The organism is Rathayibacter rubneri (assembly GCF_023743255.1).
Classification (GTDB): Bacteria; Actinomycetota; Actinomycetes; order Actinomycetales; family Microbacteriaceae; genus Rathayibacter; species Rathayibacter rubneri.
The window spans coordinates 1-57,671 of the sequence record NZ_JAMRYM010000007.1; the positions used below are offsets into that span (position 1 = coordinate 1).

Below are 57,671 nucleotides of genomic sequence, written 5' to 3' on the forward strand. Positions count from 1 at the left end.
GAGCACCACCGCGCCGGCCGCGCGCAGCCGTGCCACGGTCGTCGCGTCCTCGGCCGGGTCGTACGCGAATGCCGGGCAGGCGGCCGTCGTCGGCAGGCCCGCCACGTCGATGTTGCCCTTCACGGCGAAGAGCAGCCCCGCGAGCGGGAGCGCCGGATCGACCGCGGCGAGCTCGGCCGCCACCTCGGCCTCGGGACGGAGCACGATGAACGCCTCCGGGCGGGAGCGCAGCCGACCGTAGCGCTCGGCGACGTGCGCCGCGGGATCCTGGATCGTCATGCCGCTGCCTCCTCGGCGATCGGTTCGAGGACGACGAGCACAGCGCCCGCCGCCACCTGGACGCCCACCTCGGCGACGACCTCGACCACGCGGCCGGTCGTCGGAGCGGTGACGAGCGCCTCCATCTTCATCGCCTCGAGGGCGACGAGGGTCTGACCGGCCTCGACGAGGTCGCCGACGGCCACATCGAGGCGGAACACCGTCGCGACGAACGGCGCCTCGACCGCCTCGCAGCCCTCGGGCACGACGACCGCCGGCCCGTCGGCGGGAGCGGGCACCGCGTCCTCGCGGTCGAACTCGCCCGACGCCCGCCACGCGTCGCGCTCGGCGCCGAACGCCGCGGCCTGCCCCTCGCGGAACTCCGCGATCCCCGACGCGTTCTCGGCGAGGAACTCCTCGTACTCGGCGAGCGAGAACTCGCCCTCCTCGATCCGCAGCGGCAGCCGCCCGGCGGCCATCTCGGCGCGCAGCTCGAGCAGCTCCTCCGGCTCGACCGGGTACCAGCGGATGCGGTCGAAGAACCGCAGCAGCCACGGCACGCCCTCCTCGAACGCCCCGGCCTGGTGGTGCGTCGACCAGATCGGCACGGTGCGGCCGACGAACTGGTAGCCGCCCGGGCCCTCCATCCCGTAGATGCAGAGGTACGCGCCGCCGATGCCGACGGCGTTCTGCGGGGTCCAGGTGCGCGCCGGGTTGTACTTGGTGGTCACCAGGCGGTGCCGGGGGTCGAGCGGAGTCGCGACGGGCGCGCCGAGGTAGACGTCGCCGAGACCCAGCACCAGGTACTCGGCCTCGAACACCGTGCGGTACACGTCGTCGACGCTCTCGAGCCCGTTGATGCGGCGGATGAACTCGATGTTCCAGGGGCACCACGGAGCGTCGTCCCGCACGCCCGCCATGTAGCGGCGGATCGCCTCGCGCGTGGACGGGTCGTCCCACGCCAGCGGGAGGTGGACGGTGCGACTCGGGACGCGGAGGTCCGCGGTGGCGGGCAGCACCGCCTCCGCCGCGAGGACCGCCTCGGCGATCGCCTCGGTGCTCGTGGTGCGGGGGTCGAAGTGCACCTGAAGCGAGCGGATGCCCGGCGTCAGCTCGATCACCCCGGGCAGTCCCGCGGCCTCGAGCGTCTCGGCGATCGCGTGCACCCGCATGCGGGAGGCGATCTCGAGGCTCATCTCGCCGACCTCGACGAGCAGGTTCGCGTCTCCGCTGCGCCGAAGCACCACCGAGGGCGCGCCGTCCCGGGCGGGCAGGCGGTGCAGGACGCCCTCGTCCTCGACGGCGGCGCGACCTGCGGAGGGCACGTCGAGCGGCGCGTCGAGCAGTCCCGCGGCCTGGGCGGAGGTGACCGGCACGAAGCGCACCGTGTCGCCCGGACGGAGCTGGCCCAGGCGCCACAGGTGCCCGGTCGCGACGGTCGCGGGGCAGGTGAATCCGCCCAGGCTCGGGCCGTCGGGTCCCAGCAGGATCGGCAGGTCGCCCGTGTAGTCGACGGCGCCCACCGCGTACGGGGTGTCGTGGATGTTCGAGGGGTGCAGCCCCGCCTCCCCGCCGTCCGGACGCGCCCAGCGCGGCTTCGGGCCGACCAGCCGGACCCCGGTGCGCGCCGAGTTGAAGTGCACGCTCCAGTCGGTGTCGTAGAAGACGGCCATGTCCTCCTCGGTGAAGAAGTCCGGAGCGGCGTGCGGGCCCTCGAGGGCCGCGATCGCCCACGCGGTGGGGAACTCGGGCCGCGCTGCCGGCGGTACCGGAGCGACCGGGTGCGCGGTCGCGGGCGTCCTGATCCCGAGGACGTCGCCCGGGGCCAGCGCGCGCCCGGCGTGGCCGCCGATCGCGCCGAGGTCGAAGGTGCTCGCCGACCCGAGGATCAGCGGCACGTCGAGACCGCCCTCGACCAGCAGGTACATCCGCATGCCGCGCTCGGCCGTGCCGATCGCGAGCACGCCGCCGGCGGGGACCTCGACCGGCTCCCACGCGGCGACCGGCGCGCCGTCGAGCGTCGCCGGGGCGGGGGCGCCCGTCAGCACGACGCGGGCCGCGCTGTGGAAGCGGAGGGTCGGCCCGCTCATCGTGATCTCGAGGCCGGGCGCCGAGGCGGGGTTCCCGAGCGCCTCGTTGCCCAGCCGGAACGACAGCGCGTCCATCGGCCCCGACGGCGGGATGCCGACCGGCCAGTAGCCGAGGCGGCCGGGCAGGTCCTGCACCGTGGTGAGCATGCCGCCCTTCAGCACCTCGAGGCGCGGACTGGCGTCGCGGATCCCGTCGAGGGTCGCGGTGGAGTGCTCGGCGGCGAGCACCGACGGCTCGGCGGCGATCGCGCGCAGGAGGCCGGTGTTCGTGGCGATGCCGTCCACGCGGGTCGCTGCGAGTGCCTCGCCCAGCGCGGCCCAGGCGGCCGCGCGGTCCTCGCCGTGCACGATCAACTTCGCCAGGAGCGGGTCGTAGGCCGTCGAGACCTCGCTGCCGGCGCGGATCCAGCCGTCGATCCGCGCTCCGTCCGGGTACTCGACGGCGGTGATCGTGCCCGAGCTCGGCACGTTGCCGAGGTCCGGGTTCTCGGCGTAGAGGCGGGCCTCGACGGCCGCGCCCGACGGCTCCGGCACTGCGTCCAGGAACGACGTCTCGCCCTGCGCGAGGCGCAGCATCCACTCGACGAGGTCGATGCCGTAGCGCGACTCCGTCACCGGGTGCTCGACCTGCAGGCGCGTGTTGACCTCGAGGAACGCCGCCTCCTGCCGCACGGGGTCGTAGATGTACTCGACGGTGCCGGCGCTGCGGTAGCCCGCGTCGGCGCAGAGCCGGGCCGACGCCTCCGCGATGCCGGTGCGCACGGACTCGGGCAGATCGGGTGCGGGACTCTCCTCGATCACCTTCTGATTGCGGCGCTGGAGCGAGCAGTCGCGGTCGCCGAGGGTGAGGACGCGGCCGAGGCCGTCGCCGAACACCTGCACCTCGACGTGGCGCGCGCGCTCGACGAGCCGCTCGAGGAACACGCCGGCGGAGGAGAAGCCGGCCTCGGCGAGGCGGCGCACCTCGCGCCACGCCGTGCGCAGCTCGGTCTCGTCGCGGCAGGCGCGCATGCCGATGCCGCCGCCCCCCGCGGTCGCCTTGAGCATCACGGGGTAGCCGATCCGGGCCGCCTCCAGCGCGGCGTGGTCGGCGTCCTCGAGCAGGCCGGTTCCGGCGAGCATCGGCACTCCGGCGCGTTCGGCGGCGTCGCGCGCGGTGTGCTTGGCGCCGAAGATCTCGAGCTGCTCGGGGGTCGGTCCGACGAAGACGATCCCGGCGGCCTCGCAGGCGCGGGCGAAGTCCGCGTTCTCGCTGAGGAACCCGTAGCCGGGATGGATCGCGCCGGCGCCGGTCGCGCGGGCGGCCTCGAGGATCCGGTCGATCCGCAGGTAGCTCTCGCTCGCGGCCGCCGGGCCGATCCGCACGGCCTCGTCGGCGAGGGCGACGTGGGCGGCGCCGAGGTCGGCGTCGGAGTGGACGGCGACGGTGCGCAGCCCGATCCGCTTCGCCGTCCGCAGGATCCGGACCGCGATCTCGCCGCGGTTGGCGACCAGCAGGGTGTCGAAGCTCATCGCGCGGCCACTCCGTCGAAGACGATCATCTCGGCGCGCGAGGGGTCGAATCCGTTGCAGGGGTTGTTGATCTGCGGGCAGTTCGAGACGACCACGAGGGTGTCGCGCTCGGCGCGCAGGGTGACGCTCAGGCCGGGGGAGGAGATGCCGTCGACGATGCCGAGCGCGCCGTCGGGATCGACGGGCACGTTCATGAACCAGTTCACGTTCGAGACCTGGTCGCGCTTGCCCATCCCGTGGCGCGAGAGCTCGGCGACGAAGTTCTCGGCGCAGGCGTGCTGGGAGTAGGTGTGGAAGCCGTAGCGGAGGGTGTTGCTCTCCTTCGAGCAGGCGCCGCCGAGAGTGTCGTGGCGCTCGACGTCGGTCGCGATCACGCTCAGCAGTGGGCGGTGCTCGGCGTCGCGCAGCACCGAGCCGGTGGTGAGGTAGACGCTCGTCTGCGCCTGCAGGGTGGCCGCCGCCGAGTACGCGGTGCGGTCCTCGGCGTCGTACGCGAGGAAGTCGACGGCCTGGTTGCCGTCGACGTCGACGATCACGAGGACCTCGCCTGCTCGCAGCACGCGTGACCAGGGCGCGCGGGCGGCGACGGTCTCGCGATGGATCTCGGTGCCGTGGTCGGTGCTCATGCGATGCCCCTCGCCTGCAGGAAGTCGTCGGTGTTCAGGAACGCGCGGCGCCCCTCCGGAGTGGCGGAGCGGAGCGGATCGTCCGGCCCCGCCGGCTCGCCGCGCCAGGCGAGGACGTCGACGGGTCCGCACGAGTACGCCGGCCGGGGGTCGAGAGGATGCGCGGTGTTCGCCAGGAGGACGATCGCCGGCATCTCGAGGCGCAGGACGACCGAGCGGCCCGGCCCGGCGCTGCCGAGGAACTCGGGGGAGCCGTCCGCGCGGATCCGCACGCCCTGGAAGTACGAGACGCTCGGCGCGAGGTCCCGGCGGCCGAGCCCCTGCTTCGCGGCGCCCAGCAGCAGCAGCTCGCGGCCCGCCGGGGAGGGCCCCTGCGGGGAGCCGTCGCCGTAGCGCTCGACGTTGCGGGCGAGCGCGGTGGTTCCGAAGATCGTGTCGTGGTGGCCGGAGTCGTCGGCGACGGTGCTCGCGAGCACGCGGCCCTGATCGCTCAGCAGCAGCTGCCCGGCGCCGGCGTAGACCTGCCACTGCACCTTCACGGTGTCGGCGACGTTGAGGCGCTCGTGCGTGCCGGCGGCGCTGTAGAGCAGGAGAGAGACGCAGGCGTCGCCGGTGACGTCGGTCAGGCGGAGATGCGTGCCGCGGGCGAGGGCCCGGTGGGCGTAGCCGCCGCCGGCGATCCGCTCGGACCAGCGCAGGTCCTCCGCTGCGACGCCGGCCGGAGGATCGGCGTGCAGGCTCGCGGGCACGAGCGGGCCCGTCTCGGCGGCCGTGCCCTCCTGGGCTCGGGCGTGCGCACGGGCGCCCGCCGTGGTGGAGGTGGTCGATGCGGTCATCGCTCTGCGCCTTCTCTCGGTGGTGCTCCGAGTCGCCCGGGCTTTCTGTCGGTCGACAGGAAGTCGATCACGGGCCGGTGTCACGGGCGTGACCCCGGTGTTGCGATCGTGTTTCGGGCGCGGCGGGCGCCCTCGCCGCCGTCCTCCAGAAGTTGCGGTAAGCGCGCGCGGTCACCGCAACTTGTGGAGGGGCACGGAGTGGTGGCCTCGCCGTCCTCCAGAAGTTGCGGTAAGTGCGCGCCGTCACCGCAAGTTCTGGAGGGGCGCGGTTCCGTCTCCGGTCGCTCCGGCGGGCGGTGGCGACTCGGGCTGTCGCCCTTCCGGAGAAGTTGCGGGAAGTGCGCGCCGTCACCGCAGCTCTTGGAGGGGCGCGGAGTGGTGGCTGCGCTGTCCTCCAGAAGTTGCGGGAAGTGCGCGCCGTCACCGCAGCTTCTGGAGGAGGGCGGAGGAGAGCGCGGCAGGGACCCCGGCCGGACCGGCAGCGCGCCGCTGCTACCGTCGAGCGCATGGCCAGCGCACCCACCGGACGGCCCCGCGCCTCCGGAGCCTCGCTCACCGGCCTCGGCACGCGCGCCGACATCCTCGCCGCCGGCGCCGCGCTCTTCTGCACCGAGGGCTTCGGCAGCACGAGCACTCACGCGATCGCGGCGGCGGCCGGGATCCGCCAGGCGTCGCTCTACCACCACTTCGCGGGCAAGCACGCGGTGTTGCTCGAGCTCCTGCTCGGCACCGTGCAGCCCTCGCTCGACGCGGCCGCGCAGCTCCTGGCGCGCGACGAGTCCCCCGCGGCGCGGCTGTGGGCGCTCTGCGTGTCGGACGTGCGGCTGCTCTCGGCGGGCGAGCACAACGTCGGCGCCCTCTACCTGCTGCCCGAGCTCGGCGACGAGCGGTTCGCCGCGTTCCGCGAGCGGCGCTCCGAGCTCGAGACCGCCTACCGCACGCTCGTCGCGGCGTGCGGAGCCGACGACGTCGAGGTCGGAGCGGGGCTCGTGCTCGCCCTCGTCGAGAACGTCATCCTGCAGCGCCGGCGACCCGGCGTCGACCTCGAGCGCCAGGGCGAGGCCGTGGCGCTCGCCGCCCTGCGCGTGCTCGACCTCGACCGCGCGGACGTCGCGGAGGCGCTCGCCGCAGGCCCCGGACTCCTCGCGCACCTGCGCTGACCCGCCGACCCGCCCACTCCTCGAAAGTCGTCGTACTCGGCCCTCGAGTACGACAACTCTTGGACACCCGCCCGCGCGTCCAGGCATCTGCGCGCGAGCGGCCCGACCACTCCTCCGAAGTCGTCGTCCTCGCCCCTCCAGCACGACAACTTCTGGATACTCGCCCGCGGGTCCGCGCAGCGGCACCTGAGCGGCCCGTCCACTCCGCGGAAGTTGTCGTACTCGGCCGTCGAGTACGACAACTTTCGGACACTCGCCTGCGCGTCCGCCCCTCCGCGCCGCGCCTGCTAGGCCACTCCGCACAAGTTGTCGTACTGGGGCCTCGAGTACGACAACTTCCGCGTACTCGACCGCGGCGCCCCGCCACCCGGCCGCCGCCCCGCGCGCCGGAGTTAACGCGATCGTTGCACGCCCGAAAAACTCGGCGCCTCCGGGCGCGGCAGGATCCGTGTCTATCAACCGATAGAAACACCCCGCCGCACCACCGAGCATCCTGGAGCACGCATGATCATCCTCGGAGTGGGGATCACCGTCCTGGTGGTCCTGGCCGTCGGCATCGCGGTCGCCCGCAAGATCGACGGCGACAGCGCCAACTACCTCGTCGCGGGCCGCCGCCTGGGCATCCCGCTCGTCGCGGTCTCGCTCACCGCCGCGGCGGTCGACTCCAACGCCACCGTCGGCAACACCGACCTCACCTCGCAGTTCGGCTTCTGGGCGGGCGCCTCGCTCGCCATCGGACTCGCGATCTGCCTGCTCATCACCGGCCTGTTCCTGGCCAGGCCCATGAACGCGATGAAGCTCTTCACGCTCGCCGACTTCTTCCGGATGCGCTACGACCGCACCACCGAGATCGTCGCGTCGGTGATCATGGTGCTCTCGTTCACGATCCTGCTCGCGGGCAACCTCGTCGCCTGCGGCTTCCTGCTCGAGCGCTTCGCTGCGATCCCCTACGCCTGGGGCGTGATCCTCTCGGTCGCCCTCGTGCTGACCTACACGATCGCCGGCGGTCTGTTCTCGGACGCCTACACGGCCGCGATCCAGACCGTCATCACCGTCGTCGCCGCGGTCTCGCTGCTCGTGTGGGTCGCGCTGGCCTACGGCATCGTGATCCCCGAGGGCATGGGACCGTTCGACTTCGAGCAGCTGACCGACCCGGCCATGGGCGCTCCCGTGAACTGGGCCACGCTCGTCGCACTCGGCATCGGCGATCTCGTCGCCATCGACTTCATGCAGCGGATCTTCGGCGCCAAGTCGCCCGAGGTCGCCCGTCGCGCGTGCTTCGCCGCCGCCGCCGGCACCGCGGCCATCGGCACGATCTTCGCGATCGTGGCGCTCACCGCGAGCGCCGTCCTGGGCATCACGGCGGCCGACGGGCCGATCCTGTTCACCCTGCTCGACGACTACGCGCCGCCGCTCATCGCGATCCTGGTGCTCTCGGGAGTCGTGGCCGCCTCGTTCTCGACCGCGTCCGGAGCGATCCTGGCCACGTCGGCGATCGTCGTGCGCAACGTCCTCTCGGTCCGCCGCCACACCGGCGCCGGTGCGGATCCGCTGCTGAAGTGGACCCGCGTCGCGATGATCCCCATCGTGATCCTCGGATCGTTCCTGGCGATCAGGGTGAGCCAGACCGGCATCCTGCTGACCCTCGCCTTCGACCTCATGCTCGCGTGCCTCGCGGCGCCGTTCCTCATCGGGCTCTTCTGGAAGCGCCCCGGGGTGACGGCCGCGCTCGTCGCGGCGGGCGTCGGCTTCGCCGTGCGGATCGTGTTCCTGGCGCTCACCCCGACGCTCTACGGAATGCCGAACGACATCCTCTACGTGCCGAACGACCTGATCGGAGCCGGCTTCGACGGCTACGCCACGCTCGTCGCGGCGGCGATCGGGTTCGGGACCTTCGTGGTCGTCGGGCTGCTCGCTCCGCGCTCCTCCCGCGAGCTCGACGGCGAGCGCACCGTGCGCCGCGAGCTCGACGAGGAGCAGTCCGGAGTCCTCGAGCCCGCGGGCGTCTGACGCGCACCGGCCCCCACCGCCGGGGTGCCCCGCCGAGCGCGGGCGCACCCCGGCGTCGCCGGTCACGCCGGCAGCGGGAGCAGGACGGTCGGCGCGGGAGCCGCCTCGCGGCCCTCGAACGCCACGGGCTGGCAGACCATCAGGTAGTCGCCGGGCTCCACGCGTGAGAGGTCCGCGTTCTCGAGGATCACGATGCCCGCGCCGCAGAGCGCGACGTGTGTCGGCCACTCCTCGGTGTGGGCGGGCGCCTCCATGGTCATGTAGTCGATCCCCGCGAACAGCACTCCGCGCTCGACGAGCCACTGCGCGCCGCTCGGACCGAGTCCGACCCAGGTCTCGGACTTCGTCGTCCGGGTCAGCGCGTCGACCGAGTTGCGGGTGCGGAACAGCACGCGCTGCGCCCCGTCGGCACCGGCCGCGGCGAGGTCGTCGGCGGTGATCTCCTCCTCGACGTGGCGCAGATCGAGCACGCGGACCGGGCCGACGACGCTGTCCAGCGCGATCTCGTCGACGGTCGCGCCGCCCGGCACGAAGTGGGACGGCGCGTCGACGTGCGTCCCTGTGTGGGCGCCTATCAGCCAGCGCGAGACGTCGGAGGGGTAGCCGTCCTCGATCCGCTCGACCATCTCGTAGGTCGGGCGCCGGCCCCAGTGCAGCATCTCGGTGCTGATCGGGATGTTCAGGGGGATCGCGCCGGACATGTGCTCCTCCGTCGTGCAGAATGGATTCCGTTCCCTCCATATTGGATCCAATCTCTGCCGACCGCAAGGAGACCCGGTGCCCACCGTCCGCGACTGGACCGCCTCGCTCCCGCTCCTCGGTCCGCCCGAGCGACTCGTGCCGCTCGTCGTGGGCTGGGAGCCGATCCCCGAGTCGATCTCGCTGCGCGGCGGCGACCCCGCCCGATTCCTGCTCGAACCGGTCACCGCCGCCGCGATCGTCCATCCGGGCGGCTGGATCCTGATCGACGGCGGCTTCGACCTCGCGAAGGTGCGCGATCCCGCGCTGCGGGCGGCGCACTACGACTACGAGAGCTACACCGCCGTCGTGCCGCCCGGCGACGCCCTGGCCGAGGGGATCGCCGCGGCCGGCCTGCGCTGGGAGGACCTCGCGCTCTGCGCCCTCTCGCACCTGCACCTCGACCACACCGGTGGCCTGCGGCTGGTCCCCGCCGGCATGCCCGTCGCGCTGCAGCGCCGGGAGTGGGAGTGGCTCGCCGAGGGCATCGGCCGGCGCGAGACGGTGGTCCCCGCGGATCTCCTCGACGCCGACGTCGAGCTCCTGCTGCTCGACGGCGACACCGCGCTCGCCCCCGGAGTGACGGCGCTCGACACCCGTGGGCACACCCCGGGCCACCAGTCGTTCCGGGTCGAGCTCGGCGAGACCGCGATCGTGCTCGCCTGCGATGCGGCCGACCTCCGCCGCAACCTCGACGAGCGCACACCCTGCGGCTGGACCGCGCGCCCCGGTGATGCGGACGCGGCTCAGGCGTCGATCGACCGCCTCGCCGACCTGGCCGCGCAGGCCGCGACCGAGGTCTGGCCGGGGCACGACCCCGAGCACGACTACTCGACGCGCTCCCGCTGACCCCCGCTCCCTGCGAGGTCGCCCCGAGGCCGTCGCGGAGCCGGCGCCCGTCGATCCGTCGCGAACGGATGTCCGAGCGGGTCGATCCGTCGAGAACGGTCCTGCGTTCCCGCCGCGGCCGCCGTTCGTGACGGATCGATGACCGCTGGGGAGCCGGGGCGCCGTTCGTGACGGATCGGCGGCTCGCGCGGGTCGCCGGCCGCCGTTCGCGACGGATCGACGCGGGAAGCCGGTCAAGCCCCTCCCGCCCGCGCGGCGGCTCCGCTTGTCTGGAGACCGTGGGGACGACGCAGCACGCCTGGACGACGGCGCGGAGACGGCTCGCGCGCGAGCGCGCCCACCAGGGCGGCTTCCTGATCGGCATCGCGCTGATGGCCGCCGTCGACGAGATCGTGTTCCACCAGATCCTCGGCTGGCACCACTTCTACGACCGCTCCACGCCCGCGATCGGACTGCTGTCGGACGGGCTGCTGCACGCGGTCGAGGTCGTCGCGCTCGTCGCGGGGTTCTTCCTGCTGCTGGATGCGCGGCGTCGTTCGGCACTGCGGGCGGGCGTCGCGGTGGCGGGCGGTCTCACCGGCGCGGGGCTCTTCCAGCTCTGGGACGGCGTCGTCGACCACAAGCTCCTCCGCGTGCACCAGGTCCGTTACGAGGTCGACCTGCTGCCGTACGACGTGGCCTGGATCGTCTCGGGTGCGGTGCTGCTCGTCGCGGGGGTCGTGCTGTCGGTGCGCGCGCGGCGGGCCGCGTGACTCCGCACGACCACCCCCTGCTCGCTCCCGGGCTGCTGCTGAGCCTGCCCCTCGTCGTCGCGGCGGCGCTCGCCGTCGGAGCGAGGCGGGCCGAGTCCCGTCGCGGCCGTCCCTGGCCGGTGCGCCGGCTCCTCCTGCTGCTCTCGGGCCTCGGCGTCGCGATCGCCTCGCTGACCGGCCCCGTCGCGCAGTGGGCCCACGCGGATCCGCGGGGCGCGATGCTCTCGCACCTCGCCCTGGGCCTGCTCGCGCCGCTCCTGATCATCACCTCGGCACCGGTCACCCTCGCTCTCCGCGCCCTCGACGTCACCGCCGCCCGGCGCCTGTCGCGGGTGCTGCGGAGCCGCCCCGCCCGCGTCCTCGCGCATCCGATCCCCGCGGTGCTGCTCTCGACGGGCTCCCTGTGGCTCGTGCACGCGACGGGCCTGCTCGAGGCCGCGCACGCGGATCCGCTGCTGCACGCTCTGCTGGGCGTGCACTTCCTCGCCTCGGGCTGCCTGCTCGCCGCCGCGCTCGTCGGCGTCGACCCGGCGCCGCACCGCGCGTCGTTCGGGCTGCGGTTCGGAGTGGTCCTCGGCAGCATCGCCGCGCACGCCCTGCTCGGCACGACCCTGTACGCGGAGGCGGCGAGCGACGTCGAGCGCCAGGCGGCGCAGCTCCTGTACTACGGAGGCGACCTGCTCGAGCTCGCGCTCGTCACGGTGCTCCTCGCCCAGCAGTACGCGGCGACGGCCCCCGGACGGACGCGCAACCCCCTCCGTCGCCGCCCGGCGCATCCGTAGAGTCGCCGGATGCTGCTGATCTTCGGAACCCGCTCGGTCGAGGACGTCCTGCGCGTGCTCGTCTTCGTCTGCCGCATCTGCGGAGTGCGCGACGAGCAGCGCGTGATCCGGAGCCGGACGAGGCTGTCCCTCTTCTTCGTCCCGCTGTTCACGGTGTCGTCGCGGTACCTGCTCGAGTGCAACAACTGCGGCACGGTCTCGCGCATCACGAAACAGGAGGCCGAGGGCACGGTCCGCTGGGCGGGCAACTCGGACGCCTGACGCGGGTCGAGCGGGCGCGGATCGGGCCCTGCGTCGCACTGAGCGCCTGTTCCGCGTCCACTCGTGGCCCGGGCCTCGAGGTGCATTCACCGCCGGGAGAGCGACCACTAAGGGGCTGGAGCTCTCCTCAGCGATCTCGAGTCGGCACCCGCGCTGAGTTCAGCGCCGGCTCCGCATTCCGTCTGCGAGCGCTCGCGGATCCGGCGAAAGCGGCGAAAGTTCTCCGCGCGGTGCCGTCATTCGCTCCCGGTAGTGCTTCTTTGTTGAAGAAAGGCCTTTCTGAGCTTTCCCTCACAGTCCCGTTCTCGGGAGGCGCAGCGCCCTAACGTGGAGCACGTCGACGTGATGTCCACGTCAACACATCGAAGGAGACGACCATGCAGAGCCGCACCCGCCACTCCCTCCGCACCCTGCTCGCTGCCGCCGCGACCGCGGGCCTCGCCCTCACCGCCGTCGGCACGACCGCCGCTCCGGCCGTCGCCGCCGAGGGCGAGATGACCTACACGCTCTACCAGGAGGCGAACCCGACGCCGGACCAGGCGGACGCGTACGCCCGGATCACGGCCGCGATGGACGCCGCCGTCGCCCGCTTCAACGCGCAGACCGACATCACGAAGGTGCTGAACGTCTACTACGAGCCGTCCGTCCCGACGGCCGACGCGGACGGCAACGGCAACGGCACCATCCGCTTCGGCGCCGATCGCCGGTACCAGGTGGAGGGCACCGCCCTGCACGAGATCTCGCACACAGTGGGAGTCGGAGTCACGGACGCCTTCTACGACAAGTGCTCGACGGGCGTCTGGTCCGGCCCGCAGGCCACCGCGCTCGTGAAGTCGTGGGACGGCCCCGAGGCCGAGCTCCGCTGCGCCGGCATCCACATCTACCCCTACGGGCTGAACTTCGACAACGAGTTCAGCGAGCTCGCCTTCGAGCGCCACGTGGAGGTCACCGAGGCGATGATCGCCGACGGGATGTAGTCGTCGCAGGACCGGAGCGGAGGGGCGTCGACCGCGGTCGGCGCCCCCCTCCGCCGGCTGCGACCCCGATGTGCGCCCCGATAGGGTGCACCGTCGACCCCGTTCGACCCGAGGAGACCCCGTGACCGTTCCGTTCGACCCGCTCGAGGACCTCGCCCTCGCCGACCTGCGCCGCAGGACGAGCCAGAAGTGGCGCGGCCACTCCGGCGACGTCCTCCCCCTCTGGGTCGCCGAGATGGATGTGCGCCTCGCTCCGCCCATCGAGGAGGCTCTGCACGCCGCCCTCTCGTCGGGTGACACCGGGTACGCCTCCGGGGCCGGCTTCTCGGCCCTCGCCGAGGCGGTCGCCTCCTTCGCGGCGGAGCGCTGGCGGTGGGACGGATTCCCGGTCGGAGCGACCCGCGTGTTCAGCGACGTGATGACGGGCATCGTCGAGGTGCTCGAGGTCAGCTCGTCGCCCGGCGATGCGGTCGTCGTCGCCTCGCCGGTCTACGCTCCGTTCTTCTCCTACATCGGCCACTCGGGTCGCGAGGTGGTCGAGACCCCGCTCTCGCTCGAGGGCAGGCTCGACCTCGATGCGATCGAGGAGGCGCTGCAGCGGCTGCGCGATCAGCGGCGCCGCACGGTCCTCCTCCTGTGCAACCCGCACAACCCGACGGGCACCGTCCCGACCCGCGCCGAGCTCGAAGGCGTGGCGGCTCTGGCACAGCGCTACGGCGTGCGGGTGCTGGCGGACGAGATCCACGGGCCGCTGACGCTGGCCGGCGCCGTCTTCACCCCGTACCTCTCCGTCGCGGGTGCCGACGACGCGATCGCGTTCACCTCGGCCTCCAAGGGGTGGAACCTCGCGGGCCTCAAAGCCGCGCTCGCCACGGCGGGTCCCGCGGCCGCCCGCGACCTGGCCGGCGTGCGCGCCGAGATCGACTACGCGCCCAGCCACCTCGGCGTCCTCGCGCACACGGTCGCGTTCCGCGAGGGGGGCGATTGGCTCGATGCCCTCCTCGCCTCCCTCGACCGCAGGCGCACGCTGCTGGGCGAGCTGCTCGCCGAGCACCTGCCGCAGCTGAGCTGGCGGCCGCCGGAGGGGACCTACCTCGCGTGGATCGACTGCCGCGCTCTGGCCCTCTCCGAGACCGGGCCGCGCGACTCGTTCGCCGTCGCCACCGATCTCGACGGGGCGGCACGGGTGTTCGCGGACGAGGCGGGAGTCGCTGTGAACAGCGGCCACATCTTCGGTCGCGGCGGCGCCGGCTTCATCCGGCTGAACTTCGCGACGTCCGCCGAGATCCTCACGACGGCCGTCTCGCGGATGGGTGACGCGGTTCGCGCGCCGGGCGCGCACTGACCTGACGCTCGACCCGCGCCGGGAGTCCTGTCCTCGTCAGCGACGGCCGCGATCGGTCCGGCACCCGGTCAGGTGGTGCCTCCGGGCACGAGCTCGAACCCGACCGTGCTCGGCGCCCGCTCGGCTCCGGCGTCGTCCCCGAGCGTCGAGAGGACGTTCGCGATCATCGTGCGCACCGGGGCGGTGGTGTCGAACGAGATCGTGGTCAGACGCGGCACGGTGACCTGCGAGAGCGGGGTGCGGTCCATGCCGATGAGGGCGACCTGACCGGGCACGTCGAAGGAGCGGATCCGGGCGGCCGAGAGGAGGCACGTGGCGACGTCGTCGTTGTAGCAGGCGATGCCGATCTCGGGGGGCGAGAGCCGATCGAGGGCCTGGAGCGCCTCGTCGAGATCGATCCCGAGGTGCACGACCTGCGGTTCCGGGAGCCCGGCGCGCCGGCACTCCTCGCGGACGCCCTCCTCGCGGCCCTGGCCGAACGGGTCCTGGCGGGCGTCGTGGAGACGGGCGACGGCGAGGCGGGAGGAGCCGCGTTCGATCAGGTGGCGGGCCTGGAGGCGGCCGATCTCGTGGTCGAAGCGGTCCTCGGAGTCGCGCCGAGGGTCGAAGGCGCGGACGCCGCGGCGCTCGAGGAGCTCGCGCTCCTCGGGGGTGAACGGGGTCAGCGAGATCACGGCGCGAGGCGCCATCCCCGAGACCAGGCGGCCGAGAGCGGCGGTGGAGCCGGTCGCGAGGCGCAGGACCAGCGTCAGGCCGTGCTCGGCGAGCTGCTCGGTGGCTGCGCCGAAGATGTCCTGCAGGTTGCCGCCGAAGGTCGTGTCGGGGATGAGCGCGATGACGAAATCGCTGGAGCCGGTCGCCAGGGCACGGCCGGCGGCCGACGGCTGGTAGTCGAGCTCTCGTGCGGCGTCGCGGACCCGCTCGATCGTCTGCGCGGAGAAGCGGGCGCCGCGCCCGTTCAGGATCTGGCTCACGGCTCCGCGCGAGACCCCCGCTCGGCGGGCGACGTCTTCGCTCCTGGTGGCCATTCAGCGTCTCCTGGGTCGATGCGGCAACTGCAGGATCAGCCTACCGAGGGAGTTGACGCGCGTTACCCGGCGTGATGGAATGCGTAACGCGCGATACCAGCGCACTCGACCCCTGCTGAAGCGAGACCTCGATGACGAGCACGACCGACTCCGACCTCCGGACCGACTCCGCCCCTCAGGGCTCCACCCGCACGCTGTTCACGCGCGGCTGGTCGTTCCGCACCAAGGTGACGGCCTTCGCCGAGCTCGGCGGCTCCTCCGCGGCCGACTGGACCGAGGTGCACCTGCCGCACGACGCGCTGATCGGGCAGACCCGTCGCGCCGACGTCCCGCGTGGTGAGACGAACGGGTACTTCCCCGGCGGTGCGTTCGAGTACCGCCGCACCTACACGGCGCCCGAGCAGGACGCCGGGTCGCTCGTGCTCCTCGAGTTCGACGGGGTCTACCGCGACGCCGGCGTGTTCGTGAACGGCGAGCTCGCCGGCCGGCACGCCTACGGGTACTCCCGCTTCACGGTGCGCATCGACCCCTACCTGCGCTTCGGCGAGGACAACGAGATCCGGGTCGAGTGCCGCACGGCTCTCGACAGCCGCTGGTACGCGGGAGCCGGCATCCACCGCGACGTGCACCTGATCGTGAAGCGCCCCGGGCGCCTCGCCCACGACGGCGTCCGCATCACGACCCCCCAGGTCAGCGCGACCGAGGCCCTCGTCGAGGTCGAGGCGCTGGTCGAGAACGCCGGCCCGCTCACCCGCACCTACCGGCTCGAGGTCGCCCTGCGCGACGACCGCGGGCTGCCCGTCGGCGCCTCCGGATCGCCGATCACCCTCCTCCCCGGCACGTCGGGCACCGTCCGCCGTCGCCTCCGTGTCGAGGATCCGGCGCTCTGGAGCGTCGATGAACCGCACCTCCACCACGCCCGCCTCGTTCTGCACGACGGCGACGAGGTCGTCGACACGGAGAACGTCACGTTCGGGATCCGCTCGCTCCAGCTCGATCCCACTCACGGTCTGCGGATCAACGGCGAGAGCGTGAAGCTCCGCGGCGCCTGCATCCACCTCGACAACGGCCCGCTCGGCGTGGTCTCGATGCTGCCCGCGGAGGAGCGCAAAGTAGCGATCCTCAAGGAGGCCGGCTTCAACGCCGTCCGCAGCTCGCACGCGCCGATGAGCAGCGCGCTGCTCGAGGCCTGCGACCGGCTCGGCATGCTCGTGATGGACGAGACGTTCGACATGTGGACCCAGGCCAAGTCCGACTTCGACTACGCCGCCGATTTCCCGGAGTGGTGGGAGCGCGACGTCGAGGCGATGGTCGCGAAGGACCGCCATCACCCCAGCGTCGTCTTCTACTCGATCGGCAACGAGATCCCCGAGACCGGCACTCCGATCGGCTCCACCTGGGGGCGCGCCCTCGCCGAGAAGGTGCGGTCGCTCGACCCGACCAGGTTCGTCACGAACGGCGTGAATCCGTTCGTCTCGATGATCGACACGATCGTGCCGCAGATGGCGGCGCAGCGCTCGGCCGCGGCCGACGAGGCCGGTGGCGGAGTGAACACTCTGATGGCCGGGTTCGGCGCGATGATGGGCCGGATCCAGGCATCGGAGCAGGCGAGCCGGCGCACCGAGGAGTCCTTCGCCGTGCTGGACGCCGCCGGGATGAACTACGCCGACGCCCGCTACGAGCTCGACCGCGACCTCTTCCCCGACCGGATCATCGTCGGCACCGAGACCTGGCCGTCGTCGATCGCCGGCAACTGGGCGCTCGTGCAGGCCGACTCCCGCGTGATCGGCGACTTCACCTGGACCGGCTGGGACTATCTCGGCGAGGTCGGCATCGGCGTGAACCGCTACGTCGAGGACGGTCCGGCGGCGAGCGGCTTCAGCGGCGCGTTCCCCGCCCTCACCGCCGGGTGCGGCGACATCGACATCACGGGCGAGCGCCTGCCGGTCTCCTACTTCCGCGAGACCGTCTTCGGCCTCCGCTCCGAGCCGTGGATCGCGGTCGGCCGACCCGAGCGGTACGGGAAGGAGCTCGTCGTCTCGACGCCGTGGTCGTGGACCGATGCGCTCGGCAGCTGGTCGTGGCCCGGCTTCGAGGGCCGCCCGGTCCGGATCGAGGTGTACAGCGATGCCGAGCAGGTCGAGCTGCTGCTCGACGGCGAGTCGCTCGGCGTCGCCGTCGTCGGGGCGCAGTCGCCGTTCCGAGCCGTCTTCGAGACGACCTACCACCCGGGCGAGCTGGTGGCGGTGGCGAGCTCCGGCGGAGTGGAGAGCGGCCGTTCCGTCCTCCGCTCCGCCGGCGACGATCTCGAGCTCGCGGTCGTGGCCGACCGTCTCGCGCTGCGCGGCGACGGCACTGACCTTGCGCACCTGCGGCTCGCGCTGCAGGACGCGGCGGGCACGCTGCTCCCGTCGTCCCCCCGCCTCGTGCACGTCGCCGTCGAAGGCCCCGCTGTCCTCCAGGCGCTCGGAACCGGCGCCGTCTCGACGGACGAGCCGTTCACCGGGGACAGCTGCACGACCCACGACGGACGCGCGCTCGCGATCATCCGACCCGTGGGCGCCGGCGGGATCACCGTGACCGTGTCGGCCGAGGGCTGCGCTCCCCGCTCGCTCATCCTCACCGCCCACTGAATCCCCCTCACGACCAGCACCGACGAAGGAGTCATCATGAACGACCAGGACGCTCAGCCGCCTCTGCCCAGCGGAGGGGCATTCCCGATCCCCGGGACGCTCGCGGCGGAGGACGCTGTGCAGCAGAAGGCTGCCGCCGACCTCGGCGGTCCGCCCGAGCCGCCGAAGGTCAGCGGCGGCTGGATCGCCCTCCTCGCGCTGGGCATCTTCGGCGCCTACCTGGCCTTCGTCACCCCGATCGCGATCTCGCTCGCGATCCAGGTCGAGGCGCTGGCCCCGGGCGGCGAGGAGTACCTCGGGATCCTCCTGGGGCTCGGCTCGCTCGGCTCCCTGCTCGTCGGCCCCCTGGGAGGTCAGCTCAGCGACCGGACTCGTACCCGACTCGGCCGGCGTCGGCCCTGGATCCTGATCGGCACGGGGATCGGCCTCGTCGGCCTCACCGTGATGGCCGCGGCGCCGAGCATCCTCGTCCTCGGCATCGGCTGGGTCGTCGCGCAGATCGGCTGGAGCCAGACGGTCGCGAACTTCACCACTCTCCAGGCCGACAAGCTCCCCGAGAACCAGCGCGGCAAGGTCGGAGCCATCACCGGCTTCTCGACCATGGTCGCGCCGGTGTTCGGCGCGGTCATCGGCGGCACCCTCGCCGGGCAGCCTTTGGCCCTGTTCCTCGTCCCCGGCGTGATCGCCCTGGTGCTGGTCCTCGTCTTCGTCCTGTTCGTGAAGGAGGAGGACAGCCGCACCGCACCCGCCGAGCAGACCCTCACCGCCGGCATCGTCCTCTCGAAGTACGTCTTCAACCCCCGCAAGTACCCCGACTTCTCCTGGAACTGGCTGGGCCGCTTCTTCTTCTTCTTCGGCCTCACCCTGAACACCTCATACACCGCCTTCTTCTTCTCCTCGCGGCTCGATCTTCCCGTCGACGAGATCGGCGGCACCGTGGCGACGGTCGGCCTGATCGGCATCGTCGGCACGATCATCGGAGTCTTCGCGGGCGGGTTCCTCAGCGACAAGCTCCGCCGCCGCAAGGCGTTCGTCCTCGGCTCCGCCGTGCTCTTCGCCGCCGGCTCGCTCGTCATGCTCGTCGCGCAGGACCTCCCGCTCCTCATCGTCGGCGCGTTCATGGGCAATCTCGCGATCGGCGTCTTCTCTGCCGTCGATCAGGCCCTCTTCCTCGACGTGCTGCCCGAGCGCGAGACGGAGGCCGGCCGCTTCATCAACCTCACGCAGTTCGCGACGACGATCCCGCAGGCGCTCGCCCCTCTCGTCGCCTCGGCGATCCTGGCGGTGAGCGTGTCGGTGGGCGGAGAGCGCGACTACTCACTCCTGTACATCCTCGCTGCGGTGTTCACGCTCATCGGCGGCGGCGTCATCCTCCGCGTCCGCTCGGTGCGCTGACCGATCCCCGTTCAGGAAGAGAGAACCGCCATGACGGCACTGCGACCGGATTTCCTCTGGGGAGCCTCCACCGCCCCGCACCAGATCGAGGGCGGCAACGTGAACAGCGACTGGTGGGTGTACGAGCAGCGCTCCCCCCGCTTCGCCGCGAGCGGCGACGGGGTCGACTCGTACCACCGCTACGAGGAGGACATGCGCCTGCTCGCCGGCGCCGGGCTCACCGCCTACCGCTTCGGCATCGAGTGGTCGCGGATCGAGCCCCTGCCCGGCCGGTTCTCGAAGGCGGAGCTCGCTCACTACCGCCGGATGATCGACACCGCGATCGGTCTCGGTTTGACGCCGGTCGTCACGCTCCACCACTTCACCAGCCCCCGCTGGTTCGTCGAGGAGGGCGGCTGGCTCGGTGACACGGCACTCGACCGCTTCGCCGCCTACGTGCGGGAGGCGTGCTCGATCCTGGACGGCGTCGAGTGGGTGTGCACGATCAACGAGCCCAACATGTTCGCGTTCATGATCCTCATGAGCCGCATGATCAACTCCGACGCGGTGCCGACGATCGACACCCCCACCGTCCAGGCGGAGGGCGGCTTCACCCTGCCCTCGCCCTCACCCGAGACGACCGCGAGGCTGATCGAGGCGCATCACGCCGCCCGAGCGATCGTGCGCGAGCTCACGAGCGCGAAGGTGGGGTGGACCGTGGCCAATCTCGCGCTCCACGCGCTTCCCGGAGGCGAGGCACGGCTCGACGAGGAGCGGAGAGTCCGGGAGGACGTGTTCCTCGAAGCCGCCCGAGGTGACGACTTCCTCGGCGTGCAGGCGTACTCGACTCAGGCCGTCGACGCGAACGGCCTCGTCCCCCACCCGCCGAGCGCCGAGAACACCATGGTCGGTACCCCGTACCGGCCCGACGCGCTCGGCATCGCGCTCCGGCACGCGTGGGAGGTGAGCGGAGGAGTCCCACTCCTCGTCACTGAGAACGGCATCGCGACTCCCGACGACGATCGGCGCATCGCCTACACGGAGGACGCCCTCCGGCACCTGCGAGCGGCGGTCGCCGACGGGATCGATGTGCGGGGCTACCTGCACTGGAGCCTGCTCGACAACTTCGAGTGGGGCCACTGGGAGCCCACCTTCGGCTTGATCGCCGTCGACCGCGAGACCTTCGAGCGGTACCCCAAGCCGAGTCTCGCGTGGCTCGGCCGGATCGCGCAGGCCTCGCGCCACCCGTGACCGGGATCACCCGGCCCCGGAGGGGCGTCGCACGACCGACGCTGTGACCGCCACAGCAGAACGGAAGGACCATCACGCATGACGACCTCATCCCCCTACGTCTTCGTCGGAGCCCGCAGACCTTCGGGCGAGGGCGACCCGGCCCCGTACCTCCGCCGGGCCTTCTCGGTCGGCCACGGCCTGCGCCGTGCCGAACTCGTGGTCACCGCGCTCGGCGTCCTCGAGGCGTACGTCAACGGCGAGCGTCTCAGCGACGAGGTGCTCGCTCCGGGGTGGACCTCGTACCGGCACCGCGTGGTCGCGCGGCGCCATGACGTGACCGCGCTGCTCGCCCCTGGAGAGAACGTCGTCGGGGCGGTCGTGGGAGAGGGCTGGGCCGTCGGAGCGCTGACCTGGGAGAACATCCGCCACAACTACGTCGATCGGCCGGCTCTCTTCGCGCGCCTCGAGCTCGTCTACGACGACCGGACGGAGTTCGTCGGCACCGACGGCGAGGTGCGGGTCGGCACAGGCGCCGTGCTCTCCTCCGGCATCTACGCGGGCGAGGCTCACGATGCACGCGCCGAGCCGCTCGGCTGGGCCGCGCCCGGTTTCGACGACGCGTCGTGGGAGCGGGCCGTCGAGGTGCCGTGGGACGCCGCGACGGTCGTCGTCGACGACACTCCGCCGATCCATCGCACGGAGGAGCTCGCCCCCGTCGCGATCACGACGAGCCCGAGCGGCCGGCCGATCGTCGACTTCGGCCAGAACATCTCGGGACGGCTGCGCCTGACCGTGTCCGGCGAGGCCGGAACGACGATCACCCTCCGTCACGCCGAGCTGCTCACCCCGGAGGGCGAGCTCGAGACCGAGACGCTGCGCAGCGCCGCTGCGACGGACCGGTACACCCTCCGCGGCGTCGCCTCCGAGACGTGGGAGCCGCGCTTCACCTTCCACGGCTTCCGCTACGCCGAAATCGACGGCTGGCCCGGCGAACTGCGGGCGGAGTCGCTCCGCGCCGTGGTCCTGCACAGCGAGATGACCCGCACCGGCTGGTTCGAGACGTCGAACCCGCTGGTGACGAAGCTGCACGAGAACACCGTCTGGTCCATGCGCGACAACTTCGTCGGTGTCCCGACCGACTGCCCGCAGCGCGACGAGCGTCTCGGTTGGACGGGCGATCTGAATGCGTTCGCGCCGACTGCGACGTTCCTCTACGACGTCCGCGGAGTGCTCGGATCCTGGCTGCAAGACCTCGCGGTCGAGCAGGCCGACACCGGGACCGTTCCCTGGACGGTGCCCGACGTCCTCCCGACCGGATCGTCGGCCACCGCGCTGTGGAGCGACGTCGCCGTCAGTCTGCCCTGGGCGCTGTACCAGGAGTACGGCGACCTCGCGATCCTCCGCCGCGCCTATCCGTCGATGACGGCCTTCATCCGTGAGGCGGAAGCGGCACTCGACGAGGACGGTCTGTGGGGGAGCGGCTTCCAATTCGGCGACTGGCTCGACCCCGACGCTCCTGCCGACAACCCCGCGGGTGGAAAGACCGATCGTTACCTCGTCGCCTGCGCCTACCTCTGCAAGACCACCCGGGAGATGGCCGAGGCCTCGCGGCTTCTCGGCGAGAGCGCCGACGCCGAGCACTTCCTCGCTCTCGCGAAGCGCGTCCGCGCGGCGTTCCGGCGGGAATTCGTCACCGAGACCGGTCGCGTGGTCAGCGAGTCCGCCACCGGCTACGCGCTGCCGATCATGTTCGACCTGCTCGACGCCTCGCAGAAGCGGAAGGCCGGCGCGAAGCTGGCCGAGATCGTCGCGCAGTCCGGCTTCACCATCTCGACCGGGTTCGCCGGCACCCCGCTGATCACCGACGCGCTCAGCAGCACAGGTCACCTCGAGGAGGCGTACGAACTGCTGATGCAGACGAGGAGCCCGTCCTTCCTCTACCCGGTGACGATGGGCGCGACGACGATCTGGGAGCGCTGGGACTCCGTCCTCCCCGACGGCACGGTCAACGCCACGGGGATGACGTCCCTGAACCATTACGCCCTCGGCGCCGTGGCCGACTGGCTGCACCGCGTCGTCGGCGGCCTCACCCGCACCTCCGCGGGCTGGCGCACCCTGACGATCGCACCGCAGCCCGGAGGCGGTCTGACCTCGGCCAGGGCGGTGCACGACACGGTCCTCGGCCGCGCCGAGTCCCACTGGCGAGCCGAGGACGGCGAGATGCTGTTCGACGTCGTCGTCCCCGACGGTGCCGCAGCGACCGTCGTCCCGCCGCTGCACCCGGATCGGCTGAGCATCGAGGTCGGGCCCGGCGCCCACTCGTGGCGCTACCCCCTGCCGGAGGGCTTCGGGGAGGCGGTCGCGCTCTCTCTCGACACCCCGATCAAGGAGGTCATGAAGCACGAGGACGTCTGGCGGGCCGTACTCGACGTGATGCGCGCCTACTTCCCCGGTGTCCCCGTCGAGGCGGCCGGCAGCCACATGGGCGACCTGCCTCTCGGGATGCTCGCGTCCCGTCTGCCGCAGAACGGCGAGGCGATGGAGCGCGATCTGCTCGCGGTCCTCGGCACCGTCTGAGGGCGGTGAGGACACAACCCGGTCGATAGGAGGAATCTCGATCGAGCCGTTGACGCGCGTTACTATCGATGATTTGCTTCGGTAACGCGCGTTATCACCGCCCGCCCTCATGACAATGGAGTTCTGACATGACCGTTCCCCGTCACCCCGACGGCCCCTCCGGCCCCCGTGCCGTGTCCGACGAGCCGTCGTTCGATCTGCCCCTGAGCCCCGCCGCCAGCGTCGAGTTGGGCGCTGAGAACATCGCCAACGCGGTGCGCTCCGGCTCCGACGAGCGGGTGCCGCTTCGCAAGCGCTACCTCGCGGCGCTCTTCTTCGGCCAGTTCGCCCTCTACGTCGCGTTCGTCGCGCCCATCGCCTACTCGCTCGCGGTCCGCGTCGGCCAGATCGCGCCGGATACGCGGGACACCGCCCTCGCTCTCGCAGTGGGCATCCCCGGTGTGCTCGTCGTGATCTGCGCGCCGATCGTCGGAGTGCTGAGCGATCAGACCAGGTCCCGTCTCGGACGCCGCCGCCCCTGGCTCCTCGGCGGCGCCGTGGTCGCCCTGATCGGATCGGCCGTCATCGGGTTCACCGAGACGGTGCCTCTCCTGATCGCGGGCTGGAGCGTCGCCTACCTCGGCTACTCCGTCTGCGGCGCGATGATCGCGACCCACCTCGGCGACCGCCTCCCCGAGGGTCAGCGCGGCAAGGTGATGGGCATCCTCGGCGCCATCAACCAGATCGCACCGCTGTTCGGCGTGATCCTCGGTGGAGTGCTCTCCGCCACCGGCGGCGGCCTCTTCATCGGCCCCGGCCTCCTCGCCTTCGTCGGAACGCTCCTGTTCGCCATCGTGATGAAGGACGCGGCCTTCACCGGGCCCGTCGTCCGCGCCGGCTCCCAGAAGATCCTCTCCGGATTCTGGTTCAACCCGCGCAGGTACCCCAACATCGCCTGGGTCTGGGTCAGCCGCGCGCTGATCTTCATGGCGCTGTCCTTCTCCGGGCTCTACGGCATCTACCTGCTGCAGACGCGTCTCGGACTGGGCGCCGCGGAGGTCGCCACGATCGTCTCGCTCTCCGGTGTCGTCAGCATCGCCGCGGGCATCGGCGGCGCGATCGGGTCCGGCTACCTCTCGGACAAGCTCAAGACGCGCAAGCCGTTCCTGATCGTCAGCGGCGTGCTGATCGCCGCCGGTCTCATCGGGACCGGGACCACGGCGAGCCTCGCGCAGTACGTCGTCGCCGGCGTCTTCACCGCCTTCGCGATCGGGGTCTACGGCGCCGTCGACCAGGCGCTCATGCTCGACGTCCTGCCGCAGGACGAGGACGAGAACGGCCGCTACCTCTCGATCCTCCAGCTCGGCACGTCCGTCCCGCAGGCGGTCGGACCTCTCCTCGCCGGCGCCGTGCTCGCGCTCTTCGGCGGCGGGTACAGCGGGGTCTACTTCGTGGGAGCGGCCTTCGCCGTGCTCGGTGCCCTCGCCATCATCCCCATCGCCGTCGGTCGCCGGGCCGAGCTGTCCACCACCAGCATCCAGACGCCGTAGCCGCCGCGCCGGATCCGACACCCGCCCTGGAGAGAGCACGATGACCCCCTCAGCCGTCGACCCCGAGTTCGCCGATCCCTACCTCGACGTCGACGAGTGGCGCGAGGACCCGTCCCCTCGGCGCTACCTGCACGGGGGCTTCCGCGGCACCGAGACCCGCTTCTCGATCCACCTGCCTCCGGCGGAGCGCTACGAGGGCCGCTTCTTCCACTACATCACCCCGGTCCCCGACAGCGAGCACTTCTCCGAAGGGGGGACCGGGGAGGAGGACAAGGTCTCGTTCGCGCTCGAGAGCGGGGCGATCTTCGTCGAGACCAACGGAGGCGGGCCCTCGGCCGCGGACCCCTTCTCCGGCCTCGATCTCACGATCGGCGCGTACCGGGCGAACGCAGCGGCCGCACGCTTCGTGCGAGAGACGGCGGTCGAGGCGTACGGACCGCATCGCGTCCACGGCTACGCGTTCGGCGGCAGCGGCGGTGGCTTCCGCACGATCGGCGGCGCCGAGAACACGGTCGGAGTCTGGGACGGCTACGTGCCCTATGTCATCGGCTCGCCGATGTCGATCCCGAACTGCTTCACCGCCCGCATGCATGCTCTGCGCATCCTCCGGGACCGCTTCGACGGCATCGTCGACGCCCTCGAGCCCGGCGGCTCCGGCGACCCGTTCCTCGGCCTCGACGAGGAGGAGGCCGCCGCGCTCACCGAGGTGACCCGCATGGGCTTCCCGCTCCGCTCCTGGTTCGCCCACCGGACGATGGGGATGCACGGTCTGGCCGTCCTCTACCCGGGCGTCCGGGCGATGGACCCGTCGTACTTCGACGACTTCTGGAGCGTCCCGGGCCACCTCGGCGCCGACGGATCGCCGTCCCTCGACCGGGACCGGGTGCAGCTCCCGACGCGGATCGTCGAGCTGCTCGGGGCCGCGGACCTCGCCGCCGCAGGCATCGACCCGGGGGACAGGCCGGGGGAGTCGACCGGCGCCGCGGACGACGCCTGGCGAGGGACCTCGCGGACCCCGGTCGTCGCGGTGCGCCTCGCCGAGGCGCCGTCGATCGATCCCGGGGCGGCGGAGCTCGTCCTGGGCTCGGGTGGTTCCGTCGGCAGACGGATCGTCGTCACCCGGGTCGTCGGGGACGTCGCCGTGCTGGGACCGGCCGAGAGCCGGGTGCTGACCGGCCTCGCTGCCGGAGACGAGGCGACCCTCGACAACAGCGGCTTCCTGGCCCTGCAGACTTACCATCGCCATCAAGTCCCCTCGGCGGAGTTCTCCGTCTGGGACCAGTTCCGGAACAGCGGAGGCGAGCCGCTGCCCCCGCAGCGCCCGCTCCTGGTCGGGCCGATCTTCGCGGCGGGGGCCGCGGGGACCGTGCAGAGCGGACGGTTCGACGGCCGCATGATCGTCGTGGAGTCGCTGCTCGACCGGGAGGCCTACCCGTGGCAGGCCGACTGGTACCGCGCACGCGTCCGCGAGCACGGTGGTGAGGACCGCCTGCGCGTGTGGATGACGGACAACGCCCTGCACGGCGACTTCGAGCGGCAGGAGCACCCCCTCCGCACCGTCTCCTACCTCGGCCAGCTGCACCAGGCCCTCCGCGATGTCTCGGCGTGGGTCGAGGACGGCGTCGAGCCCCCCGCCTCGACCCGGTACGACGTCGTCGACGGACAGGTCGTCGTCCCGGTCGACGCCGTCGACCGGCGGGGGATCCAGCCCACGGTGACTCTCACGGTCGACGGCGGCGTCCGCGCCGAGGTCCGGGCCGGCGACGAGGTCGTGCTGGCCGCGGTCGCGACGACTCCCGGCGTCGGCGCCGTCGTCGCGGTCGAGTGGGACCTCGACGGGTCGGGCGAGTTCGCGACGAGGACGCCCGTGGAGCCGGCTGCTACGGTGCGGGCTGAACTGCGGACGGCGTTCACGGATCCGGGCACGAGCTTCCCCGCCGTGAGGGTGACCGCTCACCGCGACGCTCGCACCGACACTCCGTTCGCGCGCCTCCAGAACGTCGCTCGAGCCCGCGTCGTCGTCGTCTGATCGGCGGCCCCGCGCGACCGGCATCCGGTCGGTCGAACGAGGCCTCCGGTGGGCCTCCTCAGCACGTCCTCGGCGCGTACCCGAGCACCCGCTGCTCGACCGCCCCTGCCGCCCCGAGCGAGACCGTCACGGATCCGGCGGCCAGCGACGTCGTCCGTGTGGTGAACGCGTGCGTCGCGCTCGACCCGGGAGCGACGCTCGCGAAGGTGCGCGATCCGAAGGCCGTCTCGAACGCGACGCGCAGGGGCACCGGCTCCTGGTTCCGGCACGTCACCGTGACGTACGCGCTGCTGCCGATGCACCGCGTGCCGACGGTCGTCGTCGCGGCGTACTGCACGGGAGCGGCGCCCAGTCGCGTGACCGAGAGGTCGCGGAACTCGGCCGTGCCGAAGCCGTAGCTGCTCTGCAGGCCCGCGTAGCTCGCCTCGGGACGATGCGTCGTGTCGGTCGCCGAGAGCACCAGCACGCCGTCGTCGAAGAGCCGCAGCGCGCTGCCCTCGAGCTCGAAGCGCAGGCGGTGCTGCACCCCGGCGACGATCTCGCTCGCCGAGCCGACTCCGGCGAGCTTCGTGTTCTGCCCGTTCGCGAAGCGGCCGATGGCGTAGCGGTTCCCCCACGCCGAGATCCCGGCGTAGTAGTGGTCGCCCCGGGTCGTGCTGCGCGCGATCACGACCGTGTCGCGACCCTCGGGCGTCGATGCGGTGGGAGTGACGGCGACCGACACCGCGTAGTCCGGCGCCGGCAGCAGGGTGTTGCCCTGGAGGGCCTGCGGCGAGTTCCGCGGCGCGTTGCCGAGGCTGCGGGCCGCTCCGTCCCGGATGTCGAACGACGCCCCGGTGGGCACGACGGCCGCGTGGGTCATCGCCCACTTCGCGGGATCGATGATCGCGACGGAGTCGCTCCACACGGCGAGCTGGATCGTCTCGTTCCAGCCGGGCCGATTGTTCTTCACGTTGTAGAGCAGGTGGGTGCGGCCCTGGTGCTCCACGGCGAAGGAGCGGTAGATCATCGAGTCCTCGGGCCCGCCGACGACCCCGAGGTCGAGGTCGAGGCGCGAGCGGTCGAGGGTCCAGGCGAGGCCGTCGGGGGAGGTCATGCGGCCCGCGCGCGACGGATGGTCGGCCTGCCAGCCGATGACGCGGCTCTCGTAGGTGCCGTCGGCGAGCTTCCGCACGTTCGGACCGCCGACGCCCAGCGACGCCCAGCCGCCGTCCTCCATCGGCCGCACGAGGGGATTGGCGGGGTGCTTCGTCCAGGGCCCCTCGGGGCGGGGGGCGGGGGCGCAGCAGATGAACTCGGGCTCGCCTCCGGCCGACGCGATCTTGCCCGCGGTGTACCACATCTTCCACAGGCCGACCGAGGCGTCGTAGAGGAGCGAGGAGTTGTAGAGGAAGCCGTCCTCCCACGCCGCGGTGGGCGCGAGCACCACGCCCTTCCTCTCGAACGGGCCGTCCGGCTGCGTCGCGACGGCGTAGTGGATCCGGCCGATCCCGGCGGTGTCCATGCCGAAGTAGGTCATGTGCCACAGACCGTCCTTCAGCACGACGCTGGGCTGGTTGAGATAGCCGCGCTCGGTCTCGAGGACCGGGAGCAGGAGCGCCTCGGGGCGCTTGGTCCAGGTGAGGCCGTCCTCGCTGGTCGCGTAGCCGATGCCGTGCAGCGAGCCGTACCAGACCTTGAAGAGCGGGCCCGAGCCGGAGCCGTAGACGCAGCTCGGGTCCTGCAGGATGTCCGTCTCCCACGGGAGGTCCCTCTGCAGGATCACGCCGCGCCGCTCCCAGCCGGGGACGGGCCGGAACGTGTCGCGCAGGAGCACCTGCGCGGGTGCGGCGGCGAGGGGTGCGGCCTGCGCTGACTGCCCGGCGAGCAGGACCGCTCCGCCGGCGAGCGCGCCGCCGAGCAGTGCGCGCCGGGAGGCATGGGGGAGGGGGTGCGGATCGGTCACGGGTGGCTCCTCATCGAGCGGGTGGTGTGCGGACGGCCCGCGCGAGACGTTCGCGCGGGCCGGAGGGGTCGAACGGGACGGAGCCCGCTACTCCATCAGCGTGAGCGTCAGGGTCGAGCTGTAATCACCCGCCTCGGTCGTGGGCAGGATCTCGAGGGCGAGCTCCGCGGTCGACGTCCAGCTGCCCTCCGTCGCGACGCCGGCCGAGTCGTCGGTCAGGGCGAGGAACTCCTGGTCGACGAGGCCGACGTTGCCGGGGGCCTCGTCGAAGACGGTGCCGACATCGGAGCCGGCCGAGACGATGCCGCTGTCGCCGCCGTCGATCAGGCGGGGCGACCAGCCGAGCTGCGACGCGGGGATCGGCGCCTGGCCCGCGCTGCCGATGAACTCGGAGGCGGAGCCGAGGACGTACCAGCCTGCGCCGTCGGGGATCTCGTCGGCGGACCGGGTGTCGGTGACCGTCACGGTGGGGAGTGTGCCGGTGAAGCGGCGGAGCTCCGGCGTCGATCCGGTCTCGGCGAGAGCGGTGGAGGCTCCGTCGACCGTCATCGACAGCGCGCCGGGGCCGGTGAGCGGGGTGATCGTGACGTCGACCGAGACGGAGTCGTCGTCGAGCTCGGCGGCGGCCGCCTGGCCGGCGACGGCGGTGAGGAGCAGGCAGCCGGCGGCGGCCGCCGCGGTGCGGGTCCAGAGGGTTCGAGGCGTCATCGCGTCTTCTTTCGGGTCGGGCTCGCCGGGGCGAGCGCGGGAGGGTCTCGAGGGGGAGGAGGGGTGGGAGCGGATCGCCGCTCCCACCCCTCCCGTGCTCAGCAGGTGCGAGCGGTGTACGGCGCGTCGACGGTGCGGGTGAGCGCCGTGCCGTTCACGGTGGCCGTGGCGTCGACCGTCGCGGTGCCCGCCGGGATCGAGCCGAGGCGGGTCGTGAACGACTGCGTCGCCGAGGAGCCGGGCTTCACGCCGGTGAACACCTTGGTGCCGTAGGCGGTGCGCAGCGTCATGCCCATCGGAGTCGCCTCCTCGTTCTTCGCCGTCACCGTGAGCACGACCTTGCCGCTGATGCAGCGCGTGCTCGCCGTCGCCGTCACCTTCAGCGCGGGGGCCGCGGCGATGGTGAAGGACGCGGTGGGCGAGGCGGCGGAGGCGCCGACCGGGTTGGTCGCGACGACGCTCGCCGTGTACGTCCCCGCGGGCAGGGCGGTGAACACGGCGCTCGTGGTCGTGCCGGTCTTCGTGATCGCCGCGCCGCCGGTCGGAGTGACGGTCGCGGTGTACCCCGTGATCGCCGCCCCTCCGTCGGCCGGAGCGGTCCAGGAGACCGTGGCCGCGTCACCGGCGACGGCGACGGTCGGTGCCGCCGGTGCTTTCGGAGCAGTGGCGGCACCTCCCTCGACCGTGACCGTCACGCTGGGCCGCAGCGTGGTGCCCGCCATAGCGCCGAGCACCGTGAAGGTGCCGGCGGTGGCGTACGAGGCCGGAGCGACCGCGTCCCAGGTGACGGGGCGCGACTCCTTCGCCCCGGTGCCGCCGCTGAAGACGGCGACCGCGGTGCGCGGGAGGTCGGGCGCCTTGCCGAGGGCGGTCGTCGCGGTCTGCTGCTCGATCGAGGCGATCTCGCTGCCGCTGTCGCCGACGCTGATGGTCGCGGTGATCGCCTGCGTCGATCCCGTCAGCACACCGGTCGCGGTGATCGTGCCGGGAGTGGCGAAGCGGGAGGCGGGGATCGCGTCCCAGGTCGCGCGCAGCTCACCGCGTGAACCGTCCGAGTAGACGCCGATGACGGTCGCGGGGAGCGTCACCGGGGTGTTGACGGTGGTCCGCTTCGCCACGGCCTCGAAGGAGCCCGGGTAGTCGGCGTAGACGTCGAACTCGGAGGCGCCGATCGCCGAGTAGGCGCCGCTGGTCGCGCGGCTGGCCTGGAAGGTCGCGCGCAGCTGCGTGGTCGTCACCGGAGTGAAGGCCACCTCGCTGGGCGTGCCCATCGCGTTCACCGGGTACTGGGTGCCGGCGCGCAGGGCGACGGGCTTCCAGGTGGTGCCGTCGAGGTACTCGAGCGACCAGGAGGCGGGGAGGGCGACGCCGCCCCCGCTGCCCTGCTCGGCGTCGTTCCAGAACGAGGCTCCCGCTCCGGCGAGGCGCGTCGGCGTCGACCAGGTGTAGGTCAGCGTCTGGCTCGCCGGACGGGCGCCGTCGGCGTACGTCCCCCAGAGCTTCGTCTGCTCGGTCTGCACGCCCGGCACGGTCTCACCGTCGTTGATCGAGGCGAGGCGGTTCCACGGGGCGACGTACGAGGCGGACGGAGTCGCGTACGACCCGACCTCCGGGCCCAGCGGGCGGACGTCCGAGACCTCGACGACCTGCTCGAGGGTCGTCTGCTTCACGGTGTCCGAGGCGGTGAAGCGCAGGGTGTACGAGCCGGGCTTCGAGAAGCGGACCGTCGTCGCCGCGGAGGCGGCGTCGGTGAAGGTCGCCGTCGAGTCCGCGGGCTTCGCGACCACGGTCCAGGCCTGGGTGAGCTCCCCGATCGGCAGCCCGTCGTCGGACGCGGTGCCGACGAACCGCGCGATGCTCGGGTCGGCGACGGCCAGGCGCTGGATCGACACGACGGGCGCCGCGTTCTCCGCCGGCGTGTAGGCCGCAGCCACGTTCTTCAGCTGCACCTCCTTGATGCCGGTCTTCTGACCCTGCTGGTGCGCGACGAGGACCCGGAACTTCTGGGCGGTCACGTCGGCGAACCGGACGGTGTTCTCGTTGCCGGTCGGGACCTTCGGCGTGCGGGCCTGGGCCGTCACCGACTTCCACGCCGCGCCGTCCCAGTACTGCACCGAGTACGACTTCGGGGCGGAGTAGCCCTGCACGGTCGTGCCCGAGGAGGTGCGGTAGAAGTAGATCCCGGCCTGGTTCACCTTCTGCGCGCTGCCGAGGTCGATCTCGAGCCAGTCGCTGGCGTTCGGCGATCCGGCGGTGCCCCAGAAGGGCTCGTTGACGGTGGAGCCGTCGACCGCGTTGGCCGGCACGAGGCTCTTGCCGGAGGGAGTGTTCCCGCCGGCCGAGTAGGAGGCCGTGGCGGTCGTGCCCTGGGCGAGCTCGGGAGCGGAGCTGGTCGTCGGGTCGACGTCGACGCCCGCCTTGCCGAGCAGGTCGACGACCCGATCGGTCGAGGCGAAGCGCACGTCCTGCGCGGGCTTCACGGCGTTCGCGGCCGAGAAGAGCACGGTCGCGTCGGTCGTGACCTCACCGGTGACGGTGTCGAACTCGACCGGCACGAGGCTGTCGATCGTGAAGGCGCGCTTCCCGTCGAGGTAGACGGAGTAGCCCTCCGGGGTGTCGCCGTAGTGGCGGGTTCCGCCGGGCTCGTCCCACACGATCGTGAGGTCCTTGTCGTGGTACTTCAGGTTGTTCGCCGTGAAGTGGTCCCAGTCGATGTCGATGGGCGAGAGCTCGAGGACCGAGTCGGTGCGGGCCTGCAGGCCCATCGCGTCCTCGACGACGGTGAAGTTCGTCGTTCCGAGCTGCGTCTGGTGGATCCAGGAGCGGTACTTGATCGATCCGCCGTCGGCGGCCGAGCCGTGCGACCAGAACTCGTTCTCGTTCTGGCGGGTGACGTCGCCCTTCTCGTAGCTGGCCCAGGCGTTCCAGTAGAGCATCTTCTTGTAGTAGTCGCTGGTCAGGTACGAGTTCGGGTAGTCGCGCAGCGTCGAGGACAGCAGGCGGAACATGACCGTGGAGTTGATGGTCGAGAAGTTGTTCGAGTAGTGCTTGCCCGATCCGGCGTCGCGCAGCGCGCGGGCCTTCGCGTCCTTCTGGTTGGCGGTGTAGAAGGGGAACGGCGCGTACTGCTCGCTGTCGACGAAGAGGCGGAAGGCGTCGAGGTACTTCTGGTCGAAGTCGGCGTCGCCGGGCTTGGGCATGAGGCCGACGGTGTACGGGTAGTACATGTTGACCTCCTTCCACGGGATCTTCGATCCGGCGGCCAGGCCCGAGGAGCCGTCGGAGTAGGAGGCCTTGATCATGTTGCCGAAGAAGCCCGCTTCGTCGGCGGTGCTGCGCTTGTCCTCCCAGAGGACGTCGAGGACCGACTTCTTGATCGCCTCGGCCTTGGCCGTCATGCGGTCGGCGCCCGCGGTGTCGCCGGCGAGCCGGTACGCCTCGGCGGCGGCCACGGCACCCGAGTAGAGGTACGCGCTCTCGGGGCGGTCCATCGGGTAGGAGTTCCACGCGTCTCTGTTGCGCCACGAGAACGAGACCGCGTCGACGTCGTTGCCGGTGAGGGCGGGGTTCGAGTACTCGAGGAGGTTGTTCTTGTTCTTGTCGAACTCGGCCAGCTGCCCGGCGACGTCGTCCTCGGCGTAGGTCGCGAGCTTGTCGGCGATCGCGGCGTCACCGCCGTGGAGCGCGTAGGAGTTCCACGCGGCCTCGGAGATGTAGTTGGTGTAGCTGCTGTTCCAGTGGGCGGGGTTGCCCGGGTTGTCGATGTAGCGGCTCTCACGCGCGGTCTCACCGGCCGACAGCCAGGTGCCGTAGGCGCTGGAGGGATCGCGGAAGTACTTCATGTCCTCGATGAACATGCCCGCCGTGAGGACGATCGCGTTGTTGTAGGCGGCGCCGAAGACGCCCTCCATCGAGGTGGGGAACTGGTAGTCGTTTCCCGGCACCTGCGCGTCGAGGAAGTTCGTGCGCAGCAGCCACCAGCGGTAGAAGAGCGTCTTGTCGATCTCGCCCGAGGGGGTCTCGAGGTAGGGGATGTTCTCGACCCACCACGTGTTGTAGCTCGTGGTCTGCGTCGTGAAGGCCGCCTGCGGGGTGGCGGCGGCGATCGACTGGAACTCGGTGGTGCTCTCGGGGATCTCGGTGGTGGTGAAGCCGAGCTGCAGCTTCACGTCGGCCGCCGTGGCCGAGGCCGAGACGGTGCGGGTGAGCGCGGTGCCGTCGACGCCGAAGCCGTCGCCCGAGTAGCGGGTGGAGACCTGCGTGACGTTGTTCGCGGTCGTGACGGAGCCGGTCAGCTCGCTGCCGGCCGCGGTGCGGGCCAGGCCGGACTCGGCGCGCAGGGCGACGGTCTTCGTGGATCCGTCGGTGGTGCTGATCTGCAGCCGCTCGACCGCGACGTTCTGCCGCGAGATGAACTTGGTCTGCTTCACCAGCAGGCCGCCGCCGGTGTACTCGGAGTACCAGTAGCTGGGGGTGTTGTGGCGCTTCGCCTGGTTCTCGGTGAGGGAGACGGCGGCGCCGTTCACGCTCGCGGTGAGCGTCGATCCGCTCTGGCCGAGGTCCTCGATGTAGGCGATGCGGCCGCGGAAGCCGAGGCCCGCGTCCGAGTTCTGCATGTAGACCGCGCGGCCGCGCGAGAAGAACACGCCGTTGTTGTCGTAGTCGACGTTCGCCGGCTGATCGGTGGTGAAGTCGAGACCGCCCGGCTCGTCGGGCTGGACGCCGTCGCGGGAGAGCATCCGGTCGAGCCAGAAGTCCTTGCCCGGAGCGGAGCCGGCGCCGGCGGCCAGGTCGGCGGCGTAGATCTTCCCGAGGTGGGAGACGGTGGGGTCGTAGGTCGCCGTCGTCGGCGGGATCGCCGAGGCGCCGTTGGTGAAGGTGGGGTAGCCGAGGCTCTCGTTGCTGTTCTGAAGGCCCTCGGAATAGGGATCCCACGCGGTGGCGGCGGAGGCGGGAGCCGCGACCAGGACCGATCCGGCGAGGACCGCGGTGAGGGCGGTGGCGAGTGCGGCCGTGGCCGCTCGGGATCTTCTGGGTGTTCGCATCGTCGCGGACGCTCCCGTTCTGTTCGGCAGTGAGGAAGGGGTGGGTCGCTCGCGCCGGTGGGCAGGAGGGGCCACGAGCACGGTAACAATTTCCTCAGGAGAACGAAAGCCTTTTTAAGTGTTTCGCTCGGCGCGCCTCGCGATGAGGATGATCGCCGCCGTTAGGAGCATTGTGATCCACGATCACGGCGAAAGTCTCGAAAATCACCGATCGCGCACGACCCCGAGAAGGACGAAGGGCCGCCGCGGAGCAGTGCTCCACGACGGCCCGTCCTGCGCGGTCGACGACCGCTGCCCGCCCTCAGTCGGCGACCGGGATCCAGACCCGCATCGTCGACGGTCCGCGCTCGGCCCAGTCGTAGTACGGCGTCAGCGCGACGGGCCAGTGCCCCTCGACGCGGCTGCTCCCCGACGGTCCGGACGCGTAGGGCCACGCGCCCTCCGTCGGAGAGATCGAGATCAGCCGCACCTGCACGTCCGAGCCCACGACGCGCGGCTCGACACCCGGGTCCAGGCGCAGGGTCGACACGTCGGCGGCGTGCAGCTGCTCGGGCACGTCGGTCGACTCGAGCGCGTAGACCAGGGGTCCGCGCTCGACGGCGAGGCAGCCGCGCACCGCGTCGACCCGGGGGTCGGCGCGCACGAAGCGGGCGGGGAGGGCGAGCTCCACCACGATCTCGTCGCCCCGCGCGAAGGTCGCGCCGAGCTCGAGGTAGCCGTCGTGGATCCGCTTCTCGAACGTCTTGGTCGTGCCGTCCGCACGGCGGAGCGTCACCGGCGGCTCGGCGGCCCAGCTCGGCACGCGCACGCTCAGGGTCCACGGCGCGGGTCCGCTCTCGAGCACGCGCACGGTGATCCTGCCGTCGTCCGGGTAGGCGGTCTCGACCGAGAGGTCGATCGCCTGGCCGCTCGCGAGGGTCGTCGTGATCCGCGCGGAGGCGAACTGGTGCAGCTGGATCCCGTGCGCGTCCTTCGTCGCCAGGTAGGCGGCGAGACTGGCGAACGTGCGCGCGACGTTGGTCGGGCAGCACGACACCTCGAACCAGGGCGCGCGCAGCGACGAGGAGGCCCGCACCGATGCCTCGTAGGGGTCGGCGGGAGCGCCGGGGCGGCGCTGGTGCAGCGTGTTCGCGTAGTAGAAGGCCCGACCGTCGCGCGAGGGCGAGGTCGCGACGACGTTGAAGAGCGTCCGCTCGATCAGGTCGGCGTACTCGACGCCGCCGCGGGCCAGCAGCAGGCGCCAGCTGAATTGCACCGAGGCGATGCCGGCGCAGGTCTCGGAGTAGGCGCGGTCCGGCGGCAGCTCGTGGTCGTCGCCGAAGGCCTCGTCCTGGTGGTGCGAGCCCTGACCGCCGGTGATGTAGGTGCGGCGGGAGGCGGTGGCGTGCCACTGGCGGTCCAGGGCGTCGAGCAGCTCCTCGTCGCCGGTCTCGACGGCGAGGTCGGCCGCGCCCGAGGCGAGGTAGTTCGCGCGCACCGCGTGGCCGCGCATGACGGTCGACGAGCGGATCGGCTCGTCGTCCTGGTAGTAGGAGCGGCCCCACTCGATGTCGGCGAGGACGCCGTGGCCGCGGCGCTCGACGAACAGGCGCGCCAGCTCGAGGTAGCGGTCGTCGTCGGTCACGCGCGAGAGCTCGACGAGGCCCGTCTCGACCTCGGCGTGGCCGCAGACCGACTCGATGCCGCCCTCGCCGAAGACGAGGCAGATCAGGTCGGCGGCGCGGCGCGCGATGACGAGCAGTCCGTCGTCGGCGCCGGGGCGGGTGCGCTCGCGCGCCACCGCCGCCTGGAAGAGGTGGCCCAGGCAGTAGAGCTCGTGACCCCACTCCAGGTCGGACCAGCGGGGCTGCTGCCCCTCGCGGCCGAAGCGGGTGTTGAGATAGCCGTCGCGCTCCTGCGCCGCGCCGACGCGGGCGACGAGGGCACGGAACCGAGAGTCGAGAGCGGCGGAGTCGGTCCGTCCGATCTCCCACGCGAGCGCCTCGAGGTACTTGTAGACCTCCGAGTCCGCGAACTCGCGGCCCGTCCGGCGGCCGGCGAGGGTGCCCGCGGCGGCGAGGTCGAAGTTCGGCAGCCAGCCCTCGCGCTCGAGCCAGTACTCGATGTGGTCGAGCGTGGCGGAGCCGTTGGTGCGCTGGCGGTCGGCCCAGAAGCCCGCGGTCAGCACGACCTCGTCCAGGCCCAGCGGAGTGAGGACGCCGGCGGCGGGGACGGCCGGGGCGATGGTCCGGGCGAGGGCGTCGCGGTCGCGGGAGGAGGGGGTGCGGAGGTGCGTGTCGATGGTCATGGTCATCCCTTGAAGGCGCCGGACATGAAGCCGCGGACGTAGTGGCGTTGCAGGAGCAGGAACAGGAGGACGCACGGCAGTGCGAGGACGACGACGCCGGCCTCGGTCGCTCCGTAGTCGACGACTCCCTGCACCTGTCCGCGGAGGTTCGAGATCGCGAGCGGCATGGTCATGCGATCGGAGTCGGTGATGAGGATCAGCGGCGCCATGAAGTCGTTCCATGCGGCGAGGAACGCGAAGAGGCCGACGGTGATCAGGCCCGGCTTCACGGCGGGCAGCAGCACCTTCCAGAGGACGGACCAGGTGGTGCAGCCGTCCATCTTCGCGGCCTCGTCGAGCTCGCGCGGGACGGCGTCGAAGCCGATCCGCATGAGGAACGTCGCGAGCGGCAGCTGGAACATCGTCAGGACCAGGGCGACTCCGACGAGGGAGTTCGAGAGGCCGACGAGGTTCAGCAGCACGTAGAGCGGGATCAGGAGGGTCGCGTAGGGGACCATCAGGATCGCGAGGGTGGCGAGGAAGAGCAGGTTCTTGCCGGGGAAGGAGAACCGCGAGAACGCGTAGCCGCCCAGCAGTGACGTGCCGAGGGTGAGGATCACCGTGAGTCCCGAGACGAGCAGCGAATTGCCGAGGTAGACCCAGATCCCCGCCTGGTAGTCGACGAGGGTGCCGTAGTTGCCGAGTCCCCAGCCGTCGGTCTGGCCGGTCCCGGCGCGCGGGGCGACGGAGGACACCGCGGTCCAGATCAGCGGGTAGAGGAAGATCACGGCGAGACCACCGGTGAGCACGTAGAACGGGGTCTGCACGGCGATGCCGGCGAGACGGGAGCCGCGCGGCCGGCGCGGCGACGGGGTGCTCGAGTCCGCGGTGGCGATCGCGCGGGTCGAGAGGCGGTCGATTTCGAGAGAGCTGGTCATCAGTCGTCTTTCTTGCCGAAGGAGCGGATCTGCACGATGTTGAGGATCACGAGGGCCAGCAGCACGATCACCGAGAGGGCGCCGGCGACTCCGAGGTCGTTCTGGCCCTGGAAGGCGACGCTGTAGATCAGCTGCACCACGGTGATCGTCGAGTTGTCCGGCCCGCCCTTGGTGAGGATGTAGAACTGCTCGAACGCGAGCAGCGATCCCGTGACGCAGAGCACGGTGGTCAGGGCGAGGGTGGGCTTGAGCAGCGGCAGCGTCACTCCGGTGAACGTCTGCAGTCGCGAGGCGCCGTCGATGCGCGCGGCCTCGTAGACCTCCTCGGGGATGCCCTGGAGGCCGACCATCATCAGCAGCATGTAGAAGCCGGCGAAGCGCCAGACGATCAGGAAGACCGTCGACCACAGCGCTCCCTCGGGGGTGCCGAGGAAGGTGATGCCCCAGCTCTCCATCAGACCGGCGAAGGGGCCGGCGAGGGGGGAGTAGAGGACGTAGAAGAGGAGCGAGGCGGAGGCGAGGCCGAGCGCGGTCGGGATGAGGAACGCGGTGCGGAGGAAGGTCTTCCAGCGGGTCGACTCCTGCACGATCAGCGCGAGCGCGAGGCTCAGCGACAGCAGGATCACGGTCGTGATGACCGTGTAGAGCAGGGTGAAGCGGACGGACGCCCAGAAGAAGCGGTCCGTCACGGCGTCGCCGAAGTTGGTGGGGAAGTTCACCCCGCGGTTCCCGGCGAGCAGCGGCCAGTCCGAGACCGACATCTGCAGGACGAGTCCGAGGGGGACGAGGAAGAGCAGCGCGACGAACAGCGCTGTCGGGGCGGCGTACGCCCAGCCGAGGAGTCCGGGGGCGCGGCGGCGGATCCGGGTGCGGCCGACGTCGCTGGCGGTGGCTGTCATCGTGTGCTGACGCTTTCTGTGGGGCGCTCGGGCCGGAGCCGGGGGAGGCGTCCGGCCCGAGCGGGCGGGTGGGGCGGCCTACTGACCGAGGATCGACGTGATGGCGTCGTTGTCGGCGTCGACGGACTCGCCGTCACCGAGGACCGCGTCGCGCACGAGGGTCAGCCAGGGGCTGCTGGGTGCGTTGAAGGCCTGCTGGAAGCTCGTCGAGAACGGGGTGTCGCCCTCGGACGCGACCTCGTTGATCGTGACCAGACGGGGGTCGAGCTCCGAGTACTGGTTGCTGGCGAGGTCCGAGCGCGAGACGACGTCGTTGTTCTTGGCGAGGACGCCGACCTGGGCGTCCTCCGACATCATCCAGTTGAGGAAGTTCCACGCCTGGGGCGACTTCTCGGAGTCCTTCGAGATGCCGATGCCGTCGCCGCCCACGAACGTGGAGCTGCCGCCGTCGGGGCCCGGGATGCCCGAGACGCCCGCCTCGAACGGGGTGGAGGAGAGCAGGGTGGCCGGGTAGAACTGCAGTCCGACCTTGCCCTCGGTGAAGCCGGCCGTCCAGGTCGGGCCTGCCTCGTCCTGCGAGGAGGGGAGCACCGCTCCGGAGTCCCAGAGGTCCTTCCAGGTGGAGTAGACCTCCTTGGCGGTGTCGCTGGCGAGGAGCGACTCGGTGCCGTCCTCGTTCATGACCTCGTCGCCGCCCGCCCAGATGGTGGGGAACCAGGTGAAGACGAGGCAGCCGCCGCAGTTGAGGCCGGTGGCGGTGCCGTAGGTGTCGGGCTTGTTCAGGGCCTGGATCGCCTTGGCGTGCTCGGCGAACTCGGCCATGTCCTTCGGGCCCTGCTCGGGGTCGAGGCCGGCCTCGGCGTACAGCTCCTTGTTCCAGAACAGCATCGAGAGGTCCAGGACGAAGGGGAGCGCGTACTCCTTGTCGTCGTAGGTGCCTGCCGCGAGGTGGCCCTCGTTGATCGAGTCCTTGAAGTCGAGGCCGTCGATGCTCGAGGTGAGGTCCTGGAACAGGCCCTGCTCGGTCCAGTTCGGCATGTAGACGATGTCGGCCGCGAACAGGTCGGGGAGTCCGTCGGAGCCGGCGGCGGCGCCGACCTTCGCGACGTAGTCGTCGTTGGGGACGACGGTCAGGTCGACCTGGTTCTCGTGGCTGGCGTTGTAGGCCTCGACGAGCGCCTTGGCCTGCTTCTCGAGCGGGGCGCGGGTCCACAGGGTGAGCGTGGTGCCGTCGTCCGTCCCCTCTGCGCCGCCGGCGGCCGGGTCGGCGGTGCCGCCTCCGGCCGAGGCCGAGCAGGCGGCGAGCGACAGGGCCATCGCTCCGGCGAGTGCGGCGGCGGCCAGACGGCCGAACCGACGATGAGTGACGTTCATCTTTCTCCTCATTGAGCTTCTGTGAGCCGACCTGGTGGGGGCTGGCGCCAGGTCGAACGAAAACACCGAAATGCGTTTCGCTCAGTAAAGACGACCCGATGCGCCACCGTCAAGAGTGCCGACTGTTACCGTTGCGTAACGGAGGCGAAAACATGGCGCAATCACGATCGTCAGGATCCAGGACCTCGACCCTGAGCGATGTGGCGAAGCTCGCCGGCGTGTCGATGGCCACGGCGTCCAAGGCCATCAACGGCCGCAGCGTGGCCCCGGCCACCCGGGTCAAGGTCATGGAGGCGGCGCGCGAGCTGTCCTTCACGCCGAACGCCCTCGCCCGCAGTCTCGTCGAGGGCCGGACCGGCACCGTCGGCATCCTCACGAACGACCTCGAGGGCCGCTTCGTCATCCCGATCCTCATGGGCGCTGAGGACGCGTTCGGCGCCGGCGCCGTCAATGTCTTCCTCTGCGACGCCCGGGGCGACGCGATCCGCGAGCAGCACCACCTCGCGGCGCTGCTCAACCGCCGCGTCGACGGGATCCTCGTCGTCGGCAGCAGCACGAACCCCCGGCCCTCGCTCGGGCACGATCTGCCGGTGCCCGTCGTCTACGTCTACGCGCCGTCCGAGGATCCGACCGACGTCTCGCTCGCCGCCGACAACTACCAGGGCGGTCGGCTCGCGACCGAGCACCTCTTGGGGCTGGGGCGTCGCAGGATCGCCCACCTGACCGGGGATCCGAGCTACCAGGCCGCGCAGGACCGCGCGCGCGGCGTCCGCGATGCGATGCGCGACGCCGATCTCGAGCTCGTGAGCGACGTGATGTTCTCGGAGTGGTCGGAGTCGTGGGGCCGCGACGGCACCGCGGTGCTGCTCGAGCGCCACGCCGACCTCGACGGCATCGTCTGCGGCTCCGACCAGATCGCCCGCGGAGCCCTCGACAGCGCCCGCGACCTGGGCCGGAAGGTGCCCGAGGACGTCGCCGTCGTCGGCTTCGACAACTGGCTCGTCCTGGCCACCAACGCGCGTCCGCAGCTGACGAGCATCGACGCCGACCTGCAGGAGCTGGGGCGCGCCGCGGCCCACCGCGTCTTCGAGGCGATCGGCGGTTCGCCCGCCTCGGGCACGCAGTACCTCCCGACGCGGCTGGTGATCCGCGGCTCGACGATCGCGCGGCGCTGACGGCCGGAGGAGCGACCGCTCCTCGGCCGGCGCGCGCATCCGGGTCGAGCGTCGCGACGACCTCCGCGACCCGAGCCCGGGCGGAGGCGCCCGGACCGCGGACCGGCCGCGGCAGGCACGTCGCGGAGGGGCGTGAGCGGGAAGGCGCCGAGTCCGGTGAGCACGGTTCTCCGTTCCGGGATCGAGGGGTCCGTCGAGTCTGACCCGTGCGCGGCGCGACGGTCGGGCCGGACGGCCCGGAGCGGAGGGGACCAGCCGTGGGCGCTCCCGGGGAGGAGTCGGTGTGCGGCGATGCGTCGCGGACGGCCGGGCCGCTGTCGCCGGATCCGCTTCCTGTGCGTCCCGTGTCCCCGTCTTGACGACACCGCACTGCGCGGTCTTTACTGTCGAAAGGCATTTCGCCTCTTTCGGCCGAAGGGCCGTCCGCCACCGTTCTCGCGAAGAAAGCTTTCGTGGATCCTCGGCGCCGCCCGCCTCCTCGGCCTCCTCTTTCCCATCGATGTGAAAGCAGACCCCATGACCCTCGTCCCCTCGTCCTCCTCGAGCTCCGGCCCCGGCCCCCGCCGCCGCACCGTCCTCCTCGGCGCGGCCGGCGCCGCCGGCACAGCGGCACTCGTCGCGAACGCCGCTCCGTCGTCCGCCTTCGCCCTCGGCCCCACCGCCGACCTCTCCTCGCCGGCCTTCGACTTCCGCGTCGACCGGGCCACCGGAGGCGTGTTCGTCCTCTCGGATCCCCGCGACGGGTACGGCACCAACTACGTCGCCAACCCCGACGTCCGCCCGATCTTCTCGGTCGACGACTCGCGCTGGACCGGCGACGCCGTCTTCTCGGTCCGCAAGGGCGCCGCGACCGGCGGGACCGCCATGGTCACCGGCCGCTCCGACGACATCCGCACGGTCTCGACCTCGGCCGACGCGGTCACGGTCGCCTACTCCGGCCGCGCCGCCGACGCCAACGGCATCCGCGACTTCGCCCTCACGCAGCGCTACCAGCTCACCGGAACCCTGCGCGACCGCGTCAGCTGGACGATGACGCTCCGCAACACCTCCACCGAGTCGCTCGAGTTCCTCGACATCGGCATCCCGTTCCTCATGAACGCCTGGTGGGACGGCGGCAACCAGACCGGCATCTACGAGAAGAACGTGGCCCGTCACTCCTTCCTCGGCCGCGACGGCTCGTACATCACCTGGCAGCGCCCGAACGGCGACGGCTCCACTCTCGTCCTCGTCCCGCAGGACGGCACCTCGCTCGAGTTCAAGGACAAGGCCCGCCCGGGCGAAGGGCCCTTCGCCGAGCAGGACCCGTCGTGGGAGGGGCTCGTCGAGTTCTACCTCCACTCCACGGCCGTCGTGCCCCGGCGCCGCAATCAGGCGGGGTCCTACCTGCCCTCGACCTCGCTCACGCTCGCACCGGGTCAGGAGAAGACCTACGGCTTCACCTTCCGCTGGGCCGCCGACGCGACCGACCTGCGCGACGTGCTCTTCGACTCCGGAGTCGTCGACGTCGTCTCGCTCCCCGGCATGGTCGTGCCGCAGGACACGAAGGCGACCCTCGCGCTGCGGGCCAGGGCCGGCATTACCTCCGTCGTCGGCCAGGCCGGACGCGGCGTCACCGTCGTGTCGAAGGGGACCCGCAACGGCTACTCCCTCTACGAGATCGGCCTGCCTCAGCTCGGAGCGAGCTCCGTCACCGTCACCTACGGCGGCACGAAGACCTCGGTCCTGCAGTACTACTCGATCGAGCCGATCGAGAAGCTGATCGGGATGCACGCCGCGTTCATCGCGGCCAAGCAGCAGGCGACGACCACCCGCGGCTACAACGGCGCGTTCCTGCAGTGGGACATGAGCAACCAGAAGCTCGTCACCTGGGACGACTACCCCGGCGGCGGCTGGAAGGAGTGGATGGCGGGCGGCTCGGACGACCTCGGCCACGCTCCGGCCGTGTTCCTGGCCGAGAAGAACATCGACGCCCCCGTCGCCGGCGAGATCGCCGCGGTCGACAAGTACATCGACACCTTCCTGCTGAGCTACCTGCAGGGGCGGAGGGACTCGGCCGGTCAGCTCACCTACCAGGTGTACCGCTGGTACGACGGCCGCGACGGCACCCCGAACGACCAGGGCGTCTGGCGCTCCTACAACTACATCCACATCGCGAACACGTACTACGCGATGTACCGGATCGCGCAGGGGCAGCCGACGCTGACCAGGCGGTCGGCGTCCGAGTACCTCCGGCTCGCGTTCAAGACGCTCGAGGCGATGTTCACGAAGATCCCCCTGCCCAGCCCGATCGGGGACGGCGCGATCAAGCACGGCATGATGGGCGAGCACACCTACCCCGACATCATCGCCGCGCTGCGCGCCGAGGGGATGGCGGCCGACGCCGACGCGATCGAGCGCTACCTCCTCCCCAAGCGCGACTTCTTCTTCGCCGAGAAGTACCCCTTCGGGTCCGAGATGAGCATCGACACCACCGGGTTCGAGGTCTCGTACCTGCTGGCGAAGAAGTACGGCAACCGGGCGCTGGCCGACAAGGTGCAGAAGGCCTCGCTGACCTGCCGCGGGATGCAGCCGCTCTGGTACTTCTACGGCTCCGACAACCGGCACATGGGCGAGTCGTGGTGGAACCTGGGCTACGAGTGCCAGCTCGGGGCGTGGCAGCAGCACGACTACCTCCTCACCTACGGCGACACCGCGAGCCGCGACTTCGCCGACTCGGTGCGCTCGACCAACGGCGCGTACCTCTCGGGCTGGGCGAACATCAACTCCGGTCAGATCAGCCCGCTCGCGGGCAACATCGGAGCGGCGTCGTGGATCTACCAGAGCGAGAAGGGCGCCAACGAGTACGGCTTCATGCCGATCCTCGACGGCTGGTGGGCCTGGTCGGGCGAGGCGGCACTGGGCTTCTGGGGCGGACTGCGCACCGCGACGGTGGCGGTCGTCGACGACCCGATCGTCGGCCCCTACGCGTACGGCGCCGACATGACGACGACGGCGACGGGCATCGTGCTCGTCCCGAAGGACGGCGTGCGCCGCCGGATGACGCTCTTCACTCTCGGCAAGCTGGACATCCGGATCGAGCGGGGCACCTACACGCGGGCCGAGATCCAGCAGCGCGGGGCCGACATCCGGCTCACCCTGCGCAACACCCGGGGCGCGGGCTTCGCTCCGAGGATCGACCTCGTGAACCTGCCCGCCGGGAGCTACTCCGTGACGGTCGACGGCGGAGCCGCGGTCGCCACCGTCCGCAGCGACGGTCGCTCCCCGGTGAGGGTCGCCGTGCCGACCACGAGCGCGGCCGCCCCGGTCGTGCGGATCGTCCGCGACGCGAACCTCGCGGCGACCGCCGCCGCCGCCGCGTCCTTCACCGCGAGCTGGAACCGCGTCACCGGTCTGAACGACGGCTCCGAGCCGCAGACCTCGCGCGACGTGGTCCCCGACGACAACGCCACGACGTGGGGCGCCTACCCGCAGGTGGGTCAGCAGTGGGTCCAGTACACCTGGGGTGCCGCGACCACGGTCCGCCGTCTCGCCACGTACTTCGTCGACAACCTCGACGCCTCCGGCACGGGCATCTCGGTGCCCTCGTCGTGGAGCGCCGAGTACTGGGACGGAGCGGCGTGGAGGCCGGTGGCCGCGCCGAGCGGCTACGGCACCGCGGCGAACGGCTGGAACACGGTGACGTTCGCGCCCGTCAGCACGACGCGACTGCGCCTGCTGCTGACCGCCCGGGGCACCGTGTCGGGCAAGGGGAGCCTCGGCATCAAGGAGTGGCAGGTCTTCTAGCCGCGCACTCCCCGCCCCGTGCTCCCCTCCTCTGAGGACGGGAGCGCGGGGCGGGGCTCCAGGGGCCGGTCCCCTCCGTTCGGGTCGGAGGGGATCGGCCGACCGCCGTCGCGGGGCAGGAGGAGTGGTCGCGCGTCGGGCCCTGCGCTGGACCGAGCGCCGGATCCGGGTCCACTCGTGAGCGCGCGGAGTCGTCGATGGACGCGATCCGGGCGCTGAGCGTGGTCGAGGTCCCGGTCCGCGACTACTCGCGCAGCTCCGGGTCCCGCGCGGTCCCGGCCGTCCGCTCGCTCCGTCCCGGACGCACCTGCAGCGTCGTGAACGGCGCCGACGGCAACACGAGCCGCGTCAGCGTGCTCGGCCCGCCGCCGAGGCGCACCTCGATCACCGCGGCTACCCTTCAGGCACGGTGCCGACCGCCGTGCCGCGTCCCGCCGACGCCGTCCGCACGAGCCGTCCGGTCCGGGAGGAGTCGGCCATGAGCGAGCGAGCGAGCGGGATCCTGCTGCGCGTCGGCGTCCTGCTCTTCGTCGCCGTCGTGGTGCTCGGGATCCTCGTCTTCGCCGCGCGCTTCGAGCCGTGGTCGTTCCTCCCGACGAACGGGGCACTCGGTGGAGTCACGCTCGTGCTGGGCACCTGGGTGCCGACCTGGCTGCAGATCGAGCTGGCCCTCACGGGAGCCGCTGTCCTCGCCACCCTCGTCGGCTTCTTCCTGCTGCCCGAGGAGGCTCCGCCGCGCGAGCAGGAGCCGCGATCGTTCCTCGCCGGGGCGGCGGCGTTCATCCTCCGTGTCCTCGGGTTCCTCGCGCTGGTGATCGCGGTGCCGCTGACGCTCCTCGTGACCCTGTTCCAGACCGACTCGTACCGGGTGCTCCCCGGCGCCGACTCCGCGGGCTGCCGGTACGTCGAGCGCGACTTCGCGGGCTACGGCATGGACGTGGGCGCGGTGCCGCCCGGGTCGATCGTCGTGGAGTGGCAGCCGTACACCTCCGAGTGCACGGGCGTCCCGGCAGATGGAACCTCCGTTGCCGGGGATCCTGCGCCGGCCTGAGGACTCGGTCCGCGTCGTCCCGTGATGCCGGGCGGCGAGTGGGTGCCGGCCGGGGCCTGCGCAGCATTGAGCGCCCGTTCGGTGTCGTCTCGCGAAGCCGATGTGCCGCGAGTCGACACCGTCCGGGGCGCAGCTGGTGTCGAGGGCCCGTTCGGTGTCGTCTCGCGGAGCGGGTACGGCGTGAGCGAGCGCCGTCCGGGGTCCGGCCGGTGCCGAGCGCCCGGTCCGTGTCGTCTCACGGAGCCGGAGTGCAGCGAGTCGACGCCGACCGGGGCCTGCGAGGAGCGGAAACCCCGTTCCGCGTCCACTCGTGGACCCCCGGTCTCCCGACCCGCCCGGGCGGCGCCCGCCCTCCGCGGCGCCGCTGCTCAGCGGGCGCGCCGCAGCAGTCCGATCCCCGTCACGATCTGCCACGCGGTGATCGCGTAGACGGCGATCCGCTCCCAGACCCCGTCGGGCAGGAGGTCGAGGCCCGCCGAGCCGGAGTCGATCCGGAGCAGGACGAGGCCCGCGAGCCCGAGCGCGCCGAGGGCGATGCTCGCGACGGCGTACCACGGCGCGCCCCGTCGGGCCGTGACGCCCGCGAGGATCGACGCGGTGTTGCCTCCGATGATCGCGAGCGCGGCGCCGAGGACGTGCAGCCCGCCGATCCCGCTCGCGGCGCTCGCCGCGCTCCCGTGCACCACGCCGATCAGAGCGCTGCCCACGGCGAAGGCGACCGCCGCACCGACGAACGCGGGGCGGGCACGGACGGCGCGCGCGGCGAGGACCGCGGCAGCGAGGTAGAGCAGGCCCTGCAGCACGAAGGCCGCGTTCATCACGGCGCTCAGCGGCGAGTCGATCGTGCGGCCCTGGTAGACCTCGACGTCCGGCACCCCGAGGTCGCTGATGTAGTTCGCCGCGTAGCTGTAACCCGGGAACGCGCCCGCGGCGATCGCCTCTCCGCCGACGTACACGATCGCGCCGAGGAGGAAAAGGACCCCGGCCGTGCGCCGGGGAGTCAGAGCAGGTCCCGGAGCGCCTCGAACGTGCGATCGGCGTCCTCGAGGTGCAGGTCGTGGTGCAGACCGGGGAGGCGGCGGACGCCCCAGCCGAGCTGCTCCAGCGCGGCGACGAGATCGTCGGAGACCACCGAGGGGGACTCGTCCGACAGCACGAGAGTCGACGGCACCGCCGGCGCCGCGGCGGCGAGCGGGTGGAAGGCGACGTCGCGGAACACCCCGACCGCCATCCTCCGATCGAACTGCGCCCCGGCCTGCTCGACGAGGGCCCGGGCGTCCGCGCCGAGGGGAGTCGCTGCAGCGCTGCGGCGCGCGCGGAGCGCCTGCGCCACTCCGAGGCTCAGCAGCGGGACGGTCCAGAAGAGGCGCCCGGCGAGGCCGGTGGTCGGCAGGGCGAGCTGGAATCCGGGGTCGAGGTAGACGGCGCGCTCTGGAGCGAGACGCGCGACGGCGCGGACGAGGACCGATCCGCCGAGCGAGTGGCCGACGAGGCAGTGGAGCCCGGCGGGGAGGCTCTCGACCAGATCGTCGGCCAGCGCCTCGAGCCCGTACGACGAGGCTCGGGCGCTGTCACCGTGTCCGCGCAGGTCGACCGCGGTCACGGTGAACCGGCCGTCGGCGATCATCCGGTCGATCAGCGGCTGCCACGTCGCTCCGCTCGCGCCGAGCCCGTGCACGAGCCCCACCGTGATCGGGCCGGAGTCGGACATCCGCGTCATCAACCGCATGGAGTCATCCTCCTCCGTCCCCGCGAGGGGAACGCGAGGGGAGCCGGCTCAGCGACCCGGCGGTGAGCTCGGGCACGTCCTCGGCCGGCACCCGCGAGGGCGAGAGGCGGCGGAGAGCCGACCCCGCCTCGTGCGACCGTCCCGAGCGCGCGCTGGATCGCGACGGCGTCGCGCGCGCGCAGGGCGCCCCGACTCAGGCGGCCCGTCGTGCCGCGAGGGTGCGACCGTGGTGCCCGGCGCGCTCCTCGGCGACGGCTCTGAGCTCCTCCGCGATGTCCGTGAACCGGTCCAGGCTCGGGTTGACTCCGACCAGGGTGAACTCGCGGGTGACGACCTCGAGGTCGAGCTCCCAGACGTCCTCGAGGATCCGGCGCATCCACGCGGTCGCGTGGTCCCATCCCTCCCGGGGAGTCCCGGCGGCGTAGTTGCCGCCCTGCACGGTGACGAGCACGGCCGGCCTGCCGGCGATCGAGGGGGTCCGCCCGGGAGCCATGCGCGGGTCCGTGAGCACGAGGTCGACGTACGTCTTGAAGTGCTGCGAGACGCCGAAGTTGTACAGCGGCACCGCGAAGAGGAGCGCGTCGGCTCCCTCGAGCTCGTCGGTCAGCGCGGCTGCCAGAGCGGCAGCCTCGTTCTGCGCGGCGCTCCGGGCCTCGGGAGGCGTCATCGATCCCGCCACCGCGTCCGACCACGAGGTCGACGGGAGGGGGTCGGAGCCGAGGTGGCGACGGACGATCGCGGCATCGGGGTGCGCGGCTCGCCATTCGCTCTCGACGATGTCTCCGAGAGCGCGGCTCGTCGACCCCTCGATGCGGATGCTGGCGTCCAGACGGAACAGGGACATTCTTCTCCTTCTCAGAACTCCGCTCGTGCGATCCGAGCGTGTTCGGGCTGTCGCCCCGCCGGTGGCAGGGTGGTGAACCGCTGTGGTTACCGGCAGTAACTGTGTACGCTCTGATCCCGTTACCGCAATCGAGCCCCTGTTACCCCGCGGTGACCGAAGGAGGAGCGATGTCCCACGGTGATCGGGGCCGGGCACTCCAGGAACGCCTCAGCGAGTCCATGCCCTCCATGCACCAGCTCTGCTCGGGGGAGTCGCCGGAGCTGTTCCGATCACTGATGTCGCGCATCGGCGACAAGTGGACCCTCCTGGTCATCGGCGTCCTCGGGAGCGATCGCCTGCGCTTCACCGAGATCGCCGACACGATCCCGGGGATCTCGCGCAGGATGCTCACGGTCACTCTGCGCGCCCTCGAGCGCGACGGACTCGTCTCGCGCACCGTGTACGCGCAGGTTCCGCCCCGTGTCGAGTACGAGGTCACCGATCTCGGACGCTCCTTGCAGACCGTCGCCTTCGCCGTCGGCGACTGGGTCGGGGAGCATCAGCAGACGATCGTCGAGAACAGGCGCGGCTTCGATGCCGCCGCCGACTCCGCTCAGCGAGGGCGGCAGGCGGACGAGCCGATCCCCGCGGCGCAGGGGCACTGAGCGACGGAGGAGATCCGTCCTCCTGTCTCCGTCGACGTCACCCCGCCGCCGTGCTCCCGCCCTCCCAGCCCTCCAGCTCGACGACCAGCTCCAGGCAGCGCAGGCGGGCGGGGGAGAAGTCGTACGGCAGCCTGCCGACGGCCTCGACCGCGCTCATCTCCCTCTCGCCCTCGACGCCGTCGGGATGCGCGGCGTCCCACTCGTCGAAGAGCGCCTCGTCGTCCCGGTCCTGGCCGGACGCCTCGATCACGGCCCGCAGCACCTGCTCGAAGGCGTACCGCTCGGCGGCGACCTGCGCGACGCGGGGGTCGTCGACGGCGACCGTGTCGTCGAGTGCCTCCTCGGCCGCGTCGACCCGGTCCGACTCCTCCCGCAGACCCGGATGGGTGGCCAGGGCGAGGAAGCGCCCCGCCTGCACGGCCGCCCCGAGCGGACCGAGGATCCGCTCGGTGACGAGCAGGGTGTCCAGGTCCGTCTGCCGGATCGACCCCTCGGGCACCCGCTCGAGACGGGCGGTCACGAGGTCCGAGAGCAGCCCCGCCCGGCTGCCGCTGCCGCGCATGCTCCGCACGGCGGCCCTCTGCCGCTGCAGCTCCGCCTCCTGCGCGGCGAGGCTCCGCTCGAGCCGCTCCAGCACCGCTCGCCCCGCCTCGGCGGGCGACGCGTCGGCGAACGCGTCCCGGATGTCGTCCAGGGCGATCCCCGCATCGGCCATCCGCCGGATCCACAGCAGCCGGACGATCTGCTCGTGGCCGTACCGGCGTCGGCCGTCCGCGCCCCGCTCGGGCTCCGGGAGCAGCCCGATCCCGTGGTAGTGCCGGATCGCCCGCGGAGTGGTGCCGACGAACGCAGCGGCGTCGCCGATCATGACCTGGCGCGGCGGGATGAGTGACGGGTGCATGGGGGCCTTCCTCGGGCGGACGTGAGTCCAGCGCACCACATGACGCTGCGGAAGGAGCAAGCCGGCACCCTTCACCCGTGAGAAGACCCGCTCGAGGTGAATCGACTAAAGACGCTGGTATGCTCTTTATCGCATAGAGAGGCGGCGACCGTGATTTCTCCAGGAGTCCTCCTTCGTGCCGCCCGCAAATCCGGGAACCTCACGCAGGACCAGCTGGCACAGCGGACGGGGGTGGATCAGGCCCGCGTCTCACGTTCCGAGCACGATCAGGAGAGCCCGCGCTTCGCCACCGTGGATCGGCTGCTGTCCGGATCGGGGCATCGGCTGTACGCGGCGCCCACGCGGCGCGACGACGCGGCGACGGCCGCGGTTCGGATCCGGGCCCGTCTCGAACGCGGCGATCGGCACGGAGCGCTGCGACATCTCCTCCAGCTGAACGACGACCTGCTCGCCGAGCGGGGCCTCGTTCGCGGCGTGCTGGCGGTGACGGCGCCCGAGAGCACGGGGCAGAAGGTGTGGGATGCGGCGATCGCCGCCCTCGTGTCGTGGCGTCTCGGTGAGGAGCACGTCCCGCTGCCCGGATGGGTCGCCGAGCCGAGTCGCAGGCTGCTCCGTTCTCGCGTGCTGAGAGTCGACCCGGCCGACCCTGCGCCGGCGCAGGGCGACGTGCCGGAGGAGTTCCTGCGGCACGGGGTGCTGGCGTGGCGCGACACTTTCGCGAGCGTCTGACGTGGCCCTCCTCGATCGGGACGACCTCATCGAAGCGCTCCGCGACCTCGTGGCCGAGCTGCGTGCCGCCGGAGAACCGGTGGGGCTGCGGATCGTGGGGGGCGCGGCTCTGGCGCTGAGGCACTACGAGAGAAGCAGTACGGCGGATGTGGACGCGTTGCACGTCCGGCCGGGAGCCGACGCCGCTGTGGCGGAAGCCGCAGATCGCGTCGGCATTCGCCGAGGCTGGGAGCGCGGGTGGCTGAACTTCGCGGTCACCGCGACGGGAGGGGAGCCTCTCCTCGGACGGACCCCGACCTGGGAGACGATCCACGACGACGGCCTCATCGTGATCCAGATCGCCGGCGCAGAGACCCTCCTCGCGATGAAGCTCCGCGCGAACCGTCCCGGGCGCGACACCGACGACATCCGTCAGCTCCTCGCGCTCTGCGACATCCGGACGATCGAGGACGCCGACGCGTTCTTCACAGACTTCTACCCGGGCGATTCCCTGTCCGAGCGAGCGTGGATCATCGTGTCAGCGATCCTCGAACAGGGTCCCCTCGTCACGCCGACAGCTCTAGGACCGATCGATCTCTCGACGTCGGATCGCTGAATCCCTGTCCGATCGCGTCGCGTTCACGACGGAGGAAGGATGCCCGGGGCCGCCCGCGGACACGCGTCCCGGACCTCGCCCGCGGCATCCTTCCTCCGTTGCGAACGCACCGTGTCAGACGGCCGTCATCCGCGAACCGTCCGCAGCGCTGCGCTCCACCGCGTCGAGCACCCGCTGCACCTGCAGGGCGTCGGCGAAGGACGGGGTCGGCGCGCGCCCCTCCGCGATCGCCGTCACCAGGTCGACGACCTGGTGGGTGAAGACGTGCTCGTAGCCCAGGCCGTGGCCGGTCGGCCACCAGTGGCCGACGTAGGGGTGCGACGGATCCGTCACCTGGATGCGGCGGAAGCCCTGCGCGTCGTCGGGGTCGGTGCCGTCGAAGAACTCGAGCTCGTTCATCCGCTCGAAGTCGAAGGCGATCGAGCCGCGCTCGCCGTTGATCTCGATGCGGTTGGCGTTGCGGCGGCCCAGTGCCAGACGCGTGGCCTCGAAGACGCCGAGTGCACCGCCGCTGAGGTTCGCGGTGAACGCCACCGCGTCGTCGACCGTGACCGGGCCGCGCTCCGCGTCCGCCTCCGCGCGACCGCCCAGCCCCGACTGCGTCGCGAGCACCGGCCGCTCCGTGACGAAGGTGCGCAGCACCGCAGAGACGGAGTCGATGCTCTGCCCGGTCAGCCACTGCGCCGTGTCGATGCTGTGCGCGGCGATGTCGCCGAGCGTGCCCGAGCCCGCCTTCGAGCGGTCGAGCCGCCAGGTCAGCGGGGCCTCGGAGTCGCTCAGCCAGTCCTGGAGGTACTGCGCCCGCACGTGCCGGATCTCGCCGAGGCGGCCGTTCTCGACGAAGCGCTTCGCCAGCGCGAGCGCGGGGGTGCGCCGGTAGCTGAAGCCGCAGGTCGCGGTGCCGCTGGCGAGGGACGCCGCCGCGGTCATCCTCTCCGCCTCCTCGACGGAGCGCGCGAGCGGCTTCTCGCAGAGCACGTGCTTGCCCGCCTCGAGCGCGGCGATCGCGATCTCGGCGTGCTGGTCGCCCGGAGTGACGATGTCGACGAGGTCGATGTCGTCGCGGGCGATGACCGCGCGCCAGTCGGTCGACCACTCGTCGGCGCCGAACTCGGCGGCGGCAGCACGCGTCCGGCCCTCGTCGCGGCCCGCGACCACGACCAGGCGAGGCTCGAGGGCGAGCGGGAAGAAGCGGTGCGCAGTGCGCCACGCGTGGGCGTGTGCTCGCCCCATGAAGGCGTGGCCGATCAGGGCCACGCGCAGCTCCGCCGTCACGACCGCACCTCCTCGAGCAGGTCGCCCGCGGGCGTCTGCAGCGGCACCGGCTCCGGCCGCTCGACCGGGCTCGCGATCGGCACGACGACGCCCTCGGCGCTCGAGCGCAGGATCGCGTCCATCACCTCGAGCACGTGCAGGGCGAGGCGTCCGGAGGCGCGCTCGGGGCGGTCGTGCCGCAGGGCGTCGGCGAGATCCGCCAGCCCCACCCCGCGGCCCGTGTCGATGACTCCGGCCGAGTCCTCCAGCGCCGACCACTCGGGCTCGTCGCGCAGCGACACCTCGACCGGGTCCGAGAAGTGGTTCGGATCGGGCACGGCCAGCGTGCCGGTGGTGCCGTAGACCTCGAAGAGCGGACTGCGGGTGCGCCAGACCTCGAAGCTCACGGTGAGCGTGGTGGTCGCTCCGCTCGCGTGCTCGAGCAGCGCGCTGATGTGGGTGTCGACCGCGACCGGCAGCGGCGTGCCGGCGAGCGGACCCGACTCGACCGAGCGGGCGCGGTCCGAGCGCGTCGCGACTCCCGAGACGCGGGTGACCGCGCCGAAGAAGTGCACCAGCGAGCTCAGGTAGTACGGGCCCATGTCGAGCAGCGGTCCGCCGCCCGGCTGGTAGTAGAAGGCGGGGGCCGGGTGCCAGCGCTCGTGCCCCGGCGCCGACCAGTGCACCTGCGCGGCGATCGGCGTGCCGATGAGTCCGGAGTCGAGAGCCCGGCGCGCGGTCTGGATCCCGGTGCCGAGCACGGTGTCGGGGGCGCTGGCGACCCGCAGGCCCAGGCGCTCCGCGAGGTCGAGCAGCGGGGCCGCCTCCACCGCGTCCAGGCCCAGGGGCTTCTCGGCGAAGACGTGCTTGCCGGCCTCGAGGGCGCGGGTGCCGATCCCGACGTGCGCCGCCGGGATCGTGAGGTTGAGCACGCAGTCGACCTCGGGGTCGGCGAGCAGCTCGTCGACGCTCAGGGCGCGGACGCCGTGCTCGGCCGCGACGGCGCGCGCCCGGTCGAGGTCGAGGTCGGCCACCGCCACCAGGCGCAGCTGCGGGAAGGTCGGCAGGTTCGCGAGGTACTGCTCGCTGATCTTGCCGACGCCGATGATGCCGACCCTCAGCGCGCCGCCCACAGCAGGCCCCTCTCGATGATCGTGCGGACGTTCGGATCCTCGAGCACCTCGACGCGGTGCCCGGGCGTCGAGACGAAGATCCGCCCGGCGCCCCACTGGCGGGTCCAGATCGCGGGCGAGGTGATGGGGCGGGTCCACGGGTCCCACTCCCGCACCTCCTGCGTCGTCGTGGCGAGCACGTCGAGGTAGTCGTCGTGCAGCACCCAGTACTGCTCGGTGACCAGGTCGAAGTCCGAGAGCCCCTGCGTGATCGGGTGCTCGGCCGCCGCCTCGGTCAGCGTGATGCGGTGCGGGCGGTAGTTGTCGGCCTGCTCGCCGGTGAGCTCGCTCGGGTGCTTGCCCGGGTGCGCGGCGAACTGCCCGCCGATCAGCTGCAGGTAGTCCGCGCTGCTGCGGAACGAGTCGGCGATGCCGCCGTGCCAGCCGGCGAGGCCCGTGCCCGCCTCGACCGCGGCGCGCAGCCCCGCGACCTCGGCGGCCTCGATCGTGCTCATGGTCATCGACTGCACGACGAGGTCGACGGTCGGCAGGTAGTCGGCGTCGGCGTACACGGCGGTCGACTCCTCGATCCGCACGTCGAAGCCGTGGGCCTCGAGGTGCGGGACGAAGAGCTCGGTCGCCTCGACGGGCTGGTGCCCGTCCCATCCGCCGCGCACGATCAGCGCGCTCCTGCGGGGTCGATCGGAGGTCATGGGTGTCCTTTCGTGGAGGGTCATCGACCGGCCAGGCTTCCGCCGATGCCGCCGACGCTGAAGTGCTTGTTGAGGAAGACGAACAGGATGATCGGCGGGAGCATCATGACGACGGCCACCGCCATCACCGGCCCCCAGTCCGTCGCATTCTGCTGGAAGAAGCTCTGCAGGCCCACCGGCAGCGTGTAGTTGCTGTCGGCGCGGAGGAACACGACCGCGATCAGGTAGTCGTTCCAGGCGAGCAGGAACGAGAAGATCGCCGTCGAGAGCAGCCCCGGGAGGGAGTTGCGCAGCACGATGCGGGTGAACGAGCCGAACAGGCTCGCTCCGTCGATCCAGGCGGCCTCCTCGAGTGCGATGGGGATGGAGTCGTAGTAGGCCGCCATCATCCAGATCGCCACCGACATCGTGCCGCCGACGTAGACGACGGTGACGCCCGCGAGCGTGTCGACGAGGCCGAGGTTCGCGAACAGGATGAACAGCGGGATGATCGCGGTCACGACCGGCAGCGACTGCACGACGAAGAGCAGCAGCGAGTAGCCCGAGACGAGGCGGTTGCGCGCCCGGCTGAGCACGTAGCCGGCCGGAGCGGCCACGGCGACCGAGACGACGACGGTCACGAGCGTGATCACCAGGCTGTTGGCCAGCCAGGTGGCGACGCTGGAGCGGCTGAACACGAGCTCGAAGTTCTCGAGCGTGAACGAGTCGGTGGTCGTCGAGCCGAGCGACGGCTGCGTCGACAGCACGAACACGGCGGCGATCGGGGCGAGGACCAGCAGGGTGATGACGAGCATCACGGTGAAGCGGAGCCAGCGGCCCCGGTCCTCGCGGTCGCGGTGCGTGCGGCCCCGGTCCGGGCTGCTGTGCGGCGAGCGGCCCTGCGCGGGCGACGTGCGGGCTGCGACGGCGGTCATTCGACGTCCACCTTCCGGATCTGGCGGTACAGGACGACCGAGACGACGACGAGCACGGCCGTCATCAGGAACGCGATGGCGACGCCCGGCCCGGTCTGGAAGTTCTGGAAGACCATCTGGTACGCGAGCACCACGAGCGACGTCGTCGCGTTCACCGGTCCGCCCCCGGTCAGGAGGAAGATCGTCGGGAAGTCGTTGACGCAGAAGATCGTCATCAGGATCCACGAGATGTACGTGGTGCGGGCGATCAGCGGCATCGTGATCAGCCGGAACGACTGCCAGGGCGTCGCTCCGTCGACCTTCGCCGCCTCGTAGACGTTGGTGTCGACCGCGGCGAGCGCGGACGAGATCATCATCATCATGAACGGGAAGCTCACCCACACCTTGAACACGCAGACCGTGATCTGGGCGAGGGCCGGATCGGCGAGGAAGAGCACGTCGCCGAAGCCGAGGGCCTTGGCGAGCACCGGCAGCGGGCTCTGCGGAGTGGCGACGAGCCAGTTCCACGACGTCGCCGACACCACGACCGGCACGATCCACGGCATCAGCAGCAGCACCTTGAACAGCCCGCCGGCCGGGATCCGCGTGCGCAGCAGCAGGGCGAGCCCGAGCCCGACCAGCCAGCTGCCGAAGACGCCCACGAGCGTGAAGGTCACCGTGAAGCCGACGGCCTGCGCGAACGCCGGCGACGTGAGCACGTCGACGTAGTTCCTTCCGCCGACGAACGGCCCCGCGTCGATCAGGCTGCCGTCGCGCAGCGACTGCACGAACGCGTAGACCACCGGATAGACGTTGATGAGGACCAGGAGGAAGACCGACGGCAGCGCGAACGCGAGCAGCGTCAGCGTGCGGGCGGTGAGCACCGGGCGGCGCCGGGAGCCGGCGGGCGCGGGCGTGCGGCGGGGACCGCCTCCCGACACGCCGACTCCGCGCCGGGCGTTCGCGAGGCCGCCGGCCCGCGCCGCCTCGGCGGACGGGCCGCCCACCAGGACGGGGGTCGACTCGCTCACGACGTCAGCGTCTTCTGCAGCGCGGTCAGCGCCTCCGTGGGGGAGGAGGAGCCGGACAGCAGCGCCTGCGCGAAGTCGGTCATGGGCTTGGTGCTGTCCACGAGCGTGACGTCGGCGAAGAGCGCGTCGTTGCCGGGTGCCGCCCACGTCCTGCTGATCGGCTGCCAGACGTCGATGGCCTTGGACGCGTTGGCGTCGGCGCGGAACTCGGGGGTCTCGGCGATCGACTTCAGCACCGGCAGGCCGATGCCCGTGCCCTGCGTCCAGAGCGGGGCCATGTTCTGGTAGTAGTACGTCAGGAACGCCTCCGAGCCCTCCTGGCTGGGGGTGTTCGTGTACATCATGATGTTGTTCGGGAAGTAGAGCGCCCCCTTCGTGCCGGCGGCGCTCACGAGCGGATCGCCGACCACGACGTCCTCGAGCAGGTCGCCGCCCAGCTGGTAGGCGAGGCCGGACCCCTCGAAGCCCATGGCGTTCTTGCGCGCCTTCCACTGCGAGTACATGTTGGTGGTCGAGTAGCCCGCGGCGCCCGGGTCGATGTAGCCCTTGGCGAGCATCTCGGCCACGAACTCCATCGCCTCGATGTTGGCGGGGGTGGCCGCGTTGGGCTTGCGCTCCTCGTCGAAGAGGCCGCCGCTGTTGTTGATCATGAGGCCGACGAGCATCTGCGCGCCGTTGCTCTGCGGACCGGCCGAGATCGCGAATCCGTACACGTCGTTCTTCTTCAGCGCCTCGCACGCGTCGAGGTAGGACTGCCAGTCGGTCGGCGGCTCGACGCCGGCCTCCTCGAGCAGGGACTTCGAGTGCCAGAGCACCCGCATGTCGAGGTTGTAGGGGACGGCAGCGTAGCCGTCGGGCGTCTTCATCGTGTCGAGCACGCCCGGGAGGAAGTCGTCGTAGAGGCCGTTGCCCTTCCAGCTCTCGAGCAGGTCGTCGGCGTAGGCGATGGCGCCCTGCTCGGCGAACTGGAACGCCTGGGTGCCGCTGCCGCTACTGACGGCGGGTCCGGTCTTCGAGGCGATCGCCGAGGCGAAGGTGGCGGTGAAGTTCGACCACTGCACGGCCTGGTAGCGGACCGCGGGCAGGCCGTCGGCCGGCGTGTAGGACGTCGCGATCTTCGTGTCGAGCGGCGTGTACTCCGAGCCTCCCCACGGCATGTTCCAGAAGTCGAGGGTGGAGCCGCCGCCGCCTCCTCCGGGGGAGCTGCAGGCGGCGAGGCCCGCGACCGCGGCGGCGGCGCCGAGGCCGCCGAGCAGGGTCCTGCGGGAGAGGAAGGAGGAGGGGGTGTTCGTGGTCACGGGCTGACCTCTCTGCGATGGCATCGCGTTCGACAGTGAACAAGTTGCGCAATCCGTGGAGCGTCTCCGTTGATCGCTTGCCCATAGTGCGGGGAGGATTTTGCTTCCGCAAGAACATATTGGGCGGAAGTTGCGCAAGCCGCCG

General features: G+C 71.6%; 43 protein-coding genes. 20 read left to right on the top strand and 23 right to left on the bottom strand.

All coding sequences use genetic code 11. The annotated features are described in order from the left end of the window. The 4 genes from NB037_RS03675 to NB037_RS03690 form a co-directional block, all read right to left on the bottom strand. Positions 1-279: amidase family protein (locus NB037_RS03675; protein ID WP_251943777.1), on the bottom strand; the 279-nt coding region annotated here is incomplete at its 3' end. After that, on the bottom strand, positions 276-3,860 hold the full coding sequence (gene uca / locus NB037_RS03680) for an urea carboxylase (protein WP_251943780.1): 3,585 nt from the start codon (positions 3,858-3,860) through the stop codon (positions 276-278). The genes uca and NB037_RS03675, both read right to left, overlap by 4 nt. Further along, positions 3,857-4,486, bottom strand: a complete 630-nt coding sequence (locus NB037_RS03685) for an urea amidolyase associated protein UAAP2 (protein ID WP_251943781.1) — start codon at positions 4,484-4,486, stop codon at positions 3,857-3,859. Before NB037_RS03685 ends, uca begins: the two co-directional genes overlap by 4 nt. Then, the gene (locus NB037_RS03690; protein ID WP_251943783.1) at positions 4,483-5,322 is read right to left on the bottom strand and encodes an urea amidolyase associated protein UAAP1; all 840 of its coding nucleotides are present in this window, start codon (positions 5,320-5,322) and stop codon (positions 4,483-4,485) included. Before NB037_RS03690 ends, NB037_RS03685 begins: the two co-directional genes overlap by 4 nt. A 506-nt stretch (positions 5,323-5,828) precedes the next feature. Between NB037_RS03690 and NB037_RS03695 the strand changes: the two genes are divergently transcribed. Beyond that, entirely contained in the window at positions 5,829-6,482 is a 654-nt protein-coding gene (locus NB037_RS03695) for a TetR/AcrR family transcriptional regulator (RefSeq protein ID WP_251943786.1), read from the top strand. A gap of 504 nt (positions 6,483-6,986) precedes the next feature. Then, complete coding sequence (locus NB037_RS03700) at positions 6,987-8,492, top strand: high affinity choline transporter 1 (RefSeq protein ID WP_251943787.1); 1,506 nt, start codon at positions 6,987-6,989, stop codon at positions 8,490-8,492. A 62-nt stretch (positions 8,493-8,554) separates the two neighbouring features. Here the strand turns inward: NB037_RS03700 and NB037_RS03705 are convergent, their stop codons facing one another. Continuing rightward, complete coding sequence (locus NB037_RS03705) at positions 8,555-9,193, bottom strand: cyclase family protein (protein ID WP_251943789.1); 639 nt, start codon at positions 9,191-9,193, stop codon at positions 8,555-8,557. Positions 9,194-9,269: 76 nt separating this feature from the next. Here NB037_RS03705 and NB037_RS03710 point away from each other — a divergent pair, with 76 nt between their 5' ends. The 6 genes from NB037_RS03710 to NB037_RS03735 all read left to right on the top strand — a co-directional run bounded on the left by NB037_RS03710 (position 9,270) and on the right by NB037_RS03735 (position 14,196). Further along, on the top strand, positions 9,270-10,079 hold the full coding sequence (locus tag NB037_RS03710; protein ID WP_251943792.1) for an N-acyl homoserine lactonase family protein: 810 nt from the start codon (positions 9,270-9,272) through the stop codon (positions 10,077-10,079). Between the two features lie 278 nt (positions 10,080-10,357). Beyond that, positions 10,358-10,831, top strand: a complete 474-nt coding sequence (locus tag NB037_RS03715; protein WP_251943795.1) for a DUF2243 domain-containing protein — start codon at positions 10,358-10,360, stop codon at positions 10,829-10,831. Next, positions 10,828-11,613, top strand: a complete 786-nt coding sequence (locus NB037_RS03720; RefSeq protein WP_251943798.1) for a cytochrome c oxidase assembly protein — start codon at positions 10,828-10,830, stop codon at positions 11,611-11,613. Before NB037_RS03715 ends, NB037_RS03720 begins: the two co-directional genes overlap by 4 nt. Before the next feature lie 9 nt (positions 11,614-11,622). Beyond that, positions 11,623-11,874 carry a zinc-ribbon domain-containing protein gene (locus tag NB037_RS03725; RefSeq protein ID WP_251943800.1) on the top strand — a complete coding sequence of 84 codons (252 nt, stop codon included), beginning with the start codon at positions 11,623-11,625 and terminating at the stop codon, positions 11,872-11,874. Between the two features lie 377 nt (positions 11,875-12,251). After that, the gene (locus NB037_RS03730) at positions 12,252-12,851 is read left to right on the top strand and encodes a hypothetical protein (RefSeq protein WP_251943803.1); all 600 of its coding nucleotides are present in this window, start codon (positions 12,252-12,254) and stop codon (positions 12,849-12,851) included. A gap of 121 nt (positions 12,852-12,972) precedes the next feature. Then, positions 12,973-14,196 carry a MalY/PatB family protein gene (locus NB037_RS03735; RefSeq protein ID WP_251943804.1) on the top strand — a complete coding sequence of 408 codons (1,224 nt, stop codon included), beginning with the start codon at positions 12,973-12,975 and terminating at the stop codon, positions 14,194-14,196. 68 nt (positions 14,197-14,264) lie between these two features. Here the strand turns inward: NB037_RS03735 and NB037_RS03740 are convergent, their stop codons facing one another. Continuing rightward, positions 14,265-15,224 (bottom strand): LacI family DNA-binding transcriptional regulator, encoded by a 960-nt coding sequence (locus tag NB037_RS03740; protein WP_251943806.1) that lies wholly within the window; start codon positions 15,222-15,224, stop codon positions 14,265-14,267. Between the two features lie 131 nt (positions 15,225-15,355). Between NB037_RS03740 and NB037_RS03745 the strand changes: the two genes are divergently transcribed. The 6 genes from NB037_RS03745 to NB037_RS03770 all read left to right on the top strand — a co-directional run bounded on the left by NB037_RS03745 (position 15,356) and on the right by NB037_RS03770 (position 26,599). Further along, the gene (locus tag NB037_RS03745) at positions 15,356-17,857 is read left to right on the top strand and encodes a glycoside hydrolase family 2 TIM barrel-domain containing protein (RefSeq protein WP_251943808.1); all 2,502 of its coding nucleotides are present in this window, start codon (positions 15,356-15,358) and stop codon (positions 17,855-17,857) included. A 36-nt stretch (positions 17,858-17,893) separates the two neighbouring features. Next, positions 17,894-19,252, top strand: a complete 1,359-nt coding sequence (locus tag NB037_RS03750; protein ID WP_251943810.1) for an MFS transporter — start codon at positions 17,894-17,896, stop codon at positions 19,250-19,252. Positions 19,253-19,282: 30 nt separating this feature from the next. Continuing rightward, entirely contained in the window at positions 19,283-20,482 is a 1,200-nt protein-coding gene (locus tag NB037_RS03755; RefSeq protein WP_251943812.1) for a glycoside hydrolase family 1 protein, read from the top strand. Positions 20,483-20,560: 78 nt separating this feature from the next. Further along, positions 20,561-23,041, top strand: coding sequence for an alpha-L-rhamnosidase (locus NB037_RS03760; protein ID WP_251943815.1), 2,481 nt, complete (start codon positions 20,561-20,563; stop codon positions 23,039-23,041). A 128-nt stretch (positions 23,042-23,169) separates the two neighbouring features. Continuing rightward, positions 23,170-24,570 (top strand): MFS transporter, encoded by a 1,401-nt coding sequence (locus tag NB037_RS03765; protein ID WP_251943817.1) that lies wholly within the window; start codon positions 23,170-23,172, stop codon positions 24,568-24,570. Between the two features lie 40 nt (positions 24,571-24,610). After that, on the top strand, positions 24,611-26,599 hold the full coding sequence (locus tag NB037_RS03770; RefSeq protein ID WP_251943819.1) for a hypothetical protein: 1,989 nt from the start codon (positions 24,611-24,613) through the stop codon (positions 26,597-26,599). 58 nt (positions 26,600-26,657) lie between these two features. On the opposite strand, the gene NB037_RS03775 is transcribed toward NB037_RS03770, so the two are convergent. The 7 genes from NB037_RS03775 to NB037_RS03805 form a co-directional block, all read right to left on the bottom strand. Continuing rightward, entirely contained in the window at positions 26,658-28,544 is a 1,887-nt protein-coding gene (locus NB037_RS03775; RefSeq protein ID WP_251943822.1) for a glycoside hydrolase family protein, read from the bottom strand. A gap of 87 nt (positions 28,545-28,631) precedes the next feature. Next, entirely contained in the window at positions 28,632-29,252 is a 621-nt protein-coding gene (locus NB037_RS03780) for a hypothetical protein (protein ID WP_251943825.1), read from the bottom strand. Positions 29,253-29,350: 98 nt separating this feature from the next. After that, positions 29,351-34,297 (bottom strand): Ig-like domain-containing protein, encoded by a 4,947-nt coding sequence (locus NB037_RS03785; RefSeq protein ID WP_251943828.1) that lies wholly within the window; start codon positions 34,295-34,297, stop codon positions 29,351-29,353. A gap of 301 nt (positions 34,298-34,598) precedes the next feature. Beyond that, positions 34,599-36,584, bottom strand: coding sequence for a glycoside hydrolase family 127 protein (locus tag NB037_RS03790; RefSeq protein ID WP_251943831.1), 1,986 nt, complete (start codon positions 36,582-36,584; stop codon positions 34,599-34,601). 2 nt (positions 36,585-36,586) lie between these two features. Then, positions 36,587-37,501: a carbohydrate ABC transporter permease gene (locus NB037_RS03795; protein ID WP_251943833.1), complete on the bottom strand. Its 915-nt coding sequence runs from the start codon at positions 37,499-37,501 to the stop codon at positions 36,587-36,589. Next, positions 37,501-38,400, bottom strand: coding sequence for a carbohydrate ABC transporter permease (locus NB037_RS03800; RefSeq protein ID WP_251943836.1), 900 nt, complete (start codon positions 38,398-38,400; stop codon positions 37,501-37,503). The genes NB037_RS03795 and NB037_RS03800 overlap by 1 nt, the downstream gene beginning before the upstream one ends. A 78-nt stretch (positions 38,401-38,478) precedes the next feature. Further along, positions 38,479-39,774: an ABC transporter substrate-binding protein gene (locus NB037_RS03805; RefSeq protein ID WP_251943838.1), complete on the bottom strand. Its 1,296-nt coding sequence runs from the start codon at positions 39,772-39,774 to the stop codon at positions 38,479-38,481. A 200-nt stretch (positions 39,775-39,974) separates the two neighbouring features. Between NB037_RS03805 and NB037_RS03810 the strand changes: the two genes are divergently transcribed. From NB037_RS03810 to NB037_RS03820, 3 genes are all read left to right on the top strand, one after another. After that, positions 39,975-40,949, top strand: a complete 975-nt coding sequence (locus NB037_RS03810) for a LacI family DNA-binding transcriptional regulator (RefSeq protein ID WP_308202041.1) — start codon at positions 39,975-39,977, stop codon at positions 40,947-40,949. A 516-nt stretch (positions 40,950-41,465) separates the two neighbouring features. After that, a complete protein-coding gene (locus NB037_RS03815; protein WP_251943842.1) occupies positions 41,466-44,732 on the top strand; it encodes a DUF5695 domain-containing protein in 3,267 nt (1,088 codons plus the stop codon). Positions 44,733-45,210: 478 nt separating this feature from the next. Further along, positions 45,211-45,783 (top strand): hypothetical protein, encoded by a 573-nt coding sequence (locus NB037_RS03820; protein WP_251943844.1) that lies wholly within the window; start codon positions 45,211-45,213, stop codon positions 45,781-45,783. Between the two features lie 368 nt (positions 45,784-46,151). On the opposite strand, the gene NB037_RS03825 is transcribed toward NB037_RS03820, so the two are convergent. The 3 genes from NB037_RS03825 to NB037_RS03835 all read right to left on the bottom strand — a co-directional run bounded on the left by NB037_RS03825 (position 46,152) and on the right by NB037_RS03835 (position 48,356). Continuing rightward, positions 46,152-46,739 (bottom strand): DUF998 domain-containing protein, encoded by a 588-nt coding sequence (locus NB037_RS03825; protein ID WP_251943846.1) that lies wholly within the window; start codon positions 46,737-46,739, stop codon positions 46,152-46,154. A 44-nt stretch (positions 46,740-46,783) separates the two neighbouring features. Beyond that, positions 46,784-47,512 carry an alpha/beta hydrolase gene (locus NB037_RS03830; RefSeq protein ID WP_251943848.1) on the bottom strand — a complete coding sequence of 243 codons (729 nt, stop codon included), beginning with the start codon at positions 47,510-47,512 and terminating at the stop codon, positions 46,784-46,786. Between the two features lie 193 nt (positions 47,513-47,705). Then, on the bottom strand, positions 47,706-48,356 hold the full coding sequence (locus NB037_RS03835; RefSeq protein WP_251943850.1) for an FMN-dependent NADH-azoreductase: 651 nt from the start codon (positions 48,354-48,356) through the stop codon (positions 47,706-47,708). A 167-nt stretch (positions 48,357-48,523) separates the two neighbouring features. Between NB037_RS03835 and NB037_RS03840 the strand changes: the two genes are divergently transcribed. Continuing rightward, the gene (locus NB037_RS03840; protein WP_251943853.1) at positions 48,524-49,000 is read left to right on the top strand and encodes a winged helix-turn-helix transcriptional regulator; all 477 of its coding nucleotides are present in this window, start codon (positions 48,524-48,526) and stop codon (positions 48,998-49,000) included. A 37-nt stretch (positions 49,001-49,037) separates the two neighbouring features. Here NB037_RS03840 and NB037_RS03845 read toward each other — a convergent pair whose 3' ends face one another. Then, positions 49,038-49,901, bottom strand: a complete 864-nt coding sequence (locus NB037_RS03845; RefSeq protein ID WP_251943855.1) for a MerR family transcriptional regulator — start codon at positions 49,899-49,901, stop codon at positions 49,038-49,040. Positions 49,902-50,051: 150 nt separating this feature from the next. Here NB037_RS03845 and NB037_RS03850 point away from each other — a divergent pair, with 150 nt between their 5' ends. Both NB037_RS03850 and NB037_RS03855 read left to right on the top strand, forming a co-directional pair. Next, positions 50,052-50,630, top strand: coding sequence for a helix-turn-helix domain-containing protein (locus NB037_RS03850; RefSeq protein ID WP_251943858.1), 579 nt, complete (start codon positions 50,052-50,054; stop codon positions 50,628-50,630). A 1-nt stretch (position 50,631) separates the two neighbouring features. Next, positions 50,632-51,225, top strand: coding sequence for a hypothetical protein (locus NB037_RS03855; RefSeq protein ID WP_251943861.1), 594 nt, complete (start codon positions 50,632-50,634; stop codon positions 51,223-51,225). Positions 51,226-51,339: 114 nt separating this feature from the next. On the opposite strand, the gene NB037_RS03860 is transcribed toward NB037_RS03855, so the two are convergent. From NB037_RS03860 to NB037_RS03885, 6 genes are all read right to left on the bottom strand, one after another. Further along, positions 51,340-52,500, bottom strand: coding sequence for a Gfo/Idh/MocA family protein (locus tag NB037_RS03860; protein ID WP_308202042.1), 1,161 nt, complete (start codon positions 52,498-52,500; stop codon positions 51,340-51,342). Beyond that, positions 52,497-53,612, bottom strand: coding sequence for a Gfo/Idh/MocA family protein (locus NB037_RS03865; protein WP_251943863.1), 1,116 nt, complete (start codon positions 53,610-53,612; stop codon positions 52,497-52,499). Before NB037_RS03865 ends, NB037_RS03860 begins: the two co-directional genes overlap by 4 nt. Beyond that, a complete protein-coding gene (locus NB037_RS03870; protein ID WP_251943866.1) occupies positions 53,597-54,304 on the bottom strand; it encodes a ThuA domain-containing protein in 708 nt (235 codons plus the stop codon). The genes NB037_RS03865 and NB037_RS03870 overlap by 16 nt, the downstream gene beginning before the upstream one ends. A 20-nt stretch (positions 54,305-54,324) precedes the next feature. Then, complete coding sequence (locus NB037_RS03875; protein WP_251943868.1) at positions 54,325-55,218, bottom strand: carbohydrate ABC transporter permease; 894 nt, start codon at positions 55,216-55,218, stop codon at positions 54,325-54,327. Beyond that, positions 55,215-56,057 carry a carbohydrate ABC transporter permease gene (locus NB037_RS03880; RefSeq protein ID WP_372490691.1) on the bottom strand — a complete coding sequence of 281 codons (843 nt, stop codon included), beginning with the start codon at positions 56,055-56,057 and terminating at the stop codon, positions 55,215-55,217. The genes NB037_RS03875 and NB037_RS03880 overlap by 4 nt, the downstream gene beginning before the upstream one ends. A gap of 167 nt (positions 56,058-56,224) precedes the next feature. Further along, positions 56,225-57,526: an ABC transporter substrate-binding protein gene (locus NB037_RS03885; protein WP_251943873.1), complete on the bottom strand. Its 1,302-nt coding sequence runs from the start codon at positions 57,524-57,526 to the stop codon at positions 56,225-56,227. Positions 57,527-57,671: the final 145 nt, after the last annotated feature.

Excerpts from the sequence above, each read along its gene's own strand:
- uca (WP_251943780.1), bottom strand. The coding sequence starts at position 3,860 with ATGAGCTTCGACACCCTGCTGGTCGCCAACCGCGGCGAGATCGCGGTC.
- NB037_RS03685 (WP_251943781.1), bottom strand. The coding sequence starts at position 4,486 with ATGAGCACCGACCACGGCACCGAGATCCATCGCGAGACCGTCGCCGCC.
- NB037_RS03690 (WP_251943783.1), bottom strand. The coding sequence starts at position 5,322 with ATGACCGCATCGACCACCTCCACCACGGCGGGCGCCCGTGCGCACGCC.
- NB037_RS03695 (WP_251943786.1), top strand. The coding sequence starts at position 5,829 with ATGGCCAGCGCACCCACCGGACGGCCCCGCGCCTCCGGAGCCTCGCTC.
- NB037_RS03700 (WP_251943787.1), top strand. The coding sequence starts at position 6,987 with ATGATCATCCTCGGAGTGGGGATCACCGTCCTGGTGGTCCTGGCCGTC.
- NB037_RS03705 (WP_251943789.1), bottom strand. The coding sequence starts at position 9,193 with ATGTCCGGCGCGATCCCCCTGAACATCCCGATCAGCACCGAGATGCTG.
- NB037_RS03725 (WP_251943800.1), top strand. The coding sequence starts at position 11,623 with ATGCTGCTGATCTTCGGAACCCGCTCGGTCGAGGACGTCCTGCGCGTG.
- NB037_RS03730 (WP_251943803.1), top strand. The coding sequence starts at position 12,252 with ATGCAGAGCCGCACCCGCCACTCCCTCCGCACCCTGCTCGCTGCCGCC.
- NB037_RS03740 (WP_251943806.1), bottom strand. The coding sequence starts at position 15,224 with ATGGCCACCAGGAGCGAAGACGTCGCCCGCCGAGCGGGGGTCTCGCGC.
- NB037_RS03745 (WP_251943808.1), top strand. The coding sequence starts at position 15,356 with ATGACGAGCACGACCGACTCCGACCTCCGGACCGACTCCGCCCCTCAG.
- NB037_RS03750 (WP_251943810.1), top strand. The coding sequence starts at position 17,894 with ATGAACGACCAGGACGCTCAGCCGCCTCTGCCCAGCGGAGGGGCATTC.
- NB037_RS03755 (WP_251943812.1), top strand. The coding sequence starts at position 19,283 with ATGACGGCACTGCGACCGGATTTCCTCTGGGGAGCCTCCACCGCCCCG.
- NB037_RS03760 (WP_251943815.1), top strand. The coding sequence starts at position 20,561 with ATGACGACCTCATCCCCCTACGTCTTCGTCGGAGCCCGCAGACCTTCG.
- NB037_RS03765 (WP_251943817.1), top strand. The coding sequence starts at position 23,170 with ATGACCGTTCCCCGTCACCCCGACGGCCCCTCCGGCCCCCGTGCCGTG.
- NB037_RS03770 (WP_251943819.1), top strand. The coding sequence starts at position 24,611 with ATGACCCCCTCAGCCGTCGACCCCGAGTTCGCCGATCCCTACCTCGAC.
- NB037_RS03780 (WP_251943825.1), bottom strand. The coding sequence starts at position 29,252 with ATGACGCCTCGAACCCTCTGGACCCGCACCGCGGCGGCCGCCGCCGGC.
- NB037_RS03785 (WP_251943828.1), bottom strand. The coding sequence starts at position 34,297 with ATGCGAACACCCAGAAGATCCCGAGCGGCCACGGCCGCACTCGCCACC.
- NB037_RS03790 (WP_251943831.1), bottom strand. The coding sequence starts at position 36,584 with ATGACCATCGACACGCACCTCCGCACCCCCTCCTCCCGCGACCGCGAC.
- NB037_RS03795 (WP_251943833.1), bottom strand. The coding sequence starts at position 37,501 with ATGACCAGCTCTCTCGAAATCGACCGCCTCTCGACCCGCGCGATCGCC.
- NB037_RS03800 (WP_251943836.1), bottom strand. The coding sequence starts at position 38,400 with ATGACAGCCACCGCCAGCGACGTCGGCCGCACCCGGATCCGCCGCCGC.
- NB037_RS03805 (WP_251943838.1), bottom strand. The coding sequence starts at position 39,774 with ATGAACGTCACTCATCGTCGGTTCGGCCGTCTGGCCGCCGCCGCACTC.
- NB037_RS03815 (WP_251943842.1), top strand. The coding sequence starts at position 41,466 with ATGACCCTCGTCCCCTCGTCCTCCTCGAGCTCCGGCCCCGGCCCCCGC.
- NB037_RS03820 (WP_251943844.1), top strand. The coding sequence starts at position 45,211 with ATGAGCGAGCGAGCGAGCGGGATCCTGCTGCGCGTCGGCGTCCTGCTC.
- NB037_RS03830 (WP_251943848.1), bottom strand. The coding sequence starts at position 47,512 with ATGCGGTTGATGACGCGGATGTCCGACTCCGGCCCGATCACGGTGGGG.
- NB037_RS03835 (WP_251943850.1), bottom strand. The coding sequence starts at position 48,356 with ATGTCCCTGTTCCGTCTGGACGCCAGCATCCGCATCGAGGGGTCGACG.
- NB037_RS03840 (WP_251943853.1), top strand. The coding sequence starts at position 48,524 with ATGTCCCACGGTGATCGGGGCCGGGCACTCCAGGAACGCCTCAGCGAG.
- NB037_RS03845 (WP_251943855.1), bottom strand. The coding sequence starts at position 49,901 with ATGCACCCGTCACTCATCCCGCCGCGCCAGGTCATGATCGGCGACGCC.
- NB037_RS03870 (WP_251943866.1), bottom strand. The coding sequence starts at position 54,304 with ATGACCTCCGATCGACCCCGCAGGAGCGCGCTGATCGTGCGCGGCGGA.
- NB037_RS03875 (WP_251943868.1), bottom strand. The coding sequence starts at position 55,218 with ATGACCGCCGTCGCAGCCCGCACGTCGCCCGCGCAGGGCCGCTCGCCG.